Origin of the sequence: Clostridium sp. SHJSY1 (assembly GCF_031626875.1) — a bacterium.
Lineage (GTDB): Bacteria > Bacillota > Clostridia > Clostridiales > Clostridiaceae > Clostridium.
The window spans coordinates 173,015-230,685 of sequence record NZ_JANDMF010000002.1; the positions used below are offsets into that span (position 1 = coordinate 173,015).

Below are 57,671 nucleotides of genomic sequence, written 5' to 3' on the forward strand. Positions count from 1 at the left end.
TTGAGCTGCCTTTATAAATATATTAAGCCTTTCTTTTACTTTATCCTGTCCTATATATTCACTTATTTTTTGAGGTCTTAAACTTAATTCTCCATTAGAATCTTCCTCTAATTCTTTAGAAGTTATGATTCTTTCCATAAACTATAACCTCCTATCCCATTAATGTCTTTAAACAATTTTTAATAATATTTTCAACTGTATCCTCTTTATTTGCTTTACTTACTGCAAATTCAGCTTCTTTTTCACTGTATCCAAGCGCTAATAATGCTCCTAGTGCTTCATTTAATGTAACTCTATAATCTATTTCTCCATCAGAAAGAGTAGATATTCCATTTTCTCCTTTATCAACTGTCATATCTTCTTTCTTAAGTTTGTCTTTAAGTTCAAGAATAATTCTTCCAGCAGTTTTCTTTCCAATTCCAGGTGCTCTGCATATATGCTTTTCATCCTCCATTATTATGGCATATTTTAAATTATTAACTCTACTTATAGATAATAAAGATAATGCTGCCTTTGCTCCTACCCCATTTATTGATAGTAAAAGCTTAAACATCTCAAGTTCTTCTTTAGATTCAAATCCATAAAGTCCTATGAAATCTTCTCTTACTATCTGTTCTAAATAAAGCATAACGTCTTCACCTGATTTAGGCATAGTAGACATAGTTGCTCCTGATGTAAAGATTTTATATCCTATATTATTATTTTCTACAATTATATAATCTTTATTTATCCCTATATATTTTCCTTTTATATACTCGTACATTTTTTTATCCTCCAGTAAAAGTGAAAGTATGTTCTCTTAAAATCCTTATTATACTTTATCATTTAACATAGAATCTTTCAACTCTTTCTAGAATTGTACTTAACCGCAAAAGGTTGATTTAATAGAGTCTAACTTCTATTTAAATCAACCTTTTTAATAATTCTATAGAATTTGCTTTTTACTAAGTTTATGAAATAAGTTCAGATAATTTTTCTTCTGCTTCATCTTTAGTGTCAAACTTTAACTCTAATTTATTAATTATATCTTGATCTGATTTTGGTAAATCTTTAAGTTTTTTCTTTTCGTTCAGATGCATGTCTATTTGAGGATTACTTAATATCAAATTTCCTTCGCTATCACTAGCAAATACTGTGAAGTATTCTTCGTATTGCTTAATATAGTACTTATTAGGTTCCACTGCACTTTCTACAGATCTTTTATAAGAAATCTCATCATCATAAACAGTATCTAATTTATAGCCCTGCTTTTCTAAGGATTTACTTAATGTTTCTTGTGTTACATCTCCATCAAGTCCAAGGTCCTTCTTCATATCCTTTAAAGTACCTTCCTTTTCTTTACTATCTCCTTTATATAATGTAATTTTAATTTTTTCGTTCAAAACATTATTTTTATCATTCGCCATAGTTGTTTGATTTGTTTCTTCATCTATATTTTTCCTTTTATTTAAATAATTATCAAATGCAAAAAAACTTATTACAAACATTAAAGTAAAAATAATTGCACCTAAAAAAATAAATTTCTTAGCTTTATTCATCTTCATCACTCCCTAATGAAATTATTACCAATAATAGTTGTTTATATACAACCTTAAAATAAATTGACAAACTAACTGGATTATTTTAAACTTTATACAAGTGTATATACACCTGTATAATCTGCAAGGAGTTGTTTAATGTGAATTTGGTTAAAGAAATAGAAAGACTAAAAAAGGAAAAAGGGGCACTGATACTGGCTCATCTATATCAACCAGGTGAAGTTCAAGAAGTCGCTGATATTGTAGGAGACTCTTATTTCCTTAGTAAGAAAGCAGTAGAATCTCCTGCTAATCTAATAATTTTTTGTGGTGTTAGATTTATGGCAGAAAGTGCAAAAATATTATCACCACACAAGAAAGTGCTTTTGCCTGCTGAAGAATCAAGATGTCCAATGGCTGATATGGCACTTATAGATAGGCTGGAAGATTTGAAAAAATCTCATCCAAATGCAAAAGTTATTAGTTATATAAATACTAATTTAGATATAAAGGCAGTTTCAGATGTTTGTGTAACTTCTTCCTCTGCACTTAAGATAATGAACAATATACGAGAAAAAGAAATCATATTTCTACCAGATAGAAATTTAGGTGAATTTATAGCTGAACATTTTCCTGATAAAAAGTTTATTTTATACCAAGGATTTTGTCCAACTCATGAAAGAGTGGAAGGCCCTGATATTATTGAATTAAAAGAAAAGTATCCAAGCTATGAAATCCTAGTTCACCCTGAATGTAATAAAGAAGTTAGAAATTTTGCTAATTATATAGGAAGCACTTCTGAAATCATTAATTATGCTAATAATTCTTCTTCCAAAGGATTCATTGTAGTTACTGAAGAAGGGGTACTTCATCAGATGAAAAAGAAAAACCCTAATAAAGAATTTATTCCACTTAGAAATTCCATGATTTGTCCCAATATGAAAATGACAAACTTACAAAAAGTTTATGATTGTTTAGCAAATGAAACAAATGAAATAACTATAGATGAGGAAATGAGATTAAAGGCTTATAAAGCTTTAGAAAATATGCATATATTAGGAGATGACTAGTATGATTAAAACCTGTGATGTATTAATTGCTGGTACTGGTGTAGCAGGAGTATACTCTGCTTTAAATTTAAACTCAAATTTAAAAGTAATTTTAATAACCAAAGAAAACTTAAGAGATTGTAATTCTTATTTAGCTCAGGGAGGCATTTCAACAGTACTCAATGATGATGATATCACTCCATATATTGAGGATACAATTAAAGCTGGTAATTATAAAAACAATAGAAAATCTGTAGAAGTTTTAGTTAAAGAATCAAGAGATAATATAAATCGATTAGCACATTTTGATGTTCCTTTTGATAGAAAACTAGATGGTTCCTTAAGTTATACGAGAGAAGGTGGTCACAGTACCTTTAGAATTGCCCATATTAAAGACGAAACAGGCAAATATATAATGGAAAGTTTATATAGTGTACTTGAGACTAGAACTAATATAGAAGTAATAGAGAAATGTAAACTTATTGATATTATAAAAAAGGATAATAAGTGTCTTGGAGGAATTTGCAGTATTAATGAAGAAGCTTTAGAAATTCATGCAAAATCAACAATACTTGCTACTGGAGGATTAGGTGGTTTATTTACTTCTACTACTAACTTTCCTTCCCTTACTGGAGATGGAATTTCTATAGCACTAAAAAATAATATTGCCATTCAGGATATAAACTATCTGCAACTTCACCCTACTGTTCTTTATGAAAAAAATTCAAATGGTAAAAGATTGTTACTTTCTGAGTCTTTACGAGGTGAAGGTGCAATTATTAGAAATTTATATGGTGAAGAATTTGTAGATTCTCTTAAACCTCGTGATGTAGTTTCAAAAGCAATACTTAATGAAATTTCTAAAAGCCCTAATACTCCATATGTTTATTTAGATTTAACTCATTTGGATAAGGATTTTTTAATGACAAGATTCCCATTTATCTATAATGAATGTTTAAAACGTGGATATAGCATGGATAAAGAAATGCTTCCAATCTCTCCTGCCCATCACTATGCCATGGGTGGCATAAAAGTAAATCTTAATGGAGAGACAAATTTAAATAATTTATATGCTCTTGGAGAAACAGCTTGTACAGGAGTGCATGGTAATAATAGACTTGCAAGTAATTCGCTACTTGAAGGTGTTGTATTTGGATTTAGATGTTCTCAAAAAATTAATGATGAGTTATATTCAAATATAGTTAATTATCCAACTAAAGAAGATCTAATTGATTTCTTAAAGGAAAGGGTTGATGAAAATTATGCTAAACTTCTTAATTGTTGATGATCTAATTAAAAGAGCTTTACAAGAAGATATGCCTTTTGGAGATATTACTACCAATGCAACAATAGATGCAAATAGCAGATCAAGGGTGTCTCTATATGTTAAAGAAGATGGTATTATATGTGGAATTTCTGTTTTTTCACGTGTTTTTGAAATTTTAGGTGATGTTAAAGTAGAATTTACTGTGACAGATGGAACTGAAGTTAAAAAAGGAACTAAAATCGCTGAAGTCTATGGAAACACTAGAAATATTCTTATGGGTGAAAGGATTGCTCTTAACTTAATGCAAAGAATGAGTGGTATTGCTACTACAACTAATGAATATGTAAAAAAACTTGAGGGCTTACATTCAAAGGTAGTAGATACTAGAAAAACCACTCCACTTTATAGGCATTTAGATAAATACTCTGTTCTATGTGGAGGTGGGGCAAATCATAGGTTATCTCTATCAGATTCAGTTTTAATTAAGGATAATCATATTGATGCAGCTGGTAGTATAAAAGAAGCTGTTGGGCTTGCTAAAAAGAATTCTTCTTTTACCACTAAGATAGAGGTAGAAACTGAATCAGAGGAAGAAGTATTGGAAGCTCTTGAAGTTGGAGCTGATATTATAATGCTTGATAATATGACTCCTTCTTTAGCTAAGGAAATGGTTGATTTAATAAGTAAGAGAGCTATTACAGAATGTTCTGGAAATATAACCCTTGAAACTATTAGAGATTATGGACTAAGTGGTGTGGATTATATTTCTTGTGGAGCACTAACACATTCATTTAAAGTCTTAGATATATCATTAAAGAATCTAGTACAAGAGTTTTAGAAACTCTTGTACTAGATTCTTTTGTTAAATATATAATTTTAAAATAGTACACACTCTATTTACAACCATTTATTGGAAATATATAATAATCTTAATAGACCTTTTATATAATAAAAACTTAAAGAAGGAACTACTATGTTTAAAAAATGGGATATAATTTTAATAGTTTTCTTAATCACCCTATCATTTATTCCAGAGCTTGTTTTTGGAATAATTCTTGGTAAATCTTATAACAGAACTTATGCTGAAATAACTTTAAATGGCAAGTTTTATAAAAAGATACCTTTATCTGAACATACTGGTGAAGAGCAAATAGACATAAAAACTGATTATGGTTATAATATCTTAAAAATTAAGGACAAGTCTATCCAAATATTAGATGCTGATTGTCCTGATAAAATTTGTGTGAAATCAGGCTTTATATCAAATCCTGGTGAACAACTGGTTTGCCTTCCACATAAGTTAATGATTCAAATTAAAAGTAATAATAATAATAAAAATAATGTTGATGTAATTACAACACATTGAGGTACTTAGAATGAAAAAAACATTTCGAATAGTATATATAAGTCTTTTAGTTGCACAAGCTTTAACTCTTTTTATTGTAGAAAGTATGATGCCTCCAATTTTTATTACTCCAGGTGCAAAAATTGGATTAACTAATTTAATTACTGTTATAGCCTTATATACACTTAATAATAAAAAAGATGTATTCTTAATAATTTTTTTAAGACTCTTGCTCTCAACTATTTTTACAGGAAATCTCTCAACCTTTATGTATAGTGCTTCTGGAGCATTCCTTAGCTTTTTTATGATGATATTCTTTAAATCATTAGGTAAAAATAAGTTTAGCATAATAGGTATAAGTGTTTCTGGAGCTTTTTTTCACAATTTAGGACAACTACTTGTTGCTTCTTTTGTAGTTAGGAATATTGGTGTAATGCTTTATTTGCCTATATTGTCTATATCAGGAGTTGGAACTGGAATATTTATTGGAATAACTTCAAACTTTATAATTAAACATATGTCAAAACTATCTTATTTTAAAGATTTAGAAAGATATAGTCATACAAAAAAAGGAGCTATTCATAGTAAATTTAAAAATTACTAATGAAATTGCTCCTTATCTACATAAAATTTATTCTAATATCTACTTTGAAAATTTGAATTCTGTATTTAAATCAGTAATTCTACCCTTAAATCCTTCTGAAGTATAAACCTTATTATCAGATGTAGTAATTTCACAAGATGTTCCTTGTAATCCTTCAATAAGTTTTAATCCTTTTTCTTGTCCCAATATAAAAACTGTAGTAGAAAGGATGTCTGTTAGCATGCATTTATCTGATACATCATCAGATAATATAACTGTATCACTAATAGCTCCATTATCTGATGGATATCCTGTCTTTGGATCTATAATATGATGGTATCTCTTATTATCTTTTATAAAATATCTTTCATAATCCCCAGAGGTTGATAATGCTTCATTTGTTATACTTATTACTCCCATATATTCATTAGCATTTTCACTTCTAGGATGTTTAATGCCAACAGACCATTCTTTACTATCTTTATTTTTACCAAGGGCATATATAGTGCTTCCACCTAGATTAATAAGGCCATTTTCTATATTTTGCTCTTTATAAATTTTTAAGACCTCATCAGCTGCAAAGCCTTTAGCAATACCACCTAAATCAACGGACATTCCTTTATTATTAAGCATAATACTACTATCATCTTTGTTTATAGTAATATTTTTGTATCCCACTAATGATAATTTTTCTTTTATTTCCCTATCTGAAGGTAACCTTTCATTCTCTGTACCTATTCCCCATAAATTTATTATTGGGCCTAAAGTAATATCAAAAGCTCCTCCACTTAATTCTGAATACTCTATTGATGTTTCTATCATCTTTAAAATTTCAGGATGCACCTTAACATAACCTATTCCAGAAGAATTATTAATCTTATAAACGTCACTATCACTTATATTAGTACTTGCCATTTGGTTGATCTCTTCTAACCTTTTAAAGCTCTCTTCAACTGCTTCTTTCGAATTTTTTCCATAAGCACTTAATGTTACTGTTGTATCCATCACTATGTCACTTTTTTCGTAATATTTACTATTATTAGAGCATGAAACACAAGTTAATATAGAAACAATACTGATTATTAATATAAAAATAATTTTTTTCATGTGATTACACCCACTCTTTATATATTTTGTTTATCTCTTTCTCTACTATTTAGTGTTAATCTTAATTGCTCCTGTTGGACATTTTGTAACACATGCTGCATCTCTACAGCTTTCTGCACATATTTTAGTGTCTACTACAGCAAGATTATTTTCAATTTTAATAGCATCATGACTACAATTTTTTGCGCAAATACCACATCCTAAGCACAAACTACTGCTACATATCTTTCTAGCTATACCACCTTTATCTTTAGAATTACAACTAACCTTTACAGTGGCATTTACTGGTAGCAATTGAATAACCTTCTTAGGACATGTATCTTCACATTTTCCACAACCAGTACATTTTTTAGCATCTACTATTGGTAATCCATTATCACCCATTTTAATAGCACCAAAAGGACAAATTTTTGCACAATTTCCAAAGCCAACACAACCATATTTACAACCTTTAGGTCCCCCATGAAGCAAATTTGCAGCCATACAATCTTCTATGCCCTTATAATTATATCCAATGGTAGATTTTCCAATTGATCCGCTACATTTAACATGAGCAATCCTAGGTTCTACCTTTTCTGCAACTTTTCCTGTAAGTTCCGCTACAGACTTTGCAACTTTATCTTTCCCTGGAACACATAAATTAGGAGGAACTTCTTTATTGGTAACAACTGCTTCAGCATAAGCGGCACATCCTGCATAACCGCATGCACCACATTGTCCCTTTGGAAGAACTTCTTCTACAGTATGAATAAGTGGGTTTGTTTCTATTTTGAATTTATTATTTGCATAAGCAAGTATAAATCCAAAAATCGTACCAACTGCCCCCATTACAACCAAAACCATTATTGCAGTATACATTTTTTATACACCTCCACCTAAAATTTATATCATTCCTGAAAATCCAAGAAAAGCAAGTGATAGCATACCTGCTACAACAAATGCTACCCCATTCCCTTCTAAAGGTTTTGGCACATCTGCATATACAAGTTTTTCTCTAATGCTTGCCATAAGTATTAAAGCAAGGGCAAAGCCCATTCCAGAACCGATAGCAAAAACTAAACTTTTTAAAAACGTATAGTTCGATTCTACACTTAATATTGGAACAGATAGTACTATACAGTTTGTTGCAATTAAAACTAGATAAATTCCCCACATATTATATAAAGCAGGTGCTTGTTTTTTTATAATTAATTCTAATAATTGTACAAAACTTGCTATAAGCACTACAAAAACTATAGTCTTCAAAAAAGTTAGATTAAATGGCAAAAGAACAAAATGATATACCACCCATGCAAGGCTAGAACTAAGTGTTATAACTGATGTAACAGCCATTCCCATTCCAAGTGAGGCATTTAAATTTTTAGAAACTCCAAAGAATATACAAAGTCCTAAAAATCTTGTTAGTACAAAATTATTTATAAGTAATGCACCAATAAATATGGTGAAATATGCAGCCATTACTCTTCACTTCCTTTTAATATATTTTCTTCTTTGTGTTTATTGTAAATCTTAATGCCGCCTATCATATATCCTATTAATATAAATGCGCCAGGTGGCAGAATCATAATTAACGCCGGATTATACCAGTTTCCTAGTACAGAATATCCCAAGATTGTTCCATTTCCAATAAGTTCTCTTATAGCAGCTATTGAAACCATTGCTATTGTGAAACCACATCCCATACCAAGTCCATCAAGAAAAGATGGAAATATTTTATTTTTTGAAGCAAATACCTCAGCTCTTGCTAGAATAATAGCAAATACTACAATCAATGCTAGATAAATTCCAAGTGCCTTATATAATGTTGGAAAGTATGCTTGTAATACAAGTTGAACAACTGTTACTATAGTTGCAATAGATGTTATATAGACAGGAACTCTAACCTTTTCATTGACAACTTTCCTGGTTAATGACACAACTACATTATTAGCAGTGATAACAAACAATACTGATAATCCCATAGTTAAACCATTAATAACACTAGTTGTTACAGCCAATGCAGGACAAAGGCTTAATGATAATACAAAAATTGGATTTTCGTCAATTAACCCTTTCTTAAATATATTCCATAACTCCTTCATCTTATTTACCTCCTACAAAATCAACTACATTACCTACAGCATCTTTAACAGCTCCTGTCACTGCTTTAGATGTTATAGTAGCTCCAGTCATAGCTTGAATATTTTTTTCATTAGATGGATCTTTTACTACAGATAAATCATCTAATTGCTTTCCATTGAATTGACTTCTAAAAGAATCTTTTGAAGCATTTTCTCCAAGACCAGGAGTTTCATTAGATGACAATATATTATAATCAATAACTTTTCCATCTATAGAAACTGCCACAAGCATTTTAATAGCTCCACCATACCCCTTACTTTCAGTTGGAACTACATAAGCTATTACTTGGCCAGCCTTCTCAGCAGCATACCATTCTGTTTTATTTGGCACTTCCTTAAAATCATCTGCATCCTTTACTAAATCTTTCATGGCTTGCTGTGTTAACATTTCATTTTTTTCTGCTGCAATTGGTGCTGTGATGAAATATATTACTCCTATTATCAAACCTGAAGTTAAACAAGCTAATATTAAATTAATTGCTACTTTTATAATTGAATCTCCTTTGCTTATATGTGTTTCTAACATATCTTTTTTACTTAGATGATGGGTTCCTAACATATACTTCCTCCCTTTCTCCAAATGCTTTTGGTTTCATTAATCGATCAATTAATGGTGTTACTACATTCATAAGCAAAATTGAATAACAAACTCCTTCAGGATAACCACCTTTTAATCTAATTAATACAGTGATTATTCCTGCTCCTATTGCAAATACAACCTGTCCTTTTATTGTAATCGGAATAGTAACCATATCTGTAGCCATAAAAAAGGCTCCTAAAATTAAACCTCCTGCCATCATATGAAATAATGGATCTCCAGTAAATAATCCCGATGGCCCAAAAATCCATGTTAATATTCCTACTGTTCCAATCATAAAAACAGGTACATGCCAATTTATATAACCTTTATATATTAAATAAATCCCTCCAAGTAAAAGCAATATAGTGCATGTTTCTCCAGCACTTCCATTCCTTGTTCCTAAAAACATTGCCTTATATAATTCAGTGTGATTTCCAAAAGTATTAATTAAACTTTCATATCCTTGTTGTTTTAATATATTTAAAGGAGTAGCGCTACTAACAACATCCACAGAAGTGGTCATTTTTGTCCAAGTGGTCATTGCAACTGGCCAAGATACCATTAAAGCTGCTCTTCCAATATGAGCAGGATTAAAAATATTAAATCCTAATCCTCCCATTGAATGTTTAGCTATTACAATAGCTATAAATGAACCAACTATTATCATATATGGTGGTAATGTTGGAGGAACAGACATTGCAATCAAAAGACCTGTTATGCATGCACTCCCATCCAATGCTGTGATCTTCTTTTTACGTAACTTTTCAACTAAATACTCAAATCCAATAGCTGAAGCTATTCCAAGTACTATATTAATTAAAACAGGTACTCCAAAATAAAATATAGAAAAAATAGCTGCTGGTGCTAGAGCCAAATTTACATTCCACATTATCCTTGACACTGATTCAGGGCAGCGAATATGTGGAGATGATGATACAGTAAATTTATTATCTACATTTGAAATTTCTTTCATTTCAACTTCATGAGATTCATTTACTTTTGCCTTAGTTTCTGAACTCATATTATCCCCTCTTTCATTATTTTCTTGCTTGTAATCTATTTTGCATTTTTGAATATTTTATATATTGCACAATGTTTCGCTTTGCTGGACAAGTATATACACAACTTCCACATTCAATACAATTAAGTAAACCATATTCTTCTTTTGCTTCCTTATATCTATTACGTTCACCTAATATGCTTAACATGCTTGGGACCAAACCCATCGGACATGCTTTGATACATCTACCACATCTAATACAAGAAGTTTCTTCTCCCGAATTTACTGCTTTTTTACTTAAGGCAAGTATTCCAGATACTCCTTTTATTACAGGTACATCTAAAGTAAATTGAGCAAATCCCATCATAGGACCTCCCATAATTATCTTTTCAGGCGTTTTACTAAAGCCATTACAATACTCTATGGCATCCTTAAAACTTGTACCTATTCTTAGCAATAAATTTTTAGGTTCACTAATAGCATCTCCTGAAACTGTAGTAATTCTTTGTATCAATGGAATTCCATGGACAACAGCATCACAAACAGCTATGATAGTACCAACATTTTGTACAACTACACCAACATCCATAGGTAACCCACCTATTGGAACTTGACGATTAGTAATTACTTTTATTAACATTTTTTCTGCACCTTGAGGATATTTTGTAGGTAAAGCTACAACCTTTATATTAGTATCTTCAAGTGCTTCTCTCATAACCCTTATAGCATCAAGTTTATTATCTTCTATTCCTATAAATCCTTTTGTAACTCCTAGTGTTTTCATAACTATCTTTATACCAGTAACTAATCGTTCAGTATACTCAAGCATCATTCTATAATCAGCTGTTAGATATGGTTCACACTCAGCTGCATTAACAATAAAAGTGTCCACATTCTTATCTGGATTTGGAGAAAGTTTAATATGAGTAGGAAAAGTTGCTCCACCTAGACCAACAATACCAGCTTCTTTAATAATTTTAAGAATTTCTTCAACTTCTAGTTTGTCCCATTCACGATTTAACGGGATTCCTTCAATCCACTGGTCCAAACCATCACTCTCAATTACTACTGACAAACTTTTTTCAAGAGTTGTATGGGGCATTTCCATAATATTAGTAACCTTGCCAGAGATAGATGCATGTATTGGACTATGCATAAATGATTCACTCTTAGCAATTAATTGACCTTTCTTCACCATATCACCAACTTTAACTATTGGTACACAAGGTGTTCCTATATGTTGGTTCATAGGAATTATTACCTTTTTGGGTAAGGATGGAACTTCTATAACTTTGTTAGAAGTATATTCTTTCTTACCTTTTGGATGTATTCCTCCAATAAAACTTTTTAACATTAACCTTCACCTCACAAATATAAAAAATAAAATTGCTCTATTATTTACCTAAGATATCAACAATTTTGGGTAAGGCTTTATTACTTTTTCTTACAGCCTTATCAAACAACTTTATTAATATCATAGATAATATAAAAGCAATTATTCCACCTGCTATTTGAAGCATATGTACATTATATCCAACATATTTTGCTAAAGTCCCACCTATTAATGCTCCTATAAATGTAACAATTAATGGTAAGATAAATATAACAAAGGCAGATTTTAGAACATTGTCTCCTTTTACTTCAAAAACTACTCTCTGCCCTATTTTGGCTCCAATTTCATTGGATGCATTTAAAATTAAATTATTATCTCCAGGGCATGCTCCACAATTTTTACAATCATTATGCCTTCCGACTTTAATTTTAGCTACTTTATCAATGACCTCAATTACAATTCCTTGTTCTGTTTTCATTTTTATCATACTCCTTTGCATTTCCATCTTTAATTATTAATGTATTCTTAGATATAAATTACAATTCATATTTACATATATATTATTCTAATTTTGTTTATATTAATTTATATATTAAATTATGAAATATATGATTAAAGATTTTTTCTAACCTCATAAAAATCTTTAATACATTTTTCAAATTCTAAACAAAATAAAATTCTATTATCAGTTTACATATTATTTGTTATATTTTGTATATTATGTTATAATACGCAATATGTAAATGTTTTATCTATATAAAAATTATAAATTTTAAGACAAATAAAGGAGAATTTTAGAATATGAAGAAGAGTAAAATAGGTTTAATTTTATCGTTAGTTTCTTTAATCAGTGTAGGACATGCTATACCTACTATTGCACAAACAGTTGATACTCCTGAAACACTTAAATCTGATACTGAAACAATTGAACTTAATAATTATGCAAGGCATATAGTTAAAGTAAATAATGAAAAAATGTCTTATATCCAATTAGGTAATGTTTATTCTAATAAATCTATAGTTATAATTCATGGTTCAGCTTACTCTGCTTCTGCAATGATACCTTATGGCAAAACTTATGCTAAGGAAGGATATAATGTTGTATTAGTAGATTTGCCTGGCCATTATGGTGATATATCAAAATCTAGAGATAAATTTAGTGAATTAGGAGATAGTGTTGCAGCTTTAATTAATAAGCTTGTAAAGCAAAATAAATTAAATAATAAATCTGAAATTCAAGGTTGGTCATTAGGGGGATCTGTTGCTTTAGATATAGCAAGCAGGCATCCTAAACATATTAAATCAGTAGGATTAATAGATTCTTCATCCAATTGGTATGGAGTTAATTTAGGTTCTGTAACTGAAGAAACAAGGATAACAGCACTATCAACTTTAGTTCAGCAGTTAAAAAGTCAATCTGTAACGCAAGATGTTACAAACACTCTTATTGCAGATATACCTAATGTCATTGCTCCTGTAGAAGCTTGTAATAGTGACTTTTCAATAGATAAAGTATTAAATATTGATGAACAGATATCTCAAATAAAAGTTCCTGTTTATGATTTTTTTGCTTCTGATGACATATTAACAACACTTGATAAGCAAAAAGACATGCTATCTCAAATTAAAGATGGACATCTATATGTTGCAGAAGATTATAACCATTGTGCAGTATTAGAAAATCCTCAATTAGTTCATGATTCTTTTGTATTAATGCGCAATTTACCTTAATGAATAAAAAAAGACTTTAATTCTTTATTAAAATTAAAGTCTTTTTTATATGATTTATAAATTAACTATTAGCATATCTCTTTAAGATTTCTACAATTATATTAGTGCAGATATCCATCGCTTCAATAGTAATGTGCTCTGACTCTCCATGGAAAGCATGGCCTCCAGTTCCTAGGTTAGGACATGGTAATCCATTATAACTAAGTGTTGCACCATCAGTACCACCCCTAATTGGCTCAATTACAGGAGTTACTCCTAATGATTTCATAGCTTCAGTAGCATTTTCTATTAGGTGGAAACATGGTTTAATATGTTCTAACATATTTTTGTATTGATCTCGTAATTCTACCTCTACAGTTCCTTCACCATACTTTTCATTTAATATTTTTTCAACATGCTTCATTGTATCTTTTTTTTCAGCAAATTTTTCACTATTATGATCTCTTAAAAGATAATGCATATTTGCTCCAGCAGTATCACCATTTAGTTTTTCTAAATAGTAAAAACCTTCAAATTCTTCTGTATGCTCTGGCCTTTCAGTTGAAGGTAATAAAGAATTAAATTCACAAGCAACATTTAAAGCATTAATCATAGTATTTTTTGCACTACCAGGATGAACAAGAACACCTTTTATTGTAACATCTGCAACTCCTGCATTAAAGTTTTCGTAGCTTATTTCTCCTTCTACGCCTCCATCTATTGTATATGCATAATCAGCCCCAAACCCCTTTACATCAAAGTGGTCTGCTCCTCTTCCTACTTCTTCGTCTGGTGTAAATCCAATGCATATTTTACCATGAGGAATATTTTCAGTTAATATTCTTTCACATGCTGTTAATATTTCTGATATCCCTGCTTTATCATCTGCACCTAAAAGAGTAGTTCCATCTGTTGTTATAAGAGTTCTTCCTTTTAGGTCCTTTAAACCTGGAAATTTCTGTACAGATAATATAGTATTGTTTCCTTTTAAAATAACATCCTCACCATTATAATTTTCTATAATTTGTGGATTAACACCTTCTCCACTTGCACTTGGAGCTGTATCCATATGAGAAATAAGTCCTATACTTGGTCTATCTTCATATCCTTTAGTTGCTGGAATATATCCATAAACATATCCTTTATCATCAACTCTTGTTCCTTCTATTCCAAGCCCCTTCATCTCTTCAACTAATAACTTTGCTAAATCAAATTGTCTTTTAGTAGTTGGAACTGTATTTGAGCTTTCATCTGAGGTAGTATATACTTTTACATATTTTAACAAACGTTCATAAGCTTTCATTTTTGTCACTCCATTTCTAATGTTCTCTATATTTTATATAGTACCACTATTTAAAATAATTTTACATAATTAAAAATAAAAATTATGGAAATAAACTTATCTCTCAGAATAGTTTATTTCCATAAATTAAAATTATTATATTAGATATTTAATAAATATTGTTGCTAATCCTAAAAAGAAAAAGAATCCTAAGACATCAGTAACTGTAGTTACAAATATAGCTGAAGCCAATGCTGGATCTATTTTTAACTTTTTCAATATAACAGGTATTATATATCCTGACATAGTAGCAAAAACCATATTTAAAATCATAGCTACACCAATTACAATACCAAATACTACATTTCTTTCCCATGCATAGCCAAGTAATGCAATAACAGCACCAAGAGCAACACCTGTAAATAGTCCTACTAATAATTCCTTAATAAATATTCTTTTAGCATTTTCACCAGTTAGTTCTCCAAGTGCAATACCGCGAACTACTATTGTTAATGATTGAGTCCCTGCATTTCCTCCCATTCCTGTAACTATTGGCATGAAAGTAGCTAAGGTTACTACTTGACTTATAGTTCCTTCAAACATTCCAACTACTGCTGCGGCTAATATAGCAGTTAACAAATTTACAAATAACCATGGTAATCTACTATTTACTGAATCTCTTAATGAACCATCAATTTTCTCTTCTTTACCAACTCCACCAAGACGATGAATATCCTCTGTTGATTCTTCTCTCATAATTTCAATAATATCATCAGCGGTAATTATTCCAAGTAATTTTTCTTTTTCATCTACTACTGGCATTGTTAAAAATCCATACTTTTCAAACTTATTAGCAACTTCTTCTTGATCAATATCATATTTTACTGAAATTACATTCGTATTAGTTATTTCTGTAATCTTAGTTTCAAAATCTGAACTAACTAAATCTCGTAATGATAAAACACCTTTTAATATTTCATTTCTATCAGTAACATATAAATAATATGCACTTTCAGCATCTGGTGCTACTTGTTGCAAATACTTTAGTGTACCTTCTACTGTTTTATTATCTCTTATTGAAATAAATTCAGTAGCCATAATACCACCAGCTGTATCTTTTTCATAAGTCAAAAGTTTACTAACATCTTCTCTATCTTCTTCATTCATTTTTTCAAGTATATGCATTGATTTTTCTTCATCTAATGCACCTACAAGGTCAGTGAGTTCATCTGAAGACATTTCTTCTATAATTTTTCTTTGTTTATTTTCTGAAAAAACTTTTAAGATTTCATATTTTTCTTCATCATCTTCTTCATCTATTATATGAGCTATCATCCAATCAGGTAGCTTGTTTAATATATTATAAAGCTCATCTTCATTTTCATGAATTACATCTAAAATATCTGCTGGATGGATATCTTCTATTATTCCATTTAACTCTTCTTCTTTAGTATAAAGTAATACTTTTAATAATTCTTCTTTCATTTTTTACCTCCCAAATTTAGAGGTAGATAAAAAACATCGTCAGTGGATAAATTTCATCTTCCTCTAATAACTTTTTATTTTTACTAAATCTCAGCTTACTACTAGGATCCAAGTCCATTTACACCACCACCTTTTTTATTACAAAAATAAAAGACTTTAATAGCTCCACACTAAAAAGTCTTTCTCATATCTTCTTAAATTGTAGAGCTTTAGCACTATAAAGCTTTGACAAATGTCAGCTACGTTAAAAATCACCTTTGCGATGATTTTTGTTAACCCATTGGAATCTCTCGATTTTTCTGGGTAGTAGCATATATCTTTATAGGAGCCTCACCTAACACTTATATTTTTTTGTCCTAATACATAATAGTCCTTTAAATTATATTGGTCAATGTTATTTTGTAAAATAATAATTAAAAATATATTAAGATTTTTATACAAAAAAAGCACTATCTTCTCTTCAAGATAGTGCCCAATTTTCTATTTTTTCTTATGTTTTTTGTAAAGTAAAGCTCCAATACCTACTGCAGCTATGGTAATAATAGCTGTTCCAACCTGTGCACGAAAAACAAAATCTTTATAATGATCATATACACTAATATTATAACTATCTAACTTATTAGCTTTATTCATTTTATCAAGTTTTCTAGCAACAGTATATGCATGCATAAATCTTTCTTTAGAAAAATTATCATCTAATGCATCTTTTAAATCTTGTAAGTAATCGTTAGTCCAATCTTTTGAATCAGGCAAGAACTTTTCATTATCGTGTTCTTCAAAAACATCATATGATTCTGCCAAATCTAAAGCATCCTTAAATACTTCACGTGGATAATCTCTACTTATAAATTCATCCTTTAGTATCCTTCTAGCTTTTTGAAGATTATTAGCACTTATTGCCATTTTTATATCATCTATCATAGTCTCGCCTCCTACCACATTCTATAATATTATATTATCATCAAAAATTAGTAAGGTGAACATTATTACACTTATTTTAAGAAAATTTTAAGTATTTTGATGACATTTGGACTATTTCAGAAAGAAAATAAATAATATACTAAGAATTAACAAATTCTCCTCCATTTACATGTATTGCTTCTCCAGTTATGAATGATGCACCTTGACTTGCTAAAAAAACATATGCTTCTGCTAGTTCAACAGGTTGTGCAGCTCGTTTAAATTCAGTTTTTGAGCCAAATTTTTGTACATCTTCGCTTGGCATAGATGATGGTATTAATGGAGTCCATACTGGCCCTGGTGCTACAGCATTTACCCTAATTTTTTTAGGTGCCAAACTTTTTGATAAGGATCTTGTCAAAGAAACTAATGCTCCTTTAGTTGATGAATAGTCAATTAAGGTTTCATTACCTTGATATGCTGTAATGGATGTTGTAATTATTATTGAAGCCCCTTCTTTTAAATGTTTAATAGAATTTTTCACCATAAAAATTGTTCCATAAACGTTTGTTCTAAATGTCCTATCTAGTTGCTCATAAGTAATATCTTCTATACTATTGGCTGTATGTTGCTCTGCAGAATTACATATTAATATGTCTATTTTTGAAAACGAATTAATAACAGTATTAACTGCATTTTGGCAAAATATCTCATCACCTATATCTCCTTTTATTAGTAAGGAAATACCACCATAGCCATCTATTTTTCTTTTTGTCTCTTCCGCATCCTTATCTTCATTTAAATATATGATTGCTACTTTTGCTCCTTCTTTAGCATATGCTATTGCTACAGCTCTACCAATTCCACTGTCTCCACCTGTAATTATTGCAACTTTATCTTTTAATCTATTTGCATTAAAGTTATATTCTTCATGTTCATATATAGGCAATGGACTCATTTGGTTTTCAATACCAGGTTGAGTATTTTGGGTTTGTGGTGGAAAAACTTTAGGAAAAGTGTTTTCAATCATAATATCATCTCCTTGTAAAAATATTTCCTATTTATTATGTGTACATAGCTGAACTTTAATCTATTTTCAAAAAAATAATAGACAATTAGTAATAAAGATTTTTTATCTTTATTACTAATTGTCTACTTAATTAATCTTCTAAAATATTTTTAGTATTATATGAATAAACATTGTAATCTTGCCATATCTGTTCTAAATTTTCAAATATATCAGAAATATTTTCCTTTTCTCTCATTCCAACTGCAATAATTAATGCATTTATAATAGACAAAGGTGCTACTAGTGAGTCAACAAAAGATGCCATATTGCTTTGTGCAATTAATGTATAATCTGCTTTTGCTGCTAATGGAGAAAGTAAACTATCTGTTATAGCTAAAACCTCCGCTCCCCTCTTTTTCGAAAAATCTAATACATCAATGGTTTTGGTGGCATACCTTGGGAAGCCTATTCCTATAACTAAATCTCCCTCACGGACATTAATCATTTGTTCAAATATATCTGAAATACCATAACTTACAATTCTAACATTCTGTAAAATAATATTTAAATAAAATCCTAAAAATTCTGCTAATGCTGTTGAACTTCTAAGCCCTATAATATATATTGTCTTTGCTTTAAAAATTGAATTTAACACTTCATCAAATGTATATGGATTTATTTTTTCAAGAGTTGCTCTTATATTTTCCATATCAGCTTTAAGTACACCTTTAAGTGCATCTCCTGTTGAAATGAAATCTTTAGAAAGTTCAAGTCTTTGTACTGTAGTCAGTTTATTTTTAATTAACTCTTGTAATGCTTTTTGAAGCTTTGGATAACCAGAAAACCCAAGTTCATTAGAAAATCTTACTACTGTTGATTCAGAAACTCCTACAGAATCACCGAGTTTAGCTGCTGTCATAAATGCTGCCTTATCATAATTCTTAAGTATGTATTCTGCTATAAGTTTTTGTCCTTTGCTTAATCTCTGAAACTTAATTTGAATAATTTTCATTAAGTCTTTTACTTGTTCATTTACTTCGTTATCCATTAAATATTCACCCTATCGTCATTTAAAATTTTTATAACATTTGCAATTCAATTCTATCATCATATGCAGATATATTCAACATTAAAAATCTGTATATATTTAGTGTATCTATTTCTTTTCTATTATAACAAGCTTTGGAGGATTATTACTCCTATTTAAGTAACTGTGTAACATCACTCCATACTGTGACTTAGGCAGAGTTTCAAGATACTCTAAAATGCAAGTTTCTTCTTTCTTGCCTTCACAATGACCTGTATATATACATATTGCCATCACTCCACTAGATGATAATATATTAAGTCCTTCCTTAATACTTTTTAGTGATGTATTATGATTAGTTGTTATATTTTTATCTCCTCCTGGTAAAAAACCTAAATTATATACTATGCAATCTACTTCACCCTTTACATGCTTTGTTAATAAATGATGAGAATCATTTATTACATTAACATTTTGAATTTCTTTTTTTATAAAGTTTTCACATGCTTCTTTTTGGATGTCAAATGCATATACTTTTTCAAAATATTTAGCCAAAAACTCCGTATCATATCCATTTCCTAAAGTTCCATCAATGGCAACTTTTTTATTTACTAAAAACTCTTTAATTATATAATGTACCAATTCACTTATATCGCCTACATATTTAAACATATCTTCTCTGCTCCTTATAAAATTAAGAAGCTTTTTCAAAATATTAATGAAAATCCTTCATACTTTGAAAAAGCCCCTTTTAATTATACTTCTTTACTTTTAAGAAAATCTTTTAGTTCATGAAGTTCTTTATCTACTCTGTCAATTTTAGCATCATATATTTTTGCTTCTGCTTCTGATTTTGTTTTCTCCTTACTATCCATTAAAAACTCTAATTGTGAACATAGTTGTGCAAATTCTAAACACAAATCATAGTATGTTTTCATATAATATATTCCCTCCTAATTTTTGCAATATGTAATTTTTTCCTTTACAATATTAATTATATACTTATTACATATTCACGTCTTCTATTCATAATACAAATAAATTTGTAGAATATAACAAAAATTAGAATATAAATAAATTAAAGACTATTTATATATTGAAGTTCTTCTATTGATAAGTCTCTAAATTCACCTTTTTTCAAATCACCTAACTTTATTTTTCCTATTCCAATCCTTTTAAGTGAAATGACTTCATGATTAACAACTGAGCACATTCTTCTAATCTGTCTATTTTTTCCTTCATGAATTCCTATTTTAATAAGGCTATTTTTTTCTACATAATTAAGAAGTTCAACTTTTGATGGAGCTGTTATATATCCACCTATATCAATACCTTTTTCTAACTTTTCAAGTTCTACTTTTTTTATTTCTCCTTTAACTAAAGCAATGTACTCTTTTACTATTTTAACTCTTGGATGAATAATTTTATTGTAAATTTCACCGTCATTAGTTAAAATTATCAGCCCAGAACTATCATAATCTAGTCTCCCTATAGGATAAATTCTTTCCTGAACATTTATTATGTCTAAAACAGTTTGTCTGTTTTTTTCATCTTTAACAGATGTTATATAACCTTCTGGTTTATTTAACATAATATATACTTTTTTTTCTTCTGGTAAAATCAACTTTCCTTCATACTCAACTTTATCCTTAATACTATTAACCTTAGTTCCTAGTTCACTTATAATAATATCATTAACCTTAATTTTTCCAGATAAAATTATTTCTTCACACTTTCGTCTAGATGCTATACCACATCTTGCCATATATTTTTGTAATCTTTCTTCCATAAAATAATCACTCCATGTTTTTAATTCAAGTTGATTATATCCTTATGTTCTAAAAATTTCAATTTAAAGTTTATTTAACAATATTAAAGGGCATCAATTTTGATGCCCTTTAGGTCTTTTACTAGAACCAACCACCACGGAAACCGCCACAGCCACCGAAACCGCCCATGCCGAATCCGCCAAATATTAGCATTAGCCATATAAGTGGAAATACACCACCACAGTTTCCAAAAGGACTCTGACCAAAGCCACCACCACAACAGTTATTTCTATTAACATTGCAACAACTGTTAACTGGTCTACAGCAACATTTTGACATAGTTACTCAACTCCTATTCATTTGATTACTATATTGTATTCTTTACCTAGGAGTTTTGTTCTAGATACTTTTATTTTACATAAGAAATTTAAATCTATATAAATCTTTTCATAAACTTTCTAATTACTTTCTCCATAAAAGTTGCAGTTATTGCTATTACAACAATAACTAAGGTCACTATAATAGTTCCCTTTAATGTTCTTCCATTTTGGAAATATAAATCTTGTACATATTGTGATCTATAATTGGTAAAAATCAAAATAGTTGAAATTAATAATAAGACACTAAACGAAAATACCCAATAAAATATTTTTTCTACAATAGGAAAGCAAAATAACTTATTAATATTATTAATTATCAGTTTTTTATTTATTATCCATGTAAGACTAAATGCAATAATAGTAATAAATAGTATACATATAATAATACCTATTTCATAACTAAATTCAAATTCTTGATTAATGTTGGAATAAAAAATATAATTAAAAAAATTATCTATCCAATTACCAGTAACAATTGAATAACTTTTAAAAGCATCACCCAAATACATAATCATTACGTTATCTACAACAAATACTATGGGTGTAATGATTAACATAAAAAGCATCATTCCAATATTTGAAAATAAACAGTCCATTAAAAGTAAATAAGCACCAAAAGCTAGTCCACATATAACCATTTTGAAAATATTTCTTAAAAGCATAATTACAGGTTTATCTGCAAGCATCAAAAGTTCTTGTTCTCTATAAAATACACAAAAATTAATATAAGCATAAATAAAAACAAAAATTAATAAACTTCCAAATAAAAAAATACTTTGATTTTTCTTTATTTCTTCCTTACTATAAGGCCCACAGGTCAAAAACGTTAAATTGTTCCTTTTATTTATTCCTGTAATCATCATATAAACCAAAAATAACACAAAGAATAGACTTATTATATTTTCAGGAGCATAACTTATCAGTTTATCACTTTCCAAAGATGATATATTCCTTTTTAAAAAAGTTATCTCATTATTTAAGTTCATATAAGTAAACGCTCCAAAAGCACCAGCACCTAAAAATAATGCCCATTTACCTGAATGATAATACTGATATAATAGAGCTTTATTATATAATGTCTTCATCTAAATCCTCCTCATCTATCTTATAAATAAATATATCTTCAAGATTTAAATCTATTTCTTCAATAAACAGAGGATTAAATCTTTCAATTTCATTTAAAAGCTCATCTCCATAATTATCAGTTATTATTGTAAATACCCTACCAACTCTAGAAATTTTAAAAATCCCTTTAATATTTAAATCTTCTTCGTAAGTTGGCGCATCAAAGGCAACCTGGAGCTTTTTTATTTTCTTTTTCATATCTTCTAATGTATTTTTATAGGATACTTTTCCACCATCTAAAATAGCAACATCATCACATATTCTTTCAAGTTCATTAAGATGATGAGAACTTATTATTATTGTTACATTTCTAGTAGCTACTTCATTTACTAAAAGTTTTAATAATTTATTTTTCAATATTGGGTCTAGTCCAGATGTAGGCTCATCCAATATCAAATATTCTGTTTCAGCTGCTAATGCCATAAGTAATGCAACTCTCATTTTCATCCCTTTAGATAATTGATAAAGATGTTTCTTTAGTGGAATTTTAAATATTTTATTTATTTTATGAAATTTATCTTCATTGAAATTTTTATAGGCAAGTTTATAATATTTTAATATAGATTTAACTGAAAATGATGAAAAAAAGTTATTCTCATCTGCTACATAAGAAAGTTTCATTTTTACTTTAGGTGAATTATATACATTTTCACCATCATATAAAACCTCACCTGTGCTAGGCTTATAAATTCCACTAAGACACTTAATCAGTGTTGTTTTTCCTACTCCATTTGGCCCTATTAATCCATAAATTTTACCTTTTTCCACATTCAAATCTATGTTATGTAAAATCTCTTTATCATCAAGGCTTAATGAAACATTCTTAATTTCTACCATTCTTTTCCCCCTGCATATTTTTATATATTTCCTTTTCTATTTTAACAATTTCTGTAAATGTAAAGTTTAGATTTAAAGCATTTCTTAATAGATTTGAGATGTCTTTTTCAAGGCTATTGATACTTTCTGTTTTTAAAATTTGATTTGCACCTGTTTTGATATAAGTACCTTTTCCTTTTATAGTCTCTATTAAACCATCTCTTTCTAAACTCAAATAAGATTTACTTATGGTGTTTGGATTAACTGTTATAATGCAAGCTAATTCTCTTATAGATGGTAGTTTATCTCCTTCTCTCAAAGCATCTTTTAAAATAAGTTCTTTAATCTTTATTTTAACTTGTTCATATAATGGAATTGAGCTATTAATATTTATTTCAATCATTTTTATCACCTTGTGGATTAATTAAAAAGTAATCTATAACCCATCCCTCTCCTTCATCAATCATTACAACATCCATATTTATCTTTTCTGTGTGTTTGCTATATATATTTTCAGATGTACCACTTAAATTGTATCCTTCTATTTTTTCAGGTTTATCAAATTTTTTCAAATTCTTTCCTAAAGATAAATATTTATTTATTATCTTATTTCTATCTTCTTCAGTATTTTTATCTTGATTTATTTTTACATCTAGTTTACTGTAATCTATTGCAGGAGAAGTAATTCTTTTTCGTTTTGAAAGACATTCATTAAAAGTATCACTATAAACTAAATTATTATAATTTCGACTTTCATTCTTAAATGCAGCTAACGGTTTTGAATTTAGCTCTTCTAATAATTCTTGTGTTGAATTGAAATGTATCCTTTTTGTGTAATTAGAATGTTTCCCTATATTTGAAAGGACCACTGTTAATATTATAAATATTCCAATAGCTGTTATAATTTTTGATTTTTTCATATGCTCCCCCTTAAAATGATAAAAGTGTACTATTTATCTTAGTACACTTTTAGTTTATATATTTTGTTAATGATATTCAATTAAATTTATCTTATTTTTTCTTAAATTTTTCTTAAACCTCATTATTTTCCAATAAGTTCTCAACTACACATAGCTCATCCAACTTTGCAAGTATATTTTTATATGACTCTTTAATATAATCATTTTTGTACAAATCTTCATAACATATTTTATCTGGATCTATCTTTATAATATTTTCATAGTTCTCATTATATATTTTATATAGTACACTTCTAAATCCGGCTCTAACCTTTTCGTAAGCTTTATCATCACCTAAACTCCATGAATGAATATCTCTATTGACTTTTTCTATAATCCCATACAATTGATAAATAGAACTAAGTTCTTTTAATGAATATCTATCACTTAATGAAGCAACCGCTTCAGAATAATTTTTATTAACAGGAAGGCTATATAAATATTTTTTTTCTTCTTGATTATTTTTTATACTTCTTATACTTTGAAATAATGCTGTTGAAATATCAAGTCTTATTACATTAGCATTTTTACAAATTTCTTTTGCCCTATATGTATCTTCATATTTACGGTTTTCTTTTATAATTTTATATTCTTCTTTCATTCTTTCTAAATTTATTTTTTTACTAATTTTCCAACTACAAAAGGCTCCAACTAGAGAACCAGCTATAATTGATAATGCAGATATTATAGAAGTAACAACTGGTAATGGCATTTTAATTGCTCCTTTCTATATTTATTCTAAATTTAGTATGCTCTAGTATAATCTAAAAATACTACCTCTTCATTTTCTATGTTAAATTGTACATTGGAAATTTATTATGTATAATAGGTTTATTAAATAAATTGGAGGCTTTTATGTTTGGATATGTAGTTCCTCTTAAATCAGAACTTAAAATAAGAGAATTTAATCAATTTAAAGCATATTATTGCGGATTATGTTTTAGTATAAAAAAGCATTTTGGAAACATCCCCAGAATGACTTTAAATTATGATATGACTTTTTTATCCTTACTTTTAGATGGATTAAATCCTGAAAAAGTTAAGGTTGAAGGAAGACGTTGTATGTCTCATCCTACAAATAAAAAATTAATAGTTTTAGATAATAATGCATTAAGCTATGCTGCAAATATGAATGTTTCATTAGTTTACTTTAAATTATTAGATGATGTTCATGATGATAAAGACCTTAAGAGTAAAACTTTGGCACTTGGTTTAAAACCTTACAAAAATAAGTTTTCTGAATCAATTACCCATATAAATGATATTATAAAAGAAAATCTTAATAACTTATCAAAACTTGAAGAGTCAAAAACTTTTACATCAATTGATGAAATATGTGACCCTTTTAGCATTATTGTTGGTAAAATTTTAGAATTGTATCCTTATGATATAATTAATGATTCTGTAATAACAAGAGAGAAACTCTATAATTTAGGATATTCTTTAGGAAAATGGATATACCTAGTTGATGCTTTAGATGATTTGAAGGATGATATGGAAAAGAATAAATTTAACCCTATTAATTTTCTTTATAATTCAGATAACTTACATTATGATGAATTTTTAAAAACAATTCTAGATAGATTGGAATTTAGCATATTAAATTGTGCTTGCACTTGTAGAGATATTTTAGCTGAACTAGATCTTCAAAGAAATAGAGAAATTCTAGAAAACATAATAAACTTAGGCATGATGGACAAATATACAGCTGCTTCTAGTGGATGTAAATCTAAAAAAAATGAACATTTACATAATAATTACATTTAAGAGCTTTAAAGTTATGGTATAATCATAACTAGAATAATTTAACACATACAAAGAATAAGAAAGGAAGTGACTTACCCATGAATCCATATGAGATTTTAGGTGTAAAGCAAGGTGCTTCACAAGAAGAAATTAAGAGTGCATATAGAAAATTAGTTAAGCAATATCATCCAGATCAATATAGAGATAATCCTCTTCAGGAACTTGCACAACAAAAGTTAGCAGAGGTTAATGAAGCTTATAGAATTTTATCAAGTGGAAGTAGCAATCAAAATTCATATTCTACTACTTCTTCTTCTGGCTCATATAGTTCTAATAATACAGGAAGTTATTCTCAAGACTTAGCAAGTGCAAGAGCATATCTTCAAAGAAATGATACCAGAAATGCTGAGGCTATACTAAATAAAATCACAGAAAGATCTGCAGAATGGTACTTTTTAATGGGAGTAGTACATATGAATAAAGGTTGGTATGATTCTGCTCTACAAAACATTAGGACAGCATCTAATATGGATCCTAACAATTTTGAATATAGACAAACATTAGAACAATTAAATAGAAGAACTACTGGTTATGGAAGCCCCTATAGAACAACACAAAATTCTGCTAATGCATGTGATTGCTGTATGCAACTTTGGTGTTTAGATAGTATTTGTGAGTGTATGGGTGGAGATTTAATCGGCTGTTGTTAAAATTAATTTTAAGGAGGAAGTTATGAAAGCTAAAGATATAACTCTTGGGGGAATAATGGTGGCTTTAAGTGTAATAACTTTATATTTAACAACTATTATACCAATAAATACTTTTGCAATATTAACTGTTGCTTCCTGTTTTATTCCTATTTGTATCATTAGAAGCAATATAAAAACTGCTTTTTTTGTTTATATAGCAAGTACTATTATTAGTTTTTTCATTCTTCCAATTAACTATACAATCATGTATGGTATGTTTTTTGGAATTTATGGGATAGCTAAATATTTTATTGAAAAGCTTAATAAAATGCCAATAGAAATAGTACTAAAGCTTATATTCTTTAATATTATACTTATAATAGGCCTAATGTTTATGTCAACTATATTAGGTGATTTAAAGATCAACTTGCCTACTTGGGCTTTATTTTTAGGAGGTCAAATAGTATTCTTGATTTATGATTATGCTATTACCATTGCTATAAGTTTATATTTACAAAAATTTAAAAGATTTTAATATATATCACATAAAAACTAACTACAAATTTCGTAGTTAGTTTTTATAATTTCTACAATACCCTTCTTTCTGCTATATAATCAGGTCTTGTCATAGCTGATATCTTCAATACATCTCCTGTTATAAGTATTGTTTCCAAGGTCATGAAGAAAATATGAAGAAAAAGAAGCTACTATTTTCTATACTAATAACTTCTTAGTACTTCAGTTAATAACTTTACATTTAACTGAAGTATTTTTAAATTTTATTTTTCACTATATTTTTAGCACCAAAATACGTAGCTAAGAAATATCCACCATAAACAACAATTATAAATAACCCACTAATAGATATAAGATCTGTAATTTTTACTCCTGACCCAAAAAGATTAACTATATTTAATGATATTTTTAATCCAACTACAGAATGAATAATAGCTACTAATAATGGCATAATAAAATATATTCCAATCTGCCTAAATAAGGATTGATATATTATGTGATTATCTACTCCTATTTTCTTTAATAGAGTATACCTTTCTATATTATCATCTGACTCTGACAATTGCTGTATTGCTAATACTGCTGCAGAAGTAATAACAAATACTATTCCAAGGTATATGGCTAAATAAGCAAAGGAAACTGATAATCCTTGTGAACTACTTTTAATTTTAGTATCAGTTATATAAAAATACTCTTTATCTTTTACTGAAGATTGTACTTTGTCTAAATCATTACTTAAATCCTGCTCCAAACTATAATCCCTATTTTTATAGTCAAAATTCAAAAATGAATTATATATTTTTTGATTAGTTATTAAAGAATCATCTACTACTATTGTACATATATTATTCCTTACCATTCCAGAATTAAAAGTTTTTTCAATAACATTCTCTTTTGCTGGAGTCAATATTTTATTATTAATTTTTATAGTTTTCTTACCTTTCAAAGTATTTTCAACAGTCTCAAATATATCCTTAACATCACTGTTTATGGCATACTGATCTTTATTTAAAGTTATAGGCTGCTCTCCTAACATTTCAAGTTCCTTATTAAAATCTGTAAGTTTCATTATAGGAATATCTTGATTGTTAAAAATAGGGAAAATATTTTTATTCTTTTCCATTGAATTGCTATCCAAAAAGTCACTATATATTAAATTATCAATAAAAGTATTATAATAATGATATTTATCAGTATACTTATTAAAATTGAATTTATTTTCTATTAATGGTGTTAGTAAATCTTCTCCTTTATAAGAATAAATACAAACATTATGAGGGGTTACTTCTTTTAGTTCTCTATTCAAAACTTTATTAAGTTGCAAGCCACCAGATAAAGTACATATTGAAATAAATAACATTAAACATATAAATGTCATTGAAATAAATGTTGTATTAATCTTGCTATTAATTTGTCTTAGTAAAAACATATTTAATTGCTTCAAATAAATTTTTTTACTATTTTGTATCAATTTAAGCAAAAATCCTGAAAGGCTCATAAATAAAAGTAAAGTTCCAACTGATCCTAAAATTATTGAAATCAAAACTTTATTATCCAGTTCTGCTATACCATATTTAATAATAATATAATACCCTGTTCCTATACATATAACACTTATTATGAACAATATAACAGATAAATATAAATGCTTTACTTTAAGAGTTTCATTCTTTTTTGAAGCATTTAATAAATTTATAAGTCTTATTTTTCTAATAGATACAGTATTAAATATTCCAACTAAAATATATATTATACCAAAATATAATATTGCCTTAATACAAGCACTACTAGAAAAAATAAATTTGAAACTAATTAAATCTACTTCAAACATTTTAGCTGTTAATAATGATAATCCTTGAGAAGCAAAAATTCCCAATATCAAACCAAGCACAAGTGAAATAACTCCAATGAATAAAGTTTCCACAAATAATATTTTAGAAATTCTATTTTTATCCATTCCCAGAACCATATATATGCCTAATTCTTTTTTTCTTCTTTTAATTAAATAATTATTTGCATAAATAATTAAAAAAGCTAATATAAAGGTTATAAAAACTGAAGCAATACCCATAAAAAAACTTACCATCTTGAATGCACTTTTTTGTGATTCATTAATATCTAACATTACCTTTTGTGCATCAATTGAGTTAAATACATAAAATAGACAAATTGAAAAAATTAATGTTAAAAAATATACTGTATAATCTTTGAAGCTTCTTTTCATATTTCTATAGGATAATTTAGAATACATCTCTTTGGTCACCTCCAAGGAGTGTTATTACCTCTATAATTCTATTGAAAAACTCTTTCCTAGTATCTTTTCCTCTAATTAATTCATTGAATATTTTTCCATCTTTTATAAAGAGAATTCTTTTGGCAAAACTAGCTGAAAAAGCATCATGAGTTACCATCATTATAGTTGTGTTTAATTCATTATTTAAATAAGCCAAAGATTCAAGTAGCATCTTTGCAGATTTAGAATCTAGAGCCCCTGTAGGCTCATCTGCAAGGATTAGTTTAGGATTAGTTATAAGTGCCCTTGCAGCTGCAACTCTCTGCTTTTGCCCTCCTGATATTTCATATGGAAACTTGTATAAAATATCTGTTATATTTAATTTTTCTGATACTTCTTTAACTCTATTATCAATAGACTTAGGATTAACATTACATATAGTTAGAGCTAAAGCTATATTCTCATAAGAATTTAAAGTATCTAAAAGATTAAAATCTTGAAATATAAACCCAAGTTCCTCACGTCTAAACTTAGATAATTTTTTTTCTTTTAATTTTGTTATATCTTCATTTCCTATTAATATATGACCACTTGTTACTCTATCTATAGTCGAAATACAGTTTAATAAAGTAGTTTTTCCACTACCTGATGAACCCATTATAGCAATATATTCACCTTCTGAAACTTCAAAGCTTATATCATTAATGGCTTTAGTAACATTTCCTCTTGTCCCATAAATTTTTTGTATATTAATGACTTTTAATATTTCTTTATTCATAATTATTTCCTCCTTTATCTTATAGGCTAATATTACCTTTTTGAGATAACTTCTTCCATAAGATAACATGACACAAGCCTTACATTTTTGTCACATATCTACTTGCTTAATCCTCTAATATCATCATCTTATTTTTGGGAAATACAATAGACACCTTTGTCATTTCACCTAATGTTGAGGTTATATATATTCCAAGACCTAGTTTATTACAAAGTTTTTTACAAAGATATAACCCAATTCCTGTAGCTTCTTTAAATATCCTTCCATTCTCACCAGTATAACCTTTATCAAATGCTTTTATTACTGACTTTTCACTCATTCCTAATCCATTATCTTTAATATGTAAAACTAAAGAATTTTCTTGCTCTTCTACTGAAAAATTTAGTACTTTAAATTTCTTATCAAAATATTTTATAGAATTTGATATTATTTGATGTAAAATAAATTCTATCCACTTTTTATCTGAATATATTTCATGATTCTTTAAATTATCTTTTTGAATTCTTATTGATTTTTCTATAAGAGTTTTTGAATTTTTCTTTATAACTGAATTCACCATCTCTTCAAGATTTAATTTTTTTATAATAAAATCCTTCTCAACTGCTGAACTTCTTGCATAAAATAATGCTTGTTCAATATATTCTTCTACTTTATTTATATCTTCTTCAATACTATTTAATGTAGGAGTTCTATAATTTTCAATCAATAGTTTTGTTGATGCAATTGGTGTTTTAACTTCATGAATCCAAAGTTCTATAAATTCCATATAATCTTTATTTTCAAGCTCTATCTCTGCTATTTTATCATTCATGGATTTATTACATTCTTTTAATATATTGTAAATTGCAATATGCTCATCTTTATTAGGTTCACTTATTATCTCACTTATTAGGTATTTTTCATTTAAATTATCCATATTTATATTTAACTTTTTAATGAAAGATGATTTACTTAAGTATTCATAGATTAATAATGATATATTTAATAAAAAAACTAAACATGAAATTAGTATTATTGCATAAGTATCTACCTTTAAACCATTAAGGAGTAAAATTATAAAAGCTATAATTAAAATATTAGCTATTATGAAACCTATTCTTTCAATAAAAAATAATCTTAACTTCATTGTAATATATAACCTTGTCCTCTCTTTGTTTGTATATAATCTTTTGCCCCTAGATTTTCAAGTTTTCTTCTTAGACGATTAATATTTACTGTTAATGTATTATCATCTACAAATTCATCTGATTGCCATAAAAAATCCATAATTTCATTTCTAGATACAATTGATTGTTTTTTCTTCATCAATATATTTAAAATTTTACTTTCATTTTTAGTTAATTCCATATCTTCTCCATTATACCTTATAGAACTTGTTGACATATTAAATATCAAGCCATTAAAAGACAATACATCATTATCTACATTCTGATAGGTTCTTTTTAATACAGAGGCTATGTGTGCTAATAGTATTTGAGTATTATAAGGCTTTGTTATAAAATCATCTGCACCAAGATTCATACTCATAAGCTCATCCATTTCACTTTGCCTGCTTGTAACCACTATTATTGGAATATTTGATTTTTTTCTAATTTCACGACAAATATAATAACCATCATAATATGGTAAATTTATATCTAAAAGTATTAAATGTGATCCTGAGTCTAATACTATGTTGGTTATATTTTCAAAATCACTTGAATACTCACATTCATAACCATATCTAATTAAAAATGTAGTTATCTCTTTTCTTATTTTTTCATCATCTTCTATAATAAAAATTTTCTCCATAATTTATAACTCCTCCATTTCTATCCTTTCTTAATATACCAAATACATAACCCTTTCTCAAATCTTGGATAAAAATAACTCCCTAAAGTATATTTACTTTAGGGAGTTATTACATAAGCGGAGCAAACAATTTAAGTAATGACCTTAAAACTCTGTTAGACCACTTAATCTTTTTTGTATCTTCCAAGGTAATTCTTTGGCTTATTTCTAGCATCTTTAAATAATCATCCTTGATTTGCATAACCGACTTTGTCTTGTATAAAAAAACTCCACATTCAAAATGCAAATAAAGACTCCGATAATCAAGATTAATTGTACCTATAGTTCCTACTGAATCATCCGAAACAAAGGTTTTAGAATGGATGAAACCTGGTGTATATTCATATATCTTTACTCCAGCTATAATAAGCTGAGCATAGTAAGCCCTAGTTACAATATGAGCATACCACTTATCCTCTATATGAGGAGTTAAAATTCTGACATCAACTCCACTTTTAGCAGCTAAAGTTAAAGCTGTTACAAGTTCATTATCAATAATTAAGTAAGGAGTACTTATATAAACATAATCTTTTGCTCTATTTATTATATTTAAATAAACATTTTCTCCTACTAATTCATCATCATAAGGACTGTCTCCATAAGGTTGAACATATCCATCATCTATAAACTCATCCTCTAAATAAACATCTGGTTTATACTTTTCATAATCTATTTTTTCTTTAGTACTAAACTTCCAAACATGCAAAAACATCATAGTGAAGCTCCATACAGCATCACCTTTAATCATTATAGAAGCATCTTTCCAGTGACCAAATCTTACAATTTGATTTATGTATTCATCAGCTATATTAATTCCACCTGTAAAAGCTGTATGCCCATCTATAACTGTAATCTTCCTATGATCTCTGTTATTCATTACAGAAGATAAAACTGGTACTAATTGATTAAATACTACTGTTTTAATCCCAAGCTTTCTGAGTTCTTCATAATATTTATTGGGCAAGGTTTTAATACACCCTATATCATCATATATTAACCTTACATCAACACCTTCTCTTACTTTTTCTATAAGTATATCTAATATATTATTCCACATTTCGCCTGTATGAATTATGAAATATTCCATAAATATATAATGCTTTGCTTTTTTTAATTCTAATATTAACTTTTCATAAAACTCTTCTCCTGGTGATAAATATTCAGAAGATGTCCTTTTATATATAGGAAATGTTGCTAAATTATTTATGTATTTTATCTGATTTGCTACAGACTTATCCATTTCTTCAATTTCTCTAATTATGTTTTTATCTTGATAAAATAATCCTATAGTTTCATGGTATGTAGATTCTATTTGATTTTTTAAAATCCTACCTATTTTATTACCACCAAATAAGAGGTAAAAAAGGCCTCCAAAAACAGGTACTAATAAAACTGGTACTGCCCAAGCTAACTTATAAGAGGGGTTATCGGTTCTACTAACTATATAAACCATAACTGATATACTTATGCATATAAACAATACATACATATATACAAATGATTCACTAAGATGCCATATTCCAAAACCTAGTATAGTTAATTGTAAAATTAATAATACTCCTGTAATTATAATTCTACTAAATAGTATCTTTAATACTTTTCTCATCATTTATCCTCTATTATTTAAAGTTATATTTCAATTAATTATAACACAACAATTAGAACTTTTTTATTTATTTTATAGATTTTTCTATTCCATCCACAATTGAACTAGCTATTTTTATTTGACATTCTTCATTGATAATTTTATCAAAAAATACTGGATTATCAATATATCCAACTTCAATAAGCACTGATGGATTTTCTCTTTCTAGTGTCACTGTATAATAATTATATTTAAATCCTCTACTATAATCCCCTTTAGAACCTTTATAAAGAACCTTATTGTAGCAACTAGTTAAACTTTCATTTATGCTTTTAGCATAATCTTTTGAATAGGGTGTAAAATAATAACTTTCATTTGCATTCAATTTACCTGAACCACCTGAATTATGATGAATTGATATATAAAGGTCTGCATCATTTTCATATCCTTTACTTCCTCTAATCTTTAATGGATAACTAGTATTTTCAGTTTCTAATCTTACTACATGAGCCCCACGCTCTTTTAACTTATATTCAACTAACCTTGAAATCTCCAAATTCAAAAAATTTTCATTAATACAATTAAACCCCAACGCGCCTGGATCTAATTTGTTATTTTCTATTAATCCATGTCCAGGATCTATGACAATTTTCATATTTTTTAATGACTTTTTCTTATCTTTAAATTTAAAAATGAGACTTCCATCTTCATCATAATAAGCAAAATGCCCATTATATTTATTGGAATCCTTCAAATTTAAATATAGATAGTTTTTTCCATTTTCCTCATGTAGACTTGCATCTTTAAATAAAAAATTTCTTTTAAATTTAATTTTAGCCTTCGTATTATCATCATAGTCAAAATATATTTTGATATTTTGTAATTTATAATCATCCAATGAATAATCTTGATTTTTCATATCTTTAAAACCTATATCATCAGTTAAAAAAGTGTATGGATATTTATTATTTTTATCTATTTTTACTAATACATTATTATCTTCTTCAAAAACTGATATATTGGTGATTTTACTTTTTTCAAACACTTTATATGGAACAATATCAATGTCTTCAGTTTTTACCCGTTTTCCAGAAGCCAAATTATAATATTCTTTTTCATCAACTATAATTTTTGAAGTTATATAATCTTCTGTTCCCTTTGCTAAAGGATAAACTTCATTTAATGGAATTACAGAAATTGTTTTATTGTCATACACAAAAGAACTATCCTTATTAATAACTCCTACACTCTCTTTAATTTGAGGTTTATTTAATATGACTCTTGCCCCTGACTTAGTCTCCTTCACTCCATTGTAAACACTATGTATTACAATATGTCCTAAATTACTCTCTTCCTTAACTTCATTTGTAGTAATGTTTCCAATAAAATTTACATATGAAGTCCCTCGAGCAGAAAGATATTTATTTGATTCTACTTCTTTAAGTTCAATATGTTCTCCATTTAGCTCTGCATATGCCTTTGAACCAGAATATAATCTTGCTGTAATAGTAATATCCATTCCCCCCTCGATATTCACTAATTTAGAAGGTCTAATAGAGTCTATAACACTAAACTCTCTTATAACTATATAACTTAACTTTTTATCACCTAAGGAAAAGTTAAGATTATTTATTCCAACACTTAAGGGAACTTCCAATACAAAGTTTCCAGTGTAATAAACATCAATCTTTTTATTATTTAATTTTAAATCTTTATTTGGATCTGCCATGCCTAAAAAAGTTATAGTTTCTTCTCTTGTATAAATCTTCTTCTTTAATGGTCTTATAATTTTTATATCATCATTTAATGGGGGGATTACTAAATTATTACTTAGATCAATCATATTAGCAGAGATAGCATCTGCTCTTTTCATTTTTAAATCATTTTTATCTACCAAATATTTAAATGAGATAAATACTATTGTACAAATCATTATAGTAACAAATTTTAACACTTTCTTATTCATTATAAAAACACCTCTAACATAGTTTGCTAAAAAGTGTATAAAATAATGCAATTACTTTCCTTAAATGAAGTAAAAAGTGATGCTTCTCAACAATCACTTTTCATTCCATTTTACTATTTAATTTTAAACATATAAATCTCTTGTACCATTTTTTAATTTTTCTAAATTATTTAAGAACATTTCACGAATATCATCCCTCTTAATATCCTTTGCAAGCTCTCTTACTAATTTTTCTACTTTTTCTTTAAATACTTCATCACCATAATCAAGAGCATATTCCATTAAAGTAGACATAGCATTTGGTTCACATACATATTGTATGTTTCCTGATTTAGCTAATCTCATAAATCTTTCACCTGTTCTACCTTTTCTATAACAAGCAGTACAATAACTTGGTATATAACCATCATCTATAAGTTCATTTAAAATCTCAATAGGACTTCTATCATCGTTAGTTTTGAATTGAGAAACTTCATTTCCTTCTTCTCTTTCTTTATATCCTCCAACACCAGTACTAGAACCAGCACTCATTTGAGATATTCCATATTTCAATAACTTTCTTCTCATATCTGCATCTTCTCTAGTTGATATAATCATCCCTGTAAATGGTACTGCTATTCTTATTATAGCAACTAATTTTTGAAATAATTCATCATCTACTAAATGTGGAAATTGTTTTAATGAAACTCCTTTTGCTGGTCTAAGTCTTGGTACAGATATAGTATGGAAACCTACCCCATATTTTTCTTCAAGATGTTCATTATGAATCATAAGTCCTAATACTTCAAACTTAGGATTAGCTAGTCCAAATAATACTCCTGCACCAACATCATCAATTCCAGCTTCCATAGCTCTATCAAAAGCTGTTAAATGATACTCATAATCACTTTTCATACAATTTGGATGCATTTTCTTATAACTTGGTTCATGATAAGTTTCTTGGAATAATATATAAGTACCTATTCCAGCTTCTTTAAGCATCTTATATTCTTCAACTGTTGTTGCTGCTATATTTACATTAACTCTTCTAATTTCTCCATTATCTTTTTGAGTGTTGTAAATTGTTTTTAATGTATCTAAAACATATTCTATTGGTGCATTAACTGGATCTTCCCCAAGCTCTAATGCTAATCTTTTATGACCCATTTTTTCTAAAATTCTTACTTCTTCAGCAACCTCTTCCTGAGTTAACTTTCTTCTTTTAAAGGTATTACAACTATGGTAGCCACAATAAACACAGTTATTTACACAATAATCACTTACATATAATGGAGCAAACAATACTATTCTCTTTCCATAAATATCTTTCTTTATTTGTCCTGCTATCTCATACATTTTTTTTAGTTGATTTTCATCTTCTACTTGTAATAACACTGCTATGTCCTTGTGATTTAACCCTTGTCTCTTTTCAGCTTTGTCTAAAACAGCTTGAACATCTTCTGCTGAAACTTTTTTTGATTCCTCTAGTAAATTTTCAATATATTCTCTATTAACAAACATTATATTTCTCTCCCCTGCCATTCTATATTGTCTCCTCTTGTAATTTCTACTTCAAATCCTGATCTATTTATTCTACCTTCAATACATTTTCTACATTCAGCAGCTTCATCACCTGTACATATCTTTCCATCATAAAGCGAGTACTTGTCCCTTACTCTAGTAGGCGATAAATTAGGCATAACTACATTTCCTCCTGCCTTTAATCCTTGTTCTCTTCCAAGGGGATGAATACTTCCTAAAGCTGTTGTTGCAGGAAGTAGTACATTTGGCAATAATAATCTTATTGCTGCCAATAGAGTTGTTGTTTTCTCCAATGTCCCCCCATCTTCTTTTCCAAGAGGAGTATCCTTTTGAGGTATAAATGGTCCTATCCCACACATTTCTGGGTTTAGTTCTTTAATATACATCAAATCTTTAACTAAATCTTCATTTGTTTGGTTAGGTAATCCAACCATAAAACCTGCACCTATTTGATAACCTATTTTCTTTAGATTATTTAAACAATCTCGTCTATTTTCAAAACTTGCCCCTGGATGCAAGGCTCCATAAAGTTCTTTTGATGCAGTTTCATGTCTTAAAAGATATCTATCAGCTCCTGCTTTGAACATCTTTTCATAAGATTCATAACTTCTTTCTCCTAAAGACAAGGTTATTGCATTATTAGGATGTTTATCTTTTATTGCTTTGATTATATCCACCATAATTTCATCAGTAAAGTAGGGATCTTCTCCACCTTGTAATACATACGTTTTATACCCTAATCTATCACCTATATCAGCACATTCTAATATATCTTCTTTAGTTAACCTATATCTATCAGCTTTATTATTTTGGGCTCTAATACCACAATACATACAATTTCTTACACAATAATTAGTAAATTCAATAAGTCCTCTAAGATATACCTTATTACCATAAATTCTAAGCCTAGTTTCATTGGACTTTTCTATTAAATATTCTTTAGAACCACTATCTATATTATCTAATAAAAATAGTAATTCCTCTCTCGTGGCTTCATTTGTTCTGTCTAATTTATCTATAATTTTATAAATGTCCAAAAAATTAAACCTCCTTTTTGGCTATTGCTGTTTTAACTGTAACTCCATTAACATTTCCTAGTTTTCCGGTTAAATTATTAATATCATCAACATCACCAACTACAGTTAATGATATAACTGAAATCCCATCATCATAAGGAATTCCCATACGACCTTTTATACTGCCTCTAAAATCAGCAACTACATCATTAAAGTCTCCTTGGTTACTCTTTGGATCTTCCAATATTGCACTTATAACAGCTATTCTACTCATTTTTTCCTCCTAATTATAAAAGAGGTCTCCTCAAATCTTGGAAGGAGACCTCTTAAATCTATCTGTGAAATACAAACTTAGATTAACACTAAGTTAATAACCCAATTATTTATAGTCTCTTCCAGATTAGATTTCTCTTTTCTGTTAGAATTTATACATATTTCACTCTTCTAAAAAGAATTATCTCTTAAGAAAAGTTCTTTTAGATTATAACACAAAAATAATAAATATTAAAGTTTACTTTTATACATGCTATTTAAATCTTTTCTACTGGCATTTTTGCATCTCATTCTCCATATTAGAATCATTTAAAGGTTCATCTTCACATTTCACTTTACTAAGAATAATTCCTCCTATTAAAAATAATATAACAAGGCTTATTACACCTTTATTTGATTCACCTGTTATCTGAGTTACTATTCCAACTAATGCTGGACCCATTATAGCTGCAAATTTTCCAAAAATATTATAGAACCCAAAGAATTCATTAGATTTACTTTTAGGTACAAGTTTTGCAAAATAACTTCTTGATATAGCTTGAATTCCCCCTTGAGCAGAACCAACAGCCATAGCTAAAATCCAGAAATCCAATGCTGTTTTAATAAAATAGGCATAAATACAAATTGCTGTATAAGTTATTATACCTGAATAAAGTACTTTTTTAGTTCCAATCCTTTTGGCTAACTTTCCATATATAAGAGTAAATGGAACTGCTACGAATTGAGTTAAAAGCAATATTATAAGTAACGAAGTCATAGATATACCTAAATCTGTACCATAAGAAGTAGCCATATTTATTATAGTATCAACACCATCTATATAGAAAAAATATGCTATTAGAAATGTAAATATGTTTTTATGATCCTTTATATTTTTAAATGTTTGTATAATTCTTCTAAAGGAACTTTGTACAATCTTAGGTTCTTTATCTATATAATATTTCTGATTAACATCCTTAAGTAAAGGTACAGTAAAACTTCCCCACCAAAGAGCTGTAATTACAAATGCAATTTTACAAGATAGTGAAATAGAAAATGGTATTATTTCTTTTTGTGATAATAGAACAATTACAATAGAAATTATAAATGGTATAGTGCTACCTATATATCCAAAAGCAAAACCAGAAGCTGATACTTTATCCATCCTGCTTTCATCTGTAACATCAACTAAAAATGAATCATAAAATATATTAGCCCCTGCAAAACCAACCACAGTAAAAGCATATGCAACTAGTAATAATAATGGACTATCTGAGGGCACTATAGCCAATAGCAATGTTGAAATAACTCCTATAATAAAGAATAACTTGAAAAATTTCTTTTTATATCCTTTATAATCAGCAATAGTACCAAGTATTGGAGCAAGAAGAGATACAATAAGTGTTGAAATAGATACTGTATACCCCCAATATGCAGTAGAATCAGTTAATGAAATTCCACCTTCTTGTGCAGATAATTTAAAATATATAGGTAAAATAGTTGATGTTATTATCATTGAGTATGCTGAATTACCAAAGTCATAAAAAGCCCAACTTTTTTCTTCCTTACTTAAATTTCTCATACTTTCACTCCTTATTTTTCAAGGATTTCTTCTACCACTTCTCCATCACAGTCTTTAAGTTCAACTCCTAGAATCCTTGCTAATGTTGGTCCATGATTTATTATTTTTCCCTCTTCTAAGACTATTCCTTTTTTGAAGTTTTTACCTCTTCCTATAAAAAAGGTCCCATAGTTTTCTTTTTTAGGTGAGTATCCGTGAATTGCCTTATATCTATGAGGAAGATTTCCTGCTTCTTCATGATTAATTTTTTCCAAAACATCTCCATAGATATCATCTACAAAATAAAACCCACTACTTGCTTCAATCATAAAACTAGCTTTTGTGTCTGCCCCAACATCTTCTATTTCCTTATCTTTAAGAATAAATTCTATAGGTTTCTCTTTCATATTCATAACATCTTTTAAAAGATTTTCAACTTCTTTTTTTACAACTGAATCTTTAGGATCCTTTAAATAAATGTAAGCTGATCCATCTAGGCTTTTACATATAGCATCATAAGAAATAAACTTTCTATCTTTTGAACATTTTATTAATCCTTGTTCTTTAAATAGACTATTTAATTTTATTATCTTATCAACATCCATAGCACTATGGTCTCCTAGAGCTATTATATTTGTTTTATCATATATACCTTTCTTTTTCAAAACTTCAATTATTTCACCTAGTCTAATATCATGTCTAACTAATGCGTTAAGAGCTTCTTCACTTCTATATCCATAATTATGCCTATTAGTATCAACATCCGTAAAATGGATTAACATAAGATCTGGTGTATATTTATCAATAACATATTTAGCAGATTCCGTCACAAAATTATCTAGTGAAGGTTGTGAAATTCCATTTCTAAGATGTCCAAATTTTTTATTTAATTTAAGCTGAAATAATAATGATCCTGAAGTTCCTGACTGAATATATTGATTATGATAAGGCTTTGTTTTAAATATTTCCGTAAGGTTATAATCCACATCGCTTCTACCTGTTACTGGCCATAAAAGAGTACAAGTTTTAAGCCCTTTTTCCTTCGCTAAATCATATATTGTTTCCCCTATTATATATTTTCTATACCAATACCAATTAGGACTAAAATCTCCCGGTTTAAATATAGTATTATCTATTATTCCATGTTTTTTGGGATGTCTACCTGTCACTATTGTGACATGTGCTGGGTAAGTTAAGGTTGGATAAATTGACTCCACATTCTTTATTAAGGATCCCTCTTCAATTAGTTTTTTGAAATTGGGCAATTTCTTCATTATATCTAAATCCTCTGAAGAAACAGCATCAAAAGAAATTATAATCATATACTTACCTTTCATCATTTCATCTCCTTAATAAAATTTTAAATAAGTTTTGTTAAATTTGATAGATAACTTATTAAATCCATTTTAAATCTCAGTTAAAACTTCACAGTGCATTTCTTTATCAACTTTATCCCAGCTCACCAAATACCCTTGCCCTTTAGAACAAAATATTGAAGTAGATGTATACTCTATATCAATATTTTTATCATAGTTAATTTCCTCTATAACTTCTTTTTCATTATGGCACAAATCATATCCGTCAAACAATAAGCTTATAGTTCCTTTTCCTTTTGTGAAAGCTATAATCTCACTACTATAATCCATAAAATTTTTAACAGGTCCTCTTCCTATAATATATACTATTCCATCTTGTATTTCATAAGGCTCAAATGTTCCTTTATATTTTTGTATATCTGACAACACCCTTCCTATATGCTCATCTTTAACTGAAATTTTAAACTTATAATATGGTTCTAATATGACATTATTTGATTTTTCTAAACCTTGTCTTAATGCTCTAAATGTAGCTTCTCTAAAATCACCTCCACTAGTATGCTTTAAATGTGCTCTTCCTGTTATTAAAGTTATTTTCATATCTGTTAGAGGAGAACCAGTTAAAATTCCATGATGATCTCTTTCAAATATATGAGTTTTAACAAGATTTTGATGGCCTATATTTAAATTATCTACACTACATATGCTCTGAAACTGTATCCCACTATTTCTTTCACCAGGTTCAAGCTCTAAATGTACCTCTGCATAGTGCTTTAATGGTTCAAAGTGGCCACTTCCAATAACACTAGTAGTTATTGTTTCCTTATATAAAATCTTACATGGTCCAAACTCAATATTTAAATTAAATCTATTAGTTAATACTTCTTTTAAAACTTCTAATTGAATTTTACCCATAATATGCAGATGTATCTCTTGAAGCGACTCATTCCAAATAACATTTAGAGATGGATCTTCTTCATCTAGAATTTTAAATATAGAAAGTACATCCTTTACATTTAAGTCCTTTTTGTATATAACTTTAGAAGTTAATGTTGGAGCCATTTCATAGTTTATATTTTCAACATCACCAATTCCTTGTCCTGCTGAAACTTCTGTAAGTCCTGTAACACCAAACACATCTCCTGCTACTACTTTTTCTTGTATTAGTCCTTTATTTCCATTAAAAAGCTTAATAGATGTAACTTTATTTATAACTCCACTGAAAGTGAATTCATCTCTAACTTTTAATTCACCACTTAAAGCTTTAATGAATGTTATTCTATTTCCTTTTTCATCGTAATTAATTTTATATACTCTTCCTTTAAAATTACCTTCTTCACTATATCTAGTAACTGTTAAAAGTTCCAAAGCTTCTAAGAATTCTGAAATTCCTATATCTTGAAGTGCTGACCCCTCAAAACATGGAAATGCTTTTTCACTTTTGATTAATTTTTTAAATAACTCTAAAACCTCATTCTTTTCAACTGTTCCTTCCAAATACTTTTCAAGTAATTCTTCATCTTTTTCACATATAAATTCAACTACAGATTCCTCTTCTAAATAATCATCTTTAAGAAAGCATACATCTTTTGTGAAATTTCTTTTAATTTCATCTATTACTCGTTTTCTATCATAACCAACTCTATCCATCTTATTTATAAAGAAAAATGTTGGTATATTATATTTTCTAAGCAAATTCCAAACAGTCTCTGTATGTCCTTCTATTCCTTCAACTCCACTGATTAACACTATGGCATAGTCCATTATCCCAATAGATCTCTCCATCTCTGATGAAAAGTCCACATGACCTGGAGTATCTACTAAAAAGTACTTTGACTCTCCTAAATGAAAGGTGGCTTGTTCAGAAAAAATTGTTATTCCTCTTTCTTTTTCTATACTATTGTTGTCTAAAAAAGAATTTTTATGATCAACCCTTCCAAGGTTTCTTATTGAATTTGTATGATAAAGTACTTGCTCTGAAAAAGTAGTTTTACCTGCATCAACATGAGCAAGAATTCCTATTGTTTTTTTCATCCTAATCACCTATTTCACAAACTGTAATATATCTTATAAACTTGTTTTTATTCATCTGACATTTATCTACAATTTTAAATCCAGCATTTATAAGTTCATTATCCATGTTTTTTATTGTTACAATAATCAACTTTTTAGTAAATCTAGCAGCTGATTTAATCAATTCATTTTGTTTTTCATCAGTGGTTGGTGTAAATATTCCATATGGCATATCAATTATAGCAACATCAAAATTTTCTTTAATTGTATGCATATCTTTTTCTTCAACTACATTTGTGAAGCCAAAAAATTCTAAGTTTCTCTTTGCATTATCAGCTATCTGATCATTTATCTCATACCCTTTAATATTTATTCCAAGATCTAATGCTTCTATAACAACTGTACCCACTCCACAGCATGGATCAACTACTTTTAAATTAAACTCATTACCTACAGCTATATTTACTAGAGATTTTGCTAATTTCAAACTTAAAGAATTTGAATAAGTATAAGGTTTTTTATCATGTATATGCCATTCGAAGTTATTTTTATCATATTCGCCTAATATCCATCTATTTTTTATTTTAGAGATTCCAATTACAACTTTTGGTTCATGAATATTGGGCTCTCCTGTAATTACATATCCTATTTCACTTACACTTCTAAGCCTTTCCTTATAATCTACATCATCATGTCCTGATTTTAAATAAATTACTTTAAAATCATCAAAAGCTAAATTTCTATCTACTACTTGCTTTACTAATTCTTCTAAAGAATCTCCTGAAAAAAGTATTGATATTTTTTCTTTTATAAAGGGACTCCTTGATGGATTTGTATCTATATTAGATAAAACACACCTCTTATCTGGAATTTGGTTAAATATATATTTCATTTCTAAATCGCATAGCTCTTTATCACTTCTACTGTTGTAATTTATTATATAAAAATATTCATTATTACTCATTGATTATCTTCTCCTTAAATATCTTCAATCCATAAAAAATATTGGATTAATCAAACTTTACTCAAATGAAGTTCAATTAATCCAATAACTTTAATAATATTTATAGTTATATTCTAACCTATTATTTTTATTACATCTTCAGCCTTAGCTTTAATTGTGAAAGTAATATTATCATCAATTTTTAATGTACATTCATTTTCATTTAATTTTACTTGATTCAATCCTATACCATTCTTAGGTATTTCTTTATATCTTGCTGGCTCAATCTTAACATTGAACTTTTTGTCTTGTCTTCCAGTTAGTTTTATTGTAGATCCTTCTAAATTGTCATCCTTTATTTTAACGCTTACTATGTTATCAAACTTTGCACTAAGACCAGGTTTATATTCTTTAGGTATGGATGATATACTAGCTTCTCCTACCATTGTCATCCATCCACCACTTAACTCTGCCTTTATTAGCATTTTTAATCCATAATCTTCTTCAACCTTTTTTAATGTTTTTCCAAGTTCTAATACGGTTAGTTTAAATTCCATCTAGTTCACCTCTTTGTATAAAGAATTATACCTTATTCATATTTAAAATAAAAGTTAGTATAAAAAATATTAATCTTCAAACTTTTCCATATATTCTTGAAGAAATTTATAAAGTCTATCTATCTCTTCATTTTGTGGCAAACAATTAATAAGAGATTCCAAAACCTTTTTCTCTTTTATATAATTAAGTGAAAATTTAAAATTTAAATCTAATATCCACCCTAATTCATATATTTTTCTATCATTATAATTTGATAGTGAATTATTACTAATTCTTCTACCCATAAAAACATCTTGAATAAGTTCTCTATTGTAACCTTCTGTAAAAGGTAAATTATCAATAGCTGGATTAGGATTACTCTCCCTTTCTTTTTCATACTCTACAATAACTCTAAAAATATCAAGCTTATCAGCATCCCTAATTACTTTGCAAAATATAGCTTCATCTTTATTCAAGTCATGTGGAAGTTCTTTTGTGTTATGAAGTCTTATAGCTTTAATTACTATATCTCTTATACTATCTTCTAAATTTTCTAAAACCTTATTTTCTTCTAAAACTTTAATTCCAAGAAGTGCATGATTTTCTGACAGATAGTCTTTAAATGTTTTATACTTTTTAAATTGTTCAAACCTTCCTATATCATGAAATAAGCCAATTATTTCTGCTATATCAACCTGTTCCTTTGTTAATTCCAATGACTTTGCTATATTTACAGCATGATTTGCAACTTTCAGAGTATGTTTTTCCTTAAGCTCTATATTTTGATTTACAACACTATCTTCTCCATAGAATTCTTTAACATAAGAATTAAACCAATTATAATATTCATTAACTATTTCACTTTTCATTTGAATCTCCTTATTTTATTTCATAAATCTTTATATTATAGTATACTATTTTTTATTCCTATTAACTATAGCTTAACTTCTATTTTTTGCTAATCATACTTAACATTCTAAATATGCTTTATAATATCACATTAATTTTAATAATAAAAAAATAGTAGAACATATATAGATTAAGTCTATATCTGTTCTACCATCCTTCGCCCGCTGGGAGGAATTTATGTCGCATTTGGGAAATGGTTTTTGGTTAATGTTCTAATTGTCTAATTATTTTAGACCTCTTTCATAGCTTTCAATCATGTGTTTAACCATGTATCCGCCAACACTTCCGTTTTGTCTTGAAGAAAGATTTCCTTTATCAGTATTTTCATAGTCTGATAATCCTATTTCTGAAGCTACCTCAGTTTTTAATCTATTTAATCCTTGAGCTGCTTCTGGTACTAATTTTCTGCTTCTTCCACTATTTGTAGACATATCTGTTACCTCCCTAAATTTAATATAAATTTTGCCCGGCACTATTATATTAACCACTTGCATAAATTATAATCTATTAAAGTATTGGTAAAAGTAGCATTGAAGTGTTTAAATAGTTAACTTTAGGTATTTTGTCCTTAATGAAGCAATAATGAAATAATTAAAGTTCTTTACTTATATCTGAAACAAACTCAAATGCTTGTACTCTTTCTTCTCCAAGTCTTCTTACAATAGCGCTTCCTATAATTACTCCATCACAATATTCTTTAACTTTTTTTACAACTTCCTTAGAAGATATACCAAAACCTAAACATATTGGAACTGCAGTATTTTTTCGAACCATATTTAAATATTTATTAACCCCTTCATCTAAATTAGTTCTTTCTCCAGTAGTTCCATTTGAAGAAACACAATAAACAAATCCTTTAGTTTTTTTTGTTATTTTTTCTATTCTTTCCATTGAAGTAGGCGCTACAATAGGTATTAAAAATAGCTCTTCTTCTTCGCATTTTTCTTTTAATTCTGCTCTTTCTTCTAATGGAATGTCTGGAACTATCAATCCATCAAAACCTGCTTCTCTAGCTTCATTTAAAAATCTTTCTACGCCTCTTGCATGGATTAAGTTATAATAAACCATTATTACTAATGGAACTTCACTTTTTTCTCTAACTTTCTTTCCACAAATAAATATGTCTTTAACTTTAAATCCATTTTTTAATGCTCTACAATATGAATCTTGAATTACAGTTCCATCTGCAAGTGGATCACTAAAAGGCACACCTATTTCAATAATGCTTGCTCCAGCCTTTTCTAGCTCTAACACATTTTCTACAGTTTCATCTAATGAAGGATCACTACAAGATATAAATGGTATCAAAGCTTTCTTATTTTCTCTTTTTAATTTTTCAAATTTTAAATCTATTCTATTCATGATTATCCTCCAAATATTTTATTATTGTATCCATATCTTTATCACCTCTGCCTGAGATATTTATTATAATTATTTTATCCTTTGATAATGTAGATGCTATTTTTTTTGCATAAGCTAACCCATGAGATGATTCCAAAGCTGGTACTATCCCCTCTATTTTTGTTAGATAAAGAAATGCATCTACCGCTTCACTATCAGTTACACTATCATAATGAGCCCTTTCTATGGAGGAAAGATAAGCATGCTCTGGTCCTACTGATGGATAATCAAGTCCTGCTGAGATAGAATATGCTTCTTTTATTTGTCCATCATCATCTTTTAAAACATAGCTCATCATTCCATGTAACACTCCAGTTTGCTTAGCAGTTAATGCTGCTGCATGTTCCCCTGTTTCTATCCCTTTTCCAGCACCTTCAACACCAATTAGTTTTACTTCTTTATCTTCTATAAAGGGATAGAAAATTCCCATAGCATTACTTCCACCACCAACTGGTGCAACTATATAATCTGGAAGTTTACCTTCTTTTTCAAGTATTTGTTTTTTAGCTTCATCACCAATTATCCTTTGAAAATCTCTAACCATTATAGGATAAGGATGTGGTCCTGCTGCTGTCCCCATAATATAATAAGTATCTTCTACATTTGAAACCCAATACCTTATAGCTTCATTTACAGAATCCTTTAGAGTTCCATTTCCACTTTTTACTGATATAACTTCAGCTCCTAAAAGTTCCATCTTTTTAACATTTAAGGCTTGCCTTCTTATATCTTCTTCTCCCATGAAAATCTTGCATTGCATTGTAAATTTAGCTGCTACAGTTGCTGTTGCAACACCATGTTGCCCTGCTCCTGTTTCTGCAATAACCTTTTTCTTCCCCATTCTTTTAGCTAAAAGTATTTGACCTATAGTGTTATTTATCTTATGAGCACCTGTATGATTTAAATCTTCTCTTTTCAGATAAATCTTTGCCCCACCTAAATCTTCTGTCATATTTTCAGCATAGTATAGTGGGCTTGGTCTTCCTGTGTAATCTTTAAGATAATACATATATTCTTCTAAAAAATCTTTATCATTTATCGCTTTTTCAAATTCTTCTTCTAACTCTTTTAAAGCATTCATTAGAGTTTCTGGTACATATTGTCCACCAAATTCATTAAATCTTCCCTTCATGTCTTTCCCTCACTTTATCTATTAATCTTTTTACTTTTAATTCATCTTTAATTCTTTTTCCATCTATTATAGATTCAACACTTGTAGATATATCTATTCCATAAGGGTTTACCTCTTCAATAGCTTTTAAAACATTTTCTTCATCAATTCCACCTGCTAGAAAAAATTTCTTATCAGCACTAATTTCATCCAGATATTTCCAAAGAAATATCTTACCTTCTCCTGGCTTAGTTCCATCAAAAAGCAAAGAATCTACTTTGTATTTATAAAAATCATTTATATCATCTTTAGATTTAACAGAAACAGCCTTCCATATTTCACCATTAAATATTTTTCTTATCTTAGTTATAAATATTTCATCTTCATCTCCATGAAGCTGTACAACATCTAAAGGAACTACATCTAAAATATCTTCAATATATTGAAGACTGTTATTTCTAAAAACGCCAACTACTTTAATTTTTTTATCAACTAAATCATATAGTAACTTTCCCTGTTCTTTATTAATTAACCTTTTACTTTCTGTAAATACCAATCCTATATAATCTGGTTTAAACTTATTTAAAAACTCTATTTCTTTAGTAGATGTTATTCCACATATCTTAATCTTCATATTACTCACCCTTAAATAGGTTAAACTCTTCTTTAAAGCTTTGATTTTCTATATTTCTCATAAACATTTCACCAACTAATGCTCCATTAGCACCAAGATTTTTTACTGTTTTTAAATCATCAATATCCTTCATTCCACTTTCTGAAATTATTATCTTATCTTTTGGAACATATTTAATAAGATCCTCAGTTGTTTTAAGTGTTGTATCAAAATTTCTTAAATCTCTGTTATTTATTCCAATAATTTCACTACCACATTCTAGTGCTAGTTCTAATTCTTTTCTATTATGAACTTCAACTAAAGGATAAAGATTAATTTTTCTACATTCATCATAAAATTTTTTAAGATCTTTTCCTAATATAGCTGAAATTAAAAGAATTCCTGATGCTCCCAATGTTTTAGCTTCATATATCTGATAAAAATCTATTACAAAATCCTTCCTAAGTATCGGTCTGTCACTCAATTGTTTAACTTTTTTCAAGTACTCATCCGACCCTCTAAAGAAATCTTCTTCAGTTAAAACAGAGTATGCATCTATTTTCAATTCACTATACATCTTAGCTATTTTTTCTATATCAAAATCTTCAACTATCACTCCCTTGGAAGGAGATGCTTTTTTATATTCACCAATTATGGAAAAGCTATCTCCTCCTAGAGCTTTTTTAAAATTATTTTCAACTGAAATTAATTTATTTGATTTTTCATAAAGCTTCTCTATAGAAATTATTTTTTTTCTGTATTCTACCCTTTCATATTTCTGCTTACAAATTTTATCTAATATCACAGAATCACTCCTAACTTATTACCTGTATTTCTTTCAGCTTTTCTAATGATTTACCTGAATCAATTAAGTCTTTAGCAAGTTTTATTCCTTCCTCTATAGAATCAGTGATCTTAGCAACATAAAAGGCTGCTGCTGCATTTATTACTACAATATCTCTTTTGGGCCCTTTTTCACCCTTCAGTATATTTACTATTATTTGAGAATTTTCCTTAGGAGTTCCCCCTTCTATTTCATTAATTTTCACCTTTTCTATTCCATATTTAACTGGATCTATTTTATATTCTTTAATCTGTCCATTATTAACTTCACACACTGTAGTTGTTGTAGTTATTGTAATTTCATCCAATCCATCATCACCATGAACTACCATTGCTCTTTCAAGTCCTAAATTTAGCAAAACCTCTCCTGCCATTTTTACTAAACTCTCATCATACACTCCAAGTAATTGACCTGTGATTGGAGCTGGATTTGTTAATGGTCCAATTAAATTAAATAATGTTCTAGTAGCTAATTCTTTTCTTTCTTTAGCCACATTTTTCATAGCTTTATGATATTGTGGTGCAAATAAAAATGCCATTCCTCTTTCTTCTATAATTTTTTTGCTTTCTTCTTTTGTATAATCTACCTTTATCCCTAACTCTGATAGTACATCTGCACTTCCACTTTTACTGGATACAGCCCTGTTACCATGTTTAGCAACCTTCACTCCACCACTAGCAGCAACTATGGCTACTGCAGTAGAAATATTAAAAGTTTTTCCTCCATCTCCGCCTGTTCCACATGTATCAATTAAATGTTCTCTATTTTCCATATCAACAGTAATCATATTATCTCTTAAAGCTTTAACTGCTCCTAAAACTTCATTAGAAGTTTCTCCTTTTACCCTAAGCCCTATTAAAAATCCTCCAATTTGAGTAGAATTAGCTTCTCCCCTCATTATTTCATTTATAATTCCCCTAGTTTCTTCTTCAGTTAAATCTTCCCCTTTTATTATCTTTAATATTCCTTCATCAATTTTCACTACAAATCCCCTCCACAAAATTTTTAAGCATCCTTTTACCTTTTGGTGTAAATATAGATTCTGGATGAAATTGAAGACCATATATGGGCAGCTTTTTATGCCTAATTGCCATAATTACTTCATCATCAACCGTTTCTCCAATAACCTCCATATTTGCAGGTAAAGTTTCTCTCTCTACCACTAATGAATGATATCTCATTACTTCTAACTTTCTACTAATTCCTTCAAAAATATCATTTCCCCTAACTTGAATTTTTGAACTTTTTCCATGAAATATCTTTTCAGCTCTTATAACCTTTCCGCCAAAGGCTGCTGCAATTGCTTGATGCCCCAAACATATTCCAAGTATAGGAATTTCCCAACCTAAATTTTTAATAACATCTATGGAAATACCTGCTTCTTCTGGCCTTCCTGGACCTGGTGAAATAATTATTCCTTCTGGTTTAAGATTTTTTATTTCTTCTATAGTAATTTCATCATTTCTAAAGACTTTTACCTTTGTAAATTCACTTACATATTGATAAAGATTAAATGTAAAGGAATCATAATTATCTATTAAAATTATCATCTTAATGCCTCCTTTAATGCCATAAGCTTGTTTTCAATTTCTAAACATTCATTTTCAGGATCTGAATCATATACTAAGCCCCCACCAGCTTGTAAATAAGCAACTCCATCTTTCAACACAAGTGTTCTTATAGCTATACACATATCCATATCTCCACCATAAGAAAAATATCCAACTGATCCTGCATAAATTCCTCTTTCTTTATTTTCAAGCTCTTCTATTATTTCCATAGCTCTGATCTTAGGAGCACCAGATAAAGTTCCAGCTGGTAGACAAGATGCTAATGCATCAAAGCAGTCTTTACCTTCTTCAAGTTCACCAACAACCTTAGTTGTTATATGCATTACATGTGAAAATCTTTCTATATTCATAAAGTCTTTTACTTCAACTGTTCCAACTTTGCTTACCTTTCCAATATCATTACGTCCTAAATCAACTAACATAACATGTTCTGCTCTTTCTTTTTCATCTTCTATTAGTTCTTTTTCTAATAACGAGTCCTCTTCAGAAGTAACACCTCTTTTTCTTGTTCCAGCTATAGGATTAGTAGTAACTACCTTATCCCTTACAGATACTAAACTTTCTGGCGATGAACCTATAACTTGATAATCTTCATAATCTATTAAAAACATATATGGTGAAGGATTTTCTTCTCTAAGCCTTCTATATATTTCAAGTGGTGATTTTGCTGTATCACAATACATCCTTCTTGATAAAACTACTTGAAAAATATCTCCACTCTTGATGTATTCCTTAACTTTCTCTATATTTTTCTTATGATCCTCCCTACTTATAGAAAATCTTAATTCTATATCTTTTTTAGGCTTTCTTTTTTCTGTTATAACAAAATAGTTGTTTGCAACTGTTTCAAAATATTCATCCTGCTCTTTTCTTATCTCTTCAAAATTTCTATTATCATCTTTAAATATGTTATCTACAACATAAACCTTATGAGTTAAGTGATCATAACATATATACCTTTTATAAAAATTAAATCTAATTGTAGGTAAATTTAAATCATCTTCATTTTCAAACTTAAGTTTTTTTTCATATAAACCTACTGAATCATAACCCATATATCCAATAGCTCCACCTTTAAATGTAAAAGGGTTTCCTTTTTCATCAAATTCTAAAGAAACTTCCTGTTTTATCTCCGCAATTTCTTTTAAAGTTTCTCCTTGAATTTCTTTATAGGGCTTTTCCCCTAAAAAAGAATATCTGCCAAAATGTTCTTCTTTGCTTCCTCCTTCAAAAATAAATCTACGAGCTCCTTTTAATCCATTAAATAAAGTAATAGGAGTAATTTCATCTCCCCTATATTCACTTATAAATGAAAACACTTTTCCAGATTCTTTGTTGCCATAAAAATTGCTTTCTGTTGTACTAATCATATATATTTCCCCCCAATTATTTATTTGATTTAATATAATATTAGTATTATAAAAAAAGAGCCACTTCATCCGTATATTGGGACGAAGTGACTCGCGTTGCCACCCAAATTATATAACAAAAGACTACAAATAAAAAAAGGTATTTCATCCAAAAGGACGAAATACCACAATTTCGCTATGCCACCTATGTTACACATCTTTATCAGGTACAGAAATTAATCGATACCCTGTCCTTTTAACGGTAGACTTCCCGTACACCTGTACTCAAACTTTCCAAGTGTCATCTCAAAGACCCATTCAATAAAGGCTACAGTACTTGGTTCTCACCATCCCAAGTTCTCTGGAAACTAAACTCCAATATCTACTCTCTCTTATCACTGACTTTATTTTAACTTTGTTAATATTATATGTAATTATTTTGCAATATGCTACTCCTGTATTTTCTTATATATTGCAATTAAAGTCTATTATTAGAAATATTCTTTATTTTTCTTCAATTTACTTCAATTCTGATAAAACTTTTTTATTGCATTTTATAAAAGATAAGAACAAGATAGAATATAAACTAATCTTGTTCCTTTAAAAATTAACTTGTACACTCTTCTACAAATTCATTTTTTTCTTTACCAAGTAACTTCATTTCATAAATTATAAACAAAACTGTAATAACTGCAGCAATAAAATCTGACGCTGGCCCTGATATCCAAACTCCAGTTAAATAAAAAAACCTAGGAAGGATTATTATAAGTGGTAAAAGTACAATAACTTGTCTTAAAAGGCTTAAAAACATTGATATTTTTGCCTTACCTATAGCTTGGAAATAATTTGTGAATATAGCCTGCATTCCTATTACAGGAAGCATAACAAGAAATAAAGATATCCCTTTAGCCCCAATATCCACAAGGCTTGCATCACTTTCATTAAAAATACTTATAATTTGTGCTGGAAATAGTTCAATAATAACAAATCCAAATAAACAAATTATAGTGGCTGCAATAGCTGCATACTTTAATGTAAGTTTCACTCTATCATAATTTTTAGCTCCATAATTATATCCTATTATTGGTTGAGCTCCTTGATTAATTCCAAACACAGGCATTAATATAAGCATACTAACACTATTTATTAAAGAAAAAGCGCCAATAGCAATATCTCCACCATATCTTGAAAGACTTCTATTAAATGTTATTGTAATTAAACTTGCAGCAAGTTGCATTGCAAAAGGAGACATTCCAATTGATATTATTTCTTTCACATAAACTTTAGATAACTTCAAGTTTTCCTTTTTAACTTTTAATAAACTCTTCCCTTTGACAAAATAATATAATATCCATACAGAACAAACAGCTTGTGAACATACTGTAGCAAGTGCTGATCCTCTTACACCTAATTTAAATACAAATATAAATAATGGATTTATTAAGAAGTTAAGCACTGCTCCAATAAGCATTGTTTTCATAGCAGTTTTAGGATCCCCCTCTGATCTTATTATAGGGTTCATTCCAAATCCTATATTTTGAAGTACTACACCTAGTAATATTATAAATGCAAATTCTTTTGCATCAGGCATTGTCTCTGGACTAGCACCAAATAAATTTAAAATTGGCTCTAAAAATGCAATTCCTAAAATAGTTATTAATATTGAAAAAATAATTACAAGTGTTAATGCATTACCTATAATCTTTTCAGCATCTTTATGTTTATTTTGTCCAAGTTTAATTGAAACTACAGCCCCTGATCCTACCCCTACAAGCATTCCAAAAGCCATGATTACATTTGATATTGGGAATGTAACTGCAACTCCTGAAAGAGCTAAAGAACCAACTCCTCTTCCAACAAAAAACCTATCAACGATACTATATAATGCATTTACAAGCATTCCTATTATTGATGGTATTGAAAATCTTAAAAGTAATTTAGATATATTTTCTTGTCCTAATTCATTTCTTTTTTCCTCCATATATTGCTCCTTTTAATCTAAAATATTATTACCTCATAATAATATATCTAAGTATAGTTGATATGTCAACTATATATTAAATATTATAATTTTCAAATAATATAACTTTTACTAAAATTACATAAAGGTCTTTTAAATAGCAAATAGTATCTATATAAAAATAAGTGAGGTGACCATACTTGAATAAAAAATATAAATTGTCTACATCGATTTTAACAGTAATAGTTATTATATTTTTTTCTATAAAACCAAGTACAGAAATAGCAAAAGCTTACTCTATGTATCAAGATAATAATAATATACATCTGGTTCTGGATTCACAACTTTATAAGGAAATGCCACAAAATTTTCGTAAATCTTCTAATTTATCAAATTTACAAAAAATTAAAACTTTAAATCTTAGAGGAATAGATAAATTAAATATTTCTGGCAGCAATCAATTTTCAGAACAAAATTTGCCTCTTCTAATTAAAAATATAGATACTACATTTCCTATAACTATTATTGATACAAGACAAGAATCTCATGGATTTATTAACGGTCTTCCTGTCAGTTTTGCTAATGCAACGAATAGTTCTAATGCTAATTTATCAAAGGAAGAAGTTTTATTGGATGAAGCAAAAAGATTAACTGAAATAAAATTAAATACTCCAGTTTCCTTTTACAATCATCCTAATATAACTATAACTCCAACAAAAGTTATGAATGAAAATCAACTAACTGGAAGCTTATCCCTTTCATATATTCGAATTCCAGTTACTGATGGCAAAACACCATCAAATGATATGGTTGACTACTTTATAAATGTAGTAAAATCTGCACCTAAAGACATGTGGTTTCATTTTCATTGCAAAGAAGGCATAGGGAGAACTACTACTTTCATGATTATGTATGATATGATGAAAAATTCAAAAGAAGCTACAGCAGATGAAATCATTGAAAGGCAGATAGCACTAGCTAATTTTGATAAAAAGAAAGACATTGCTTTTTATAGTGATGAAAGAATAAAACTTTTAAAATGTTTTCATAAATATTGCACTGAACAAGACAATGCTTTTAATATAAAGTGGAGTGATTGGAAAAAAGGTTTCAATTGTAATAGTACTATTTTATGACTAAATCTCTAATATTTTATGAAGATGATATAAATGATACAACTCTTAGAGAAAAAGTATTTTCCTCTGTAAAAAGCGATTCTACATGCTTTGGTTGGGGGCCAGATGAATTTACAAATGTAAGTATAGCCTCTAAATATGGATTAAGTATGATTGCTGCAGATTGTTCATGTTTGGAGCAAGAATTTAAATGATGTTAAAAGAGTTATTGATATTCTAAATCAAAACTCCAATATTGAAATAGTCACACCTGAAACATTTATGGAATTAATAAAAAGAAATGTGTCTAGTTAAGAAAAAAAACTTAGAAGCTGTAACAAATCAGTTTCTAAGTTTCTAAAAAATATTAATTTTTAATATAGTAATCAAGTAAATCTTCTGTACTAACTGTACCTATAATTTTATTATCACTAATTATTGGCATTGAATTAATATCATTATTTCTTAGTCTTTTAGCTACAGTTAAAATATCTTCATCACCATCAGCTAATATTACTGATTTAGACATTACCCATTCTACAGGACAACTATTATAATGACCTGGAGCTATCATAAATCTATAGATATCTGCCTTAACAACCATTCCAACTAAATTATCTAAATCATCAACTACAGGTATTCCATTGATATGAAGTTTAGTCATTAATTCTAGAACCTTATCAATAGAGTCCTCTACTTTAACTTTATAATTTTCTGGTTTAATAATATCTCTTACCTTCATAAACACACCCTTTTCTTTAGTTGTAAAATTTGACTACTACTTATATATTTTTATTATTTTTTAACAAATCTCTAATTTCTTGTAATAATGTAATTTCTTCAGATTGTTTATTTTGTTCATCACTACTCTTTGGTTTATTTTCTTTTTTTAATTTATTTATTAGGCTAATAAATAGAAAAATAGAAAATGATACAATTAAAAAATCAATAACATTTTGAATAAAACTTCCATAATTTAAGGTAACTGCTGGAATATCTCCTTTAGCTTCTTTTATTACAATTTTTAAATATGTAAAATTTACTCCTCCTGTTATAGCACTTGCTATAGGCATAATTATATCATTTACCATAGAAGTTACTATTTTCCCAAAAGCACTACCGATAACAACACCAATAGCTAAATCTACTACATTTCCCTTTATAGCAAATTCCTTAAACTCCTTTAGCATATACTACTTCATCTCCAAACTTTAAATATTCGTCTTATTGCATCATTTATATGTAGTCATAAGAGCATTCTTTAAAACTTTAGGACTATTTTTGTAAGAAGTTACTTTACAAATTTCTTTCTCCTTAATATTAAAAAGAGTGTATATAGCTATTCTTGCTGCACGTATAGAATATTCTTCTGTAAACACCATATCTTCTGGGATTTCAACAAACTGGCTAATCAAAGCAAAGTTTGTTGATCCTTCAGGAACTATCTTTGGTCTATCACTTATCCTGTGTGGTTGAAATTGTGCTCCTATATAGGGCATCATACATGGTATAACATTAACTATAGTCTCTTTTATTTCACTAATTTCACTTTCTAAATGTAAATGATGCATAACTTCTAATAATATTTCTTCTCCAGTACATTCCTTCATCGGTTTCTTTATAAAATTGCCGACTTTATCTGTATATAACCCATATCCCCAAAATACAGTTATATCAGATGGTTGTTTTTTAAAGTATGGTTGATGTGGAATAGTAATACTCATAAGCCAATTGGAATCTTTAAAAGTAATTATCCCTCCACTTCCTGGAGTATTACCAGTAAATTTTTCAATTAATTTTAATACTTTATTACCTCTACAAGTTACTGTAAAACTCTCCCAATTTGTTTCATCAGGATGAGTAAAAAATGGTTCAGGATTTCCTAGTCCTATTTTCTTTTTTGCTACTTTGAACCAAAGATCAGCTGACATTG

Annotated in this window: 64 protein-coding genes, 1 riboswitch and 1 other annotated feature (2 of these 66 running past the window's edge); of the genes, 12 read left to right on the forward strand and 52 right to left on the reverse strand. The window is 28.4% G+C overall.

Translation table 11 applies throughout. The features are described from left to right. The 3 genes from ruvB to NNC19_RS01995 form a co-directional block, all read right to left on the reverse strand. A protein-coding gene (ruvB, locus tag NNC19_RS01985; protein WP_310936918.1) for a Holliday junction branch migration DNA helicase RuvB crosses the window boundary here: on the reverse strand, window positions 1–138 show its 5' portion. 897 nt of this gene lie to the left of the window's left edge; the window shows 138 of its 1,035 coding nt (coding positions 1–138); it begins with the start codon at window positions 136–138; its stop codon lies off the left edge, out of view. Between the two features lie 13 nt (window positions 139–151). After that, on the reverse strand, window positions 152–763 hold the full coding sequence (ruvA, locus tag NNC19_RS01990; protein WP_310936919.1) for a Holliday junction branch migration protein RuvA: 612 nt from the start codon (window positions 761–763) through the stop codon (window positions 152–154). A 187-nt stretch (window positions 764–950) separates the two neighbouring features. Further along, window positions 951–1,538 (reverse strand): hypothetical protein, encoded by a 588-nt coding sequence (locus NNC19_RS01995; protein WP_310936920.1) that lies wholly within the window; start codon window positions 1,536–1,538, stop codon window positions 951–953. Window positions 1,539–1,678: 140 nt separating this feature from the next. Between NNC19_RS01995 and nadA the strand changes: the two genes are divergently transcribed. The 5 genes from nadA (at window position 1,679) to NNC19_RS02020 (ending at window position 5,782) form a co-directional block, all read left to right on the forward strand. After that, window positions 1,679–2,587, forward strand: a complete 909-nt coding sequence (nadA, locus tag NNC19_RS02000) for a quinolinate synthase NadA (RefSeq protein ID WP_310936921.1) — start codon at window positions 1,679–1,681, stop codon at window positions 2,585–2,587. A 1-nt stretch (window position 2,588) separates the two neighbouring features. Beyond that, on the forward strand, window positions 2,589–3,851 hold the full coding sequence (locus tag NNC19_RS02005; RefSeq protein ID WP_310936922.1) for an L-aspartate oxidase: 1,263 nt from the start codon (window positions 2,589–2,591) through the stop codon (window positions 3,849–3,851). Further along, the gene (nadC, locus tag NNC19_RS02010) at window positions 3,829–4,671 is read left to right on the forward strand and encodes a carboxylating nicotinate-nucleotide diphosphorylase (RefSeq protein ID WP_310937003.1); all 843 of its coding nucleotides are present in this window, start codon (window positions 3,829–3,831) and stop codon (window positions 4,669–4,671) included. Before NNC19_RS02005 ends, nadC begins: the two co-directional genes overlap by 23 nt. A 135-nt stretch (window positions 4,672–4,806) precedes the next feature. After that, window positions 4,807–5,199, forward strand: coding sequence for a NusG domain II-containing protein (locus NNC19_RS02015; RefSeq protein WP_310936923.1), 393 nt, complete (start codon window positions 4,807–4,809; stop codon window positions 5,197–5,199). Window positions 5,200–5,209: 10 nt separating this feature from the next. Further along, entirely contained in the window at window positions 5,210–5,782 is a 573-nt protein-coding gene (locus tag NNC19_RS02020) for a Gx transporter family protein (protein ID WP_310936924.1), read from the forward strand. Window positions 5,783–5,821: 39 nt separating this feature from the next. Here NNC19_RS02020 and NNC19_RS02025 read toward each other — a convergent pair whose 3' ends face one another. The 8 genes from NNC19_RS02025 to NNC19_RS02060 form a co-directional block, all read right to left on the reverse strand. Continuing rightward, complete coding sequence (locus NNC19_RS02025; protein WP_310936925.1) at window positions 5,822–6,868, reverse strand: FAD:protein FMN transferase; 1,047 nt, start codon at window positions 6,866–6,868, stop codon at window positions 5,822–5,824. A 45-nt stretch (window positions 6,869–6,913) separates the two neighbouring features. Then, on the reverse strand, window positions 6,914–7,726 hold the full coding sequence (gene rnfB, locus NNC19_RS02030) for an RnfABCDGE type electron transport complex subunit B (RefSeq protein WP_310936926.1): 813 nt from the start codon (window positions 7,724–7,726) through the stop codon (window positions 6,914–6,916). A 24-nt stretch (window positions 7,727–7,750) separates the two neighbouring features. Then, window positions 7,751–8,326, reverse strand: coding sequence for an RnfABCDGE type electron transport complex subunit A (locus tag NNC19_RS02035; RefSeq protein WP_310936927.1), 576 nt, complete (start codon window positions 8,324–8,326; stop codon window positions 7,751–7,753). After that, window positions 8,326–8,949: an electron transport complex subunit E gene (locus NNC19_RS02040; protein WP_310936928.1), complete on the reverse strand. Its 624-nt coding sequence runs from the start codon at window positions 8,947–8,949 to the stop codon at window positions 8,326–8,328. Before NNC19_RS02040 ends, NNC19_RS02035 begins: the two co-directional genes overlap by 1 nt. A gap of 1 nt (window position 8,950) precedes the next feature. Beyond that, the gene (locus tag NNC19_RS02045; RefSeq protein ID WP_396136389.1) at window positions 8,951–9,547 is read right to left on the reverse strand and encodes an RnfABCDGE type electron transport complex subunit G; all 597 of its coding nucleotides are present in this window, start codon (window positions 9,545–9,547) and stop codon (window positions 8,951–8,953) included. Beyond that, complete coding sequence (locus tag NNC19_RS02050; RefSeq protein WP_396136394.1) at window positions 9,522–10,541, reverse strand: RnfABCDGE type electron transport complex subunit D; 1,020 nt, start codon at window positions 10,539–10,541, stop codon at window positions 9,522–9,524. The genes NNC19_RS02045 and NNC19_RS02050 overlap by 26 nt, the downstream gene beginning before the upstream one ends. 64 nt (window positions 10,542–10,605) lie before the next feature. Then, window positions 10,606–11,922 (reverse strand): electron transport complex subunit RsxC, encoded by a 1,317-nt coding sequence (gene rsxC / locus NNC19_RS02055; protein ID WP_310936930.1) that lies wholly within the window; start codon window positions 11,920–11,922, stop codon window positions 10,606–10,608. Window positions 11,923–11,962: 40 nt separating this feature from the next. Beyond that, entirely contained in the window at window positions 11,963–12,379 is a 417-nt protein-coding gene (locus NNC19_RS02060; protein ID WP_310936931.1) for a SoxR reducing system RseC family protein, read from the reverse strand. Between the two features lie 323 nt (window positions 12,380–12,702). Here NNC19_RS02060 and NNC19_RS02065 point away from each other — a divergent pair, with 323 nt between their 5' ends. Next, the gene (locus tag NNC19_RS02065; RefSeq protein WP_310936932.1) at window positions 12,703–13,632 is read left to right on the forward strand and encodes an alpha/beta hydrolase; all 930 of its coding nucleotides are present in this window, start codon (window positions 12,703–12,705) and stop codon (window positions 13,630–13,632) included. A 61-nt stretch (window positions 13,633–13,693) separates the two neighbouring features. On the opposite strand, the gene pepT is transcribed toward NNC19_RS02065, so the two are convergent. The 14 genes from pepT to NNC19_RS02135 form a co-directional block, all read right to left on the reverse strand. Next, window positions 13,694–14,914 (reverse strand): peptidase T, encoded by a 1,221-nt coding sequence (gene pepT / locus NNC19_RS02070; RefSeq protein WP_310936933.1) that lies wholly within the window; start codon window positions 14,912–14,914, stop codon window positions 13,694–13,696. Window positions 14,915–15,049: 135 nt separating this feature from the next. Then, window positions 15,050–16,378, reverse strand: coding sequence for a magnesium transporter (gene mgtE, locus NNC19_RS02075; RefSeq protein WP_310936934.1), 1,329 nt, complete (start codon window positions 16,376–16,378; stop codon window positions 15,050–15,052). A 190-nt stretch (window positions 16,379–16,568) separates the two neighbouring features. Beyond that, window positions 16,569–16,727: riboswitch (M-box (ykoK) riboswitch) on the reverse strand. A 131-nt stretch (window positions 16,728–16,858) separates the two neighbouring features. Further along, window positions 16,859–17,299 carry a hypothetical protein gene (locus NNC19_RS02080; protein WP_310936935.1) on the reverse strand — a complete coding sequence of 147 codons (441 nt, stop codon included), beginning with the start codon at window positions 17,297–17,299 and terminating at the stop codon, window positions 16,859–16,861. 139 nt (window positions 17,300–17,438) lie between these two features. Continuing rightward, on the reverse strand, window positions 17,439–18,308 hold the full coding sequence (locus NNC19_RS02085) for an SDR family oxidoreductase (protein WP_310936936.1): 870 nt from the start codon (window positions 18,306–18,308) through the stop codon (window positions 17,439–17,441). Window positions 18,309–18,438: 130 nt separating this feature from the next. Next, window positions 18,439–19,335, reverse strand: a complete 897-nt coding sequence (locus tag NNC19_RS02090; RefSeq protein ID WP_310936937.1) for a MurR/RpiR family transcriptional regulator — start codon at window positions 19,333–19,335, stop codon at window positions 18,439–18,441. Between the two features lie 108 nt (window positions 19,336–19,443). Continuing rightward, complete coding sequence (locus NNC19_RS02095) at window positions 19,444–19,986, reverse strand: class I SAM-dependent methyltransferase (protein ID WP_310936938.1); 543 nt, start codon at window positions 19,984–19,986, stop codon at window positions 19,444–19,446. Window positions 19,987–20,069: 83 nt separating this feature from the next. Then, window positions 20,070–20,252: a hypothetical protein gene (locus NNC19_RS02100; protein ID WP_310936939.1), complete on the reverse strand. Its 183-nt coding sequence runs from the start codon at window positions 20,250–20,252 to the stop codon at window positions 20,070–20,072. A 140-nt stretch (window positions 20,253–20,392) separates the two neighbouring features. After that, window positions 20,393–21,103, reverse strand: coding sequence for a pseudouridine synthase (locus NNC19_RS02105; RefSeq protein ID WP_310936940.1), 711 nt, complete (start codon window positions 21,101–21,103; stop codon window positions 20,393–20,395). 121 nt (window positions 21,104–21,224) lie between these two features. Continuing rightward, window positions 21,225–21,422 (reverse strand): hypothetical protein, encoded by a 198-nt coding sequence (locus tag NNC19_RS02110; RefSeq protein ID WP_310936941.1) that lies wholly within the window; start codon window positions 21,420–21,422, stop codon window positions 21,225–21,227. A gap of 94 nt (window positions 21,423–21,516) precedes the next feature. Beyond that, window positions 21,517–22,548, reverse strand: a complete 1,032-nt coding sequence (locus NNC19_RS02115; protein ID WP_310936942.1) for a hypothetical protein — start codon at window positions 22,546–22,548, stop codon at window positions 21,517–21,519. After that, a complete protein-coding gene (locus tag NNC19_RS02120) occupies window positions 22,532–23,425 on the reverse strand; it encodes an ABC transporter ATP-binding protein (RefSeq protein WP_310936943.1) in 894 nt (297 codons plus the stop codon). Before NNC19_RS02120 ends, NNC19_RS02115 begins: the two co-directional genes overlap by 17 nt. Beyond that, window positions 23,412–23,807 (reverse strand): GntR family transcriptional regulator, encoded by a 396-nt coding sequence (locus NNC19_RS02125; RefSeq protein ID WP_310936944.1) that lies wholly within the window; start codon window positions 23,805–23,807, stop codon window positions 23,412–23,414. Before NNC19_RS02125 ends, NNC19_RS02120 begins: the two co-directional genes overlap by 14 nt. Further along, window positions 23,800–24,324, reverse strand: a complete 525-nt coding sequence (locus NNC19_RS02130) for a hypothetical protein (RefSeq protein ID WP_310936945.1) — start codon at window positions 24,322–24,324, stop codon at window positions 23,800–23,802. The genes NNC19_RS02125 and NNC19_RS02130 overlap by 8 nt, the downstream gene beginning before the upstream one ends. Window positions 24,325–24,436: 112 nt before the next feature. Further along, window positions 24,437–25,075 (reverse strand): hypothetical protein, encoded by a 639-nt coding sequence (locus NNC19_RS02135; protein ID WP_310936946.1) that lies wholly within the window; start codon window positions 25,073–25,075, stop codon window positions 24,437–24,439. A 143-nt stretch (window positions 25,076–25,218) separates the two neighbouring features. Here NNC19_RS02135 and NNC19_RS02140 point away from each other — a divergent pair, with 143 nt between their 5' ends. The 3 genes from NNC19_RS02140 to NNC19_RS02150 all read left to right on the forward strand — a co-directional run bounded on the left by NNC19_RS02140 (window position 25,219) and on the right by NNC19_RS02150 (window position 27,333). Continuing rightward, window positions 25,219–26,130, forward strand: a complete 912-nt coding sequence (locus NNC19_RS02140; RefSeq protein WP_310936947.1) for a DUF5685 family protein — start codon at window positions 25,219–25,221, stop codon at window positions 26,128–26,130. Window positions 26,131–26,207: 77 nt separating this feature from the next. Further along, on the forward strand, window positions 26,208–26,819 hold the full coding sequence (locus NNC19_RS02145; RefSeq protein WP_310936948.1) for a J domain-containing protein: 612 nt from the start codon (window positions 26,208–26,210) through the stop codon (window positions 26,817–26,819). 22 nt (window positions 26,820–26,841) lie between these two features. Beyond that, entirely contained in the window at window positions 26,842–27,333 is a 492-nt protein-coding gene (locus NNC19_RS02150; protein ID WP_310936949.1) for a hypothetical protein, read from the forward strand. Between the two features lie 237 nt (window positions 27,334–27,570). Here NNC19_RS02150 and NNC19_RS02155 read toward each other — a convergent pair whose 3' ends face one another. From NNC19_RS02155 to NNC19_RS02270, 24 genes are all read right to left on the reverse strand, one after another. Further along, on the reverse strand, window positions 27,571–29,565 hold the full coding sequence (locus NNC19_RS02155) for an FtsX-like permease family protein (RefSeq protein WP_310936950.1): 1,995 nt from the start codon (window positions 29,563–29,565) through the stop codon (window positions 27,571–27,573). Next, window positions 29,555–30,325 carry an ABC transporter ATP-binding protein gene (locus NNC19_RS02160; protein WP_310936951.1) on the reverse strand — a complete coding sequence of 257 codons (771 nt, stop codon included), beginning with the start codon at window positions 30,323–30,325 and terminating at the stop codon, window positions 29,555–29,557. The genes NNC19_RS02155 and NNC19_RS02160 overlap by 11 nt, the downstream gene beginning before the upstream one ends. Window positions 30,326–30,431: 106 nt before the next feature. Then, window positions 30,432–31,451 (reverse strand): sensor histidine kinase, encoded by a 1,020-nt coding sequence (locus tag NNC19_RS02165; RefSeq protein ID WP_310936952.1) that lies wholly within the window; start codon window positions 31,449–31,451, stop codon window positions 30,432–30,434. Beyond that, window positions 31,448–32,116, reverse strand: coding sequence for a response regulator transcription factor (locus NNC19_RS02170; RefSeq protein ID WP_310936953.1), 669 nt, complete (start codon window positions 32,114–32,116; stop codon window positions 31,448–31,450). Before NNC19_RS02170 ends, NNC19_RS02165 begins: the two co-directional genes overlap by 4 nt. A 109-nt stretch (window positions 32,117–32,225) precedes the next feature. Further along, window positions 32,226–33,761, reverse strand: coding sequence for a cardiolipin synthase (gene cls, locus NNC19_RS02175; protein ID WP_310936954.1), 1,536 nt, complete (start codon window positions 33,759–33,761; stop codon window positions 32,226–32,228). A gap of 67 nt (window positions 33,762–33,828) precedes the next feature. After that, window positions 33,829–35,706, reverse strand: a complete 1,878-nt coding sequence (locus tag NNC19_RS02180) for an N-acetylmuramoyl-L-alanine amidase (protein ID WP_310936955.1) — start codon at window positions 35,704–35,706, stop codon at window positions 33,829–33,831. Between the two features lie 123 nt (window positions 35,707–35,829). After that, entirely contained in the window at window positions 35,830–37,206 is a 1,377-nt protein-coding gene (gene hydG / locus NNC19_RS02185) for a [FeFe] hydrogenase H-cluster radical SAM maturase HydG (RefSeq protein ID WP_310937005.1), read from the reverse strand. Beyond that, entirely contained in the window at window positions 37,206–38,258 is a 1,053-nt protein-coding gene (gene hydE / locus NNC19_RS02190) for a [FeFe] hydrogenase H-cluster radical SAM maturase HydE (RefSeq protein WP_310937006.1), read from the reverse strand. The genes hydG and hydE overlap by 1 nt, the downstream gene beginning before the upstream one ends. A 10-nt stretch (window positions 38,259–38,268) precedes the next feature. Continuing rightward, a complete protein-coding gene (locus NNC19_RS02195) occupies window positions 38,269–38,517 on the reverse strand; it encodes a TM1266 family iron-only hydrogenase system putative regulator (protein WP_310936956.1) in 249 nt (82 codons plus the stop codon). Window positions 38,518–38,784: 267 nt separating this feature from the next. Continuing rightward, entirely contained in the window at window positions 38,785–40,077 is a 1,293-nt protein-coding gene (locus NNC19_RS02200) for an MFS transporter (protein ID WP_310936957.1), read from the reverse strand. A gap of 11 nt (window positions 40,078–40,088) precedes the next feature. Next, window positions 40,089–41,393, reverse strand: a complete 1,305-nt coding sequence (locus tag NNC19_RS02205; protein WP_310936958.1) for an ectonucleotide pyrophosphatase/phosphodiesterase — start codon at window positions 41,391–41,393, stop codon at window positions 40,089–40,091. A 69-nt stretch (window positions 41,394–41,462) separates the two neighbouring features. Continuing rightward, window positions 41,463–43,406: a TetM/TetW/TetO/TetS family tetracycline resistance ribosomal protection protein gene (locus tag NNC19_RS02210; RefSeq protein WP_310936959.1), complete on the reverse strand. Its 1,944-nt coding sequence runs from the start codon at window positions 43,404–43,406 to the stop codon at window positions 41,463–41,465. Window position 43,407: 1 nt separating this feature from the next. Next, window positions 43,408–44,349, reverse strand: coding sequence for an SAM-dependent methyltransferase (locus NNC19_RS02215; protein WP_310936960.1), 942 nt, complete (start codon window positions 44,347–44,349; stop codon window positions 43,408–43,410). A gap of 113 nt (window positions 44,350–44,462) precedes the next feature. After that, the gene (locus NNC19_RS02220; protein WP_310936961.1) at window positions 44,463–44,885 is read right to left on the reverse strand and encodes a UDP-N-acetylglucosamine pyrophosphorylase; all 423 of its coding nucleotides are present in this window, start codon (window positions 44,883–44,885) and stop codon (window positions 44,463–44,465) included. Window positions 44,886–44,954: 69 nt separating this feature from the next. Further along, complete coding sequence (locus tag NNC19_RS02225) at window positions 44,955–45,734, reverse strand: HD domain-containing protein (RefSeq protein ID WP_310936962.1); 780 nt, start codon at window positions 45,732–45,734, stop codon at window positions 44,955–44,957. Between the two features lie 264 nt (window positions 45,735–45,998). After that, on the reverse strand, window positions 45,999–46,205 hold the full coding sequence (locus NNC19_RS02230; RefSeq protein ID WP_310936963.1) for an alpha/beta-type small acid-soluble spore protein: 207 nt from the start codon (window positions 46,203–46,205) through the stop codon (window positions 45,999–46,001). A gap of 160 nt (window positions 46,206–46,365) precedes the next feature. Then, the gene (gene trpA / locus NNC19_RS02235; RefSeq protein WP_310936964.1) at window positions 46,366–47,136 is read right to left on the reverse strand and encodes a tryptophan synthase subunit alpha; all 771 of its coding nucleotides are present in this window, start codon (window positions 47,134–47,136) and stop codon (window positions 46,366–46,368) included. Further along, window positions 47,129–48,307 carry a tryptophan synthase subunit beta gene (gene trpB, locus NNC19_RS02240; protein ID WP_310936965.1) on the reverse strand — a complete coding sequence of 393 codons (1,179 nt, stop codon included), beginning with the start codon at window positions 48,305–48,307 and terminating at the stop codon, window positions 47,129–47,131. The genes trpA and trpB overlap by 8 nt, the downstream gene beginning before the upstream one ends. Next, the gene (locus NNC19_RS02245) at window positions 48,291–48,920 is read right to left on the reverse strand and encodes a phosphoribosylanthranilate isomerase (protein WP_310936966.1); all 630 of its coding nucleotides are present in this window, start codon (window positions 48,918–48,920) and stop codon (window positions 48,291–48,293) included. The genes trpB and NNC19_RS02245 overlap by 17 nt, the downstream gene beginning before the upstream one ends. A gap of 1 nt (window position 48,921) precedes the next feature. Next, window positions 48,922–49,704: an indole-3-glycerol phosphate synthase TrpC gene (gene trpC / locus NNC19_RS02250; protein WP_310936967.1), complete on the reverse strand. Its 783-nt coding sequence runs from the start codon at window positions 49,702–49,704 to the stop codon at window positions 48,922–48,924. 10 nt (window positions 49,705–49,714) lie between these two features. Continuing rightward, complete coding sequence (gene trpD, locus NNC19_RS02255; protein WP_310936968.1) at window positions 49,715–50,725, reverse strand: anthranilate phosphoribosyltransferase; 1,011 nt, start codon at window positions 50,723–50,725, stop codon at window positions 49,715–49,717. Beyond that, window positions 50,715–51,293, reverse strand: coding sequence for an aminodeoxychorismate/anthranilate synthase component II (locus NNC19_RS02260; RefSeq protein ID WP_310936969.1), 579 nt, complete (start codon window positions 51,291–51,293; stop codon window positions 50,715–50,717). The genes trpD and NNC19_RS02260 overlap by 11 nt, the downstream gene beginning before the upstream one ends. Continuing rightward, window positions 51,290–52,684, reverse strand: a complete 1,395-nt coding sequence (gene trpE, locus NNC19_RS02265; RefSeq protein ID WP_310936970.1) for an anthranilate synthase component I — start codon at window positions 52,682–52,684, stop codon at window positions 51,290–51,292. Before trpE ends, NNC19_RS02260 begins: the two co-directional genes overlap by 4 nt. Window positions 52,685–52,758: 74 nt before the next feature. Continuing rightward, window positions 52,759–53,071, reverse strand: a binding site (T-box leader). Window positions 53,072–53,270: 199 nt separating this feature from the next. Continuing rightward, window positions 53,271–54,644, reverse strand: a complete 1,374-nt coding sequence (locus tag NNC19_RS02270; RefSeq protein ID WP_310936971.1) for an MATE family efflux transporter — start codon at window positions 54,642–54,644, stop codon at window positions 53,271–53,273. Window positions 54,645–54,823: 179 nt separating this feature from the next. Between NNC19_RS02270 and NNC19_RS02275 the strand changes: the two genes are divergently transcribed. From NNC19_RS02275 to NNC19_RS23490, 3 genes are read left to right on the forward strand one after another with little or no spacing between them, the layout of a single operon-like run. Beyond that, window positions 54,824–55,759, forward strand: a complete 936-nt coding sequence (locus NNC19_RS02275) for a fused DSP-PTPase phosphatase/NAD kinase-like protein (RefSeq protein ID WP_396136390.1) — start codon at window positions 54,824–54,826, stop codon at window positions 55,757–55,759. Next, complete coding sequence (locus NNC19_RS23485) at window positions 55,756–55,953, forward strand: hypothetical protein (protein ID WP_396136391.1); 198 nt, start codon at window positions 55,756–55,758, stop codon at window positions 55,951–55,953. Before NNC19_RS02275 ends, NNC19_RS23485 begins: the two co-directional genes overlap by 4 nt. Continuing rightward, window positions 55,913–56,053 (forward strand): hypothetical protein, encoded by a 141-nt coding sequence (locus NNC19_RS23490; protein ID WP_396136392.1) that lies wholly within the window; start codon window positions 55,913–55,915, stop codon window positions 56,051–56,053. Before NNC19_RS23485 ends, NNC19_RS23490 begins: the two co-directional genes overlap by 41 nt. Before the next feature lie 52 nt (window positions 56,054–56,105). On the opposite strand, the gene NNC19_RS02280 is transcribed toward NNC19_RS23490, so the two are convergent. The 3 genes in view from NNC19_RS02280 to NNC19_RS02290 are tightly spaced (at most 42 nt apart) and all read right to left on the reverse strand, a layout consistent with a single transcriptional unit that may run on beyond the window. Continuing rightward, complete coding sequence (locus NNC19_RS02280; RefSeq protein WP_310936972.1) at window positions 56,106–56,480, reverse strand: CBS domain-containing protein; 375 nt, start codon at window positions 56,478–56,480, stop codon at window positions 56,106–56,108. A gap of 40 nt (window positions 56,481–56,520) precedes the next feature. Then, a complete protein-coding gene (gene mscL / locus NNC19_RS02285) occupies window positions 56,521–56,928 on the reverse strand; it encodes a large-conductance mechanosensitive channel protein MscL (RefSeq protein ID WP_310936973.1) in 408 nt (135 codons plus the stop codon). Window positions 56,929–56,970: 42 nt separating this feature from the next. Beyond that, window positions 56,971–57,671, reverse strand: partial view of an oleate hydratase gene (locus tag NNC19_RS02290; RefSeq protein ID WP_396136395.1) — the final stretch only. 1,018 nt of this gene lie beyond the right edge of the window; 701 of the gene's 1,719 nt are visible here — the last part of the coding sequence; its start codon lies beyond the right edge, outside the window; it ends in the stop codon at window positions 56,971–56,973.

What these genes read in the sequence shown, in the direction of transcription:
- NNC19_RS02090 (WP_310936937.1), bottom strand. Translation starts at nt 19,335, where the DNA reads ATGGATAACGAAGTAAATGAACAAGTAAAAGACTTAATGAAAATTATT.
- NNC19_RS02095 (WP_310936938.1), bottom strand. Translation starts at nt 19,986, where the DNA reads ATGTTTAAATATGTAGGCGATATAAGTGAATTGGTACATTATATAATT.
- NNC19_RS02130 (WP_310936945.1), bottom strand. Translation starts at nt 24,324, where the DNA reads ATGAAAAAATCAAAAATTATAACAGCTATTGGAATATTTATAATATTA.
- NNC19_RS01995 (WP_310936920.1), bottom strand. Translation starts at nt 1,538, where the DNA reads ATGAATAAAGCTAAGAAATTTATTTTTTTAGGTGCAATTATTTTTACT.
- mscL (WP_310936973.1), bottom strand. Translation starts at nt 56,928, where the DNA reads ATGCTAAAGGAGTTTAAGGAATTTGCTATAAAGGGAAATGTAGTAGAT.
- NNC19_RS02245 (WP_310936966.1), bottom strand. Translation starts at nt 48,920, where the DNA reads ATGAAGATTAAGATATGTGGAATAACATCTACTAAAGAAATAGAGTTT.
- NNC19_RS02015 (WP_310936923.1), top strand. Translation starts at nt 4,807, where the DNA reads ATGTTTAAAAAATGGGATATAATTTTAATAGTTTTCTTAATCACCCTA.
- NNC19_RS02220 (WP_310936961.1), bottom strand. Translation starts at nt 44,885, where the DNA reads ATGGAATTTAAACTAACCGTATTAGAACTTGGAAAAACATTAAAAAAG.
- NNC19_RS02225 (WP_310936962.1), bottom strand. Translation starts at nt 45,734, where the DNA reads ATGAAAAGTGAAATAGTTAATGAATATTATAATTGGTTTAATTCTTAT.
- NNC19_RS02085 (WP_310936936.1), bottom strand. Translation starts at nt 18,308, where the DNA reads ATGATTGAAAACACTTTTCCTAAAGTTTTTCCACCACAAACCCAAAAT.
- NNC19_RS02125 (WP_310936944.1), bottom strand. Translation starts at nt 23,807, where the DNA reads ATGATTGAAATAAATATTAATAGCTCAATTCCATTATATGAACAAGTT.
- NNC19_RS02210 (WP_310936959.1), bottom strand. Translation starts at nt 43,406, where the DNA reads ATGAAAAAAACAATAGGAATTCTTGCTCATGTTGATGCAGGTAAAACT.
- NNC19_RS02005 (WP_310936922.1), top strand. Translation starts at nt 2,589, where the DNA reads ATGATTAAAACCTGTGATGTATTAATTGCTGGTACTGGTGTAGCAGGA.
- NNC19_RS02280 (WP_310936972.1), bottom strand. Translation starts at nt 56,480, where the DNA reads ATGAAGGTAAGAGATATTATTAAACCAGAAAATTATAAAGTTAAAGTA.
- NNC19_RS02120 (WP_310936943.1), bottom strand. Translation starts at nt 23,425, where the DNA reads ATGGTAGAAATTAAGAATGTTTCATTAAGCCTTGATGATAAAGAGATT.
- NNC19_RS02065 (WP_310936932.1), top strand. Translation starts at nt 12,703, where the DNA reads ATGAAGAAGAGTAAAATAGGTTTAATTTTATCGTTAGTTTCTTTAATC.
- NNC19_RS02060 (WP_310936931.1), bottom strand. Translation starts at nt 12,379, where the DNA reads ATGAAAACAGAACAAGGAATTGTAATTGAGGTCATTGATAAAGTAGCT.
- NNC19_RS02205 (WP_310936958.1), bottom strand. Translation starts at nt 41,393, where the DNA reads ATGAAAGGTAAGTATATGATTATAATTTCTTTTGATGCTGTTTCTTCA.
- NNC19_RS02160 (WP_310936951.1), bottom strand. Translation starts at nt 30,325, where the DNA reads ATGAATAAAGAAATATTAAAAGTCATTAATATACAAAAAATTTATGGG.
- mgtE (WP_310936934.1), bottom strand. Translation starts at nt 16,378, where the DNA reads ATGAAAGAAGAATTATTAAAAGTATTACTTTATACTAAAGAAGAAGAG.
- NNC19_RS02150 (WP_310936949.1), top strand. Translation starts at nt 26,842, where the DNA reads ATGAAAGCTAAAGATATAACTCTTGGGGGAATAATGGTGGCTTTAAGT.
- NNC19_RS02110 (WP_310936941.1), bottom strand. Translation starts at nt 21,422, where the DNA reads ATGTCAAAATGTTGCTGTAGACCAGTTAACAGTTGTTGCAATGTTAAT.
- NNC19_RS02270 (WP_310936971.1), bottom strand. Translation starts at nt 54,644, where the DNA reads ATGGAGGAAAAAAGAAATGAATTAGGACAAGAAAATATATCTAAATTA.
- NNC19_RS02105 (WP_310936940.1), bottom strand. Translation starts at nt 21,103, where the DNA reads ATGGAAGAAAGATTACAAAAATATATGGCAAGATGTGGTATAGCATCT.
- NNC19_RS02200 (WP_310936957.1), bottom strand. Translation starts at nt 40,077, where the DNA reads ATGAGAAATTTAAGTAAGGAAGAAAAAAGTTGGGCTTTTTATGACTTT.
- NNC19_RS02135 (WP_310936946.1), bottom strand. Translation starts at nt 25,075, where the DNA reads ATGCCATTACCAGTTGTTACTTCTATAATATCTGCATTATCAATTATA.
- NNC19_RS02140 (WP_310936947.1), top strand. Translation starts at nt 25,219, where the DNA reads ATGTTTGGATATGTAGTTCCTCTTAAATCAGAACTTAAAATAAGAGAA.
- rnfB (WP_310936926.1), bottom strand. Translation starts at nt 7,726, where the DNA reads ATGTATACTGCAATAATGGTTTTGGTTGTAATGGGGGCAGTTGGTACG.
- NNC19_RS02145 (WP_310936948.1), top strand. Translation starts at nt 26,208, where the DNA reads ATGAATCCATATGAGATTTTAGGTGTAAAGCAAGGTGCTTCACAAGAA.
- trpA (WP_310936964.1), bottom strand. Translation starts at nt 47,136, where the DNA reads ATGAATAGAATAGATTTAAAATTTGAAAAATTAAAAAGAGAAAATAAG.
- trpE (WP_310936970.1), bottom strand. Translation starts at nt 52,684, where the DNA reads ATGATTAGTACAACAGAAAGCAATTTTTATGGCAACAAAGAATCTGGA.
- rsxC (WP_310936930.1), bottom strand. Translation starts at nt 11,922, where the DNA reads ATGTTAAAAAGTTTTATTGGAGGAATACATCCAAAAGGTAAGAAAGAA.
- NNC19_RS02050 (WP_396136394.1), bottom strand. Translation starts at nt 10,541, where the DNA reads ATGAAAGAAATTTCAAATGTAGATAATAAATTTACTGTATCATCATCT.
- NNC19_RS02165 (WP_310936952.1), bottom strand. Translation starts at nt 31,451, where the DNA reads ATGAAGTTAAGATTATTTTTTATTGAAAGAATAGGTTTCATAATAGCT.
- NNC19_RS02100 (WP_310936939.1), bottom strand. Translation starts at nt 20,252, where the DNA reads ATGAAAACATACTATGATTTGTGTTTAGAATTTGCACAACTATGTTCA.
- NNC19_RS02170 (WP_310936953.1), bottom strand. Translation starts at nt 32,116, where the DNA reads ATGGAGAAAATTTTTATTATAGAAGATGATGAAAAAATAAGAAAAGAG.
- NNC19_RS02260 (WP_310936969.1), bottom strand. Translation starts at nt 51,293, where the DNA reads ATGATAATTTTAATAGATAATTATGATTCCTTTACATTTAATCTTTAT.
- NNC19_RS02080 (WP_310936935.1), bottom strand. Translation starts at nt 17,299, where the DNA reads ATGATAGATGATATAAAAATGGCAATAAGTGCTAATAATCTTCAAAAA.
- NNC19_RS02040 (WP_310936928.1), bottom strand. Translation starts at nt 8,949, where the DNA reads ATGAAGGAGTTATGGAATATATTTAAGAAAGGGTTAATTGACGAAAAT.
- NNC19_RS02020 (WP_310936924.1), top strand. Translation starts at nt 5,210, where the DNA reads ATGAAAAAAACATTTCGAATAGTATATATAAGTCTTTTAGTTGCACAA.
- hydG (WP_310937005.1), bottom strand. Translation starts at nt 37,206, where the DNA reads ATGTTTGTTAATAGAGAATATATTGAAAATTTACTAGAGGAATCAAAA.
- NNC19_RS02115 (WP_310936942.1), bottom strand. Translation starts at nt 22,548, where the DNA reads ATGAAGACATTATATAATAAAGCTCTATTATATCAGTATTATCATTCA.
- NNC19_RS02025 (WP_310936925.1), bottom strand. Translation starts at nt 6,868, where the DNA reads ATGAAAAAAATTATTTTTATATTAATAATCAGTATTGTTTCTATATTA.
- NNC19_RS02195 (WP_310936956.1), bottom strand. Translation starts at nt 38,517, where the DNA reads ATGAGTAGAATAGCTGTTATAAGTGCAATATTGGAAGATCCAAAGAGT.
- NNC19_RS02035 (WP_310936927.1), bottom strand. Translation starts at nt 8,326, where the DNA reads ATGGCTGCATATTTCACCATATTTATTGGTGCATTACTTATAAATAAT.
- NNC19_RS02180 (WP_310936955.1), bottom strand. Translation starts at nt 35,706, where the DNA reads ATGAATAAGAAAGTGTTAAAATTTGTTACTATAATGATTTGTACAATA.
- NNC19_RS02230 (WP_310936963.1), bottom strand. Translation starts at nt 46,205, where the DNA reads ATGTCTACAAATAGTGGAAGAAGCAGAAAATTAGTACCAGAAGCAGCT.
- NNC19_RS02045 (WP_396136389.1), bottom strand. Translation starts at nt 9,547, where the DNA reads ATGTTAGGAACCCATCATCTAAGTAAAAAAGATATGTTAGAAACACAT.
- cls (WP_310936954.1), bottom strand. Translation starts at nt 33,761, where the DNA reads ATGAGAAAAGTATTAAAGATACTATTTAGTAGAATTATAATTACAGGA.
- NNC19_RS02215 (WP_310936960.1), bottom strand. Translation starts at nt 44,349, where the DNA reads ATGAGTAATAATGAATATTTTTATATAATAAATTACAACAGTAGAAGT.
- NNC19_RS02155 (WP_310936950.1), bottom strand. Translation starts at nt 29,565, where the DNA reads ATGTATTCTAAATTATCCTATAGAAATATGAAAAGAAGCTTCAAAGAT.
- trpB (WP_310936965.1), bottom strand. Translation starts at nt 48,307, where the DNA reads ATGAAGGGAAGATTTAATGAATTTGGTGGACAATATGTACCAGAAACT.
- NNC19_RS23485 (WP_396136391.1), top strand. Translation starts at nt 55,756, where the DNA reads ATGACTAAATCTCTAATATTTTATGAAGATGATATAAATGATACAACT.
- nadC (WP_310937003.1), top strand. Translation starts at nt 3,829, where the DNA reads ATGCTAAACTTCTTAATTGTTGATGATCTAATTAAAAGAGCTTTACAA.
- pepT (WP_310936933.1), bottom strand. Translation starts at nt 14,914, where the DNA reads ATGAAAGCTTATGAACGTTTGTTAAAATATGTAAAAGTATATACTACC.
- ruvA (WP_310936919.1), bottom strand. Translation starts at nt 763, where the DNA reads ATGTACGAGTATATAAAAGGAAAATATATAGGGATAAATAAAGATTAT.